Raw genomic sequence first — 55990 nt, forward strand, 5'->3', positions numbered from 1 at the left:
CGATGATCCGGTGGGTGACGACATCCAGCTTCCCGGATTCCTTCTGGAAGGTGATGACGTCCCCGGCCTGCAGCGCCGCCGGGTCCTCCGGCTTGACGACGATGAGGGTGCCGGGCGGGTAGTTGGGCTCCATCGAGCCGGTGAGCACGGTGTACGGCGTCGCCCCGGTCAGCCGCGGTATGACGATGGTGAGGGCGAGGATCGCGAGCACGGCGAGGAGGACGAGCCAGGAGACGATGCTCTTGACCCACCCCCACACGCCGAGATCCTGACCCTCGCCCGACACCGTGTCACTCATGGTCGAAAACTACCGGGACTGCGCCGAGAACGTGAACGTCGCGGTGGTGCTCTGCCCGGAACCAGCAGCAGCGCCGACCGTACCGCGCAGGCACAGCACCTCGGTGGCGCCGGGCTGCACCTCGCGTTGGGCGAAGCTGGCGCCGATCAGCGCGCCGGTGTAGAGCCCGGTGGCGCCGGTCGGGTTGCCGGTGGCCGGGCAGGATGCCTCGTCGGGGACGATGGAGGCGACCAGGTCCAGCGGCAGCGCCGGATTCGACTGCGATCCGTTGAGCAGCTGGTACTTCATCAGCACGTTGCCGGAGTTGTACACCTTCACCGGTGCCTGCGCGTAGCCGCCCGGCATCAAGTTCGCGCCGGCAAGCGCGGTGAACGGGTACGAGCTGAGCCCGGCGCCGCCGACGCCCAGGTCGAGGATGCCGGACTGGATCGAGCCGGCGTCGAAGGTCTCGGTCTGGGTCCACAGCGCACCGGTCTGCTGCGCGGACAGCAACGCCACACCGACCACGGCGGCGCCGCCGATCGCCAACCAGCGGGTCTTGTTCGACATGTCGACTACACCTGCTTCAGGGTGACGTTGAAGTTGGACAGGTTGATGGACTGCTGCTGTGCGGCGGGGTCGGTGCTGGACTTCGGGAAGGTGAACTTCACCGACACGGTGACGGACTTCCCGTCCAGCGCCGGGGTGACCAGGGCACCGTTGCCGTTGGCCGGCAGCGGGTTTCCATCGTGGACATAGGTGACGACCGGGGTCATCGCGTTCTTGAGCTCTGCGCCGCCGCTGATGTTGATGCCCTCGGCGGCCAGCGTCGCCTTGAGGCCGGTGCCGCGAGCGGTGATCGTGAAATCGGACGAGTAGGTGAGCACGTCACCGGGGATGGCGCTGAAGGTGGCGATGTCGATCGGACCGTTCTGGTCCGTCCACCGGGACGCGCCCTGCTGGGTGAGCTTGAGGCCGCCCGAGTTGGCGCCGCCGCCGATACCACCGCCCACGCCACCGCCGGTGCCGGTGTCGATGCCACCGCCGGTGCCTCCACCGGTTCCCGTTCCTCCACCGTTCCCGGTGCCGCCGCTGTTGCTCGACCCCGAACTGGACCCGAAGTCGGGTTGGCAGGCGGTCAGTAGGCCGGTGCCGCCGGCGAGCAGGACTATCGCGGCACCGGTGGTGAACACGCGCTTGACCTTCGAGTTCATGCGACCTTCGGCTTTCTTCGACACCCCCAGCGGGGTAACGGAATTCGTCATCACGGCGGTCCTACTTCGCAACCAGTGCGGCCACCTCGGCCGGCACCGTGTCGGAGGTCGGGTCGACGATCTTCTGCTTGCCTGTGGTGGCGTCGACGACGGAGACCTTGTCGCCGTCGACGATCCACAGCTCGTCGGATCCCTTCGCCCACTGGGTCTTCGTACCCTTGCCGACGGTGCCGGTGAACACCTCAGTGCCCGAGGAGTCGGTGATGGTAGCGGTGGTTCCGTCCACGGCCGCCGCGTAGGTGCCGGACGGTGACGCCTCGCCCACGGGGACGACAGCCGGAGCCTCAGTCTTCTCTTCCGTGGTCGTGACCGGCGGGACCGTGGTGGTTGTCGGCGGGACCCTGGTGGCGGACGGTGCAGTCGACGACGACGGCGCAGTCGTGGTGGCGGTCGGTGCGACGCTGGACGTGGTGGTCGGTAGCGTGCTTGAAGTCGCCGATCCGGGAGTCGACGAGGTCGCAACCACACTGGACGTCGGAATCGTCCCCTCGCCGGCTTCGGGTGCGGGAAGGGACCGCATGCGCGCGGTATCGGTACCGCCGGTGCCAGAGTTGCCCGATTCGGCCATCAGTCCATTGATTCCACTGCTGCAGTTGAGATCCCAGGTGACTGGCTGATAGACCTCGTGCCCCTGCCACCCCGTCGACTCCTGCCCGGAGGCCGGGTTGACTGTGTACACGCGGGCATAGTAGGTCCAGGCGGTGTGCCCACCGGTATCTCCGGTGGTCAGCTGTGGGAAGTACAACCAGCTTCCCACGGCTTCCGTACCCGAGACCTTGATCACGTCCTTGACGACGACCTGATCGCCCCGCTTGACCACGAGGCGATAGTTGAACCCGTATCCGAGGTGCTTGACTCGCGTCTGCACCGAGTTTCCGTTGTTGTCGCAGATGACCTCGACGGGTCGGGGCAGCAGATCCGCCGCAGCTGCAAAGGTCCCCGAATTGGCAGTGGCGCTGTCGGAGAACGCAGCGCTCGTTCCGGTCACGCCGGCGCCGAGCACCGTCAGGCCGACCGCACCGAGTGCAATCGCGGTGCGCGGTGACAGCAGCCGCCGGAGCTGGAAGTTCGGGGCGCGGAACTGCTGCGTCGGAGCGTCGTCAATGGCTGCCGCGACCGGCTGCTCGGTACGCTCGTGCGTGCCGGGCCCACCGCCGGTTCCCGAATCGTCGGAGTCGTTGTCGTCCTTACGCTTCGAGACCGGACCGAAGGCGAGCACCATGACGCTGCCGACGAGGGCGCCGCCGAGGAAGATCGCCATGGGCGAGGACAACCACGACACCGCGTAGCCGAGGCCGGGGACGCTGAAGAACACCCGGTCCACCTCGGTGACGGTGTACGGGGAGATGTCCGCGTCCTTGTTGGCGTCGCCCTTGAGGATCAGCACCGAGTTGATGCCGTCGGCGGAGACGATCTCGTGGATGCGGTGGGTGATGCGGGTGCCCTGCTGATCGAGCACGCTCACCACGTCGCCGACGGCGAGATCGCCTGCGGCGGTGGCCTTCGACAGGGCGAGGGCGCCGGTCGGGATCTCCGGGGACATGGAGCCGGAGCGGAAGACCAGCGGCTTGATGCCGAACAGGAACGAGGCGGCGGCCGCCAGCACGCAGATCAGGCCGGCGATCGCACCAACGTTCAGCGCGATCTCACGGCCCCTGGAGCGAGACGAGTCGGGTGAGCTCTGGTGTGTCGTCATGGCGGGCTCAGGCCGTCGTCGCGTTGAAGTTGAAGGAGGTGCTTACCGTCTTGTTCTGCTCAGATGTCAGCACCGACGGATCGAGCGTCACCTGGAAGCAGAGAGTCTCGCTGGCGCCATTGTTGAGCGCACGACCGGTCGGGATGACATTGGTCGAACCGCCGGACGTGAGTGCGAGGTTGTTCGCGATGACGGTGCCGCCGCTGCACGCGGTGCCATTCGAGGTGCCGGTGGAGACGAGCACCTTGAGGTACGGGGCGAGCGTCGAGGAGGTGGAGTTCGCGACCATCGTGTAGCTGAACGGGACCGTGCCCTTGTTCTGCACCGGCAGGGTCGCAGCCACCGAGTTGCCCGGCATCATGTTCGTCTTGGTCAACGATGCGAACGCGTAGGCCGTGGGGTTGCCCGGATCGTTGTTGAGCTGCAGGTCCACCGATCCGGTGGAGAAGACACCCGAGGTGGCGGTCGCCGAGTCACTCCACGCGGCGAGGGTGCCGATGGCGCCGAGGCCGAGGACGATGCCGAGGGAGGCGATGGCGCGAGGCTTGCCGCCGGACAGCAGGATTCGTGCTCGGGCACCGAACCCTGACGACGTGGTGGGAACCTCGTGACGCGACATTCGCTGGGGCCTTTCGTACGTGGTGGAGTGGAACTGTGACGCGGGCGCCGCGCCGAACCCCAAGCTGATCGGACTCGAGGGGTAACTGGGTGCCGGCCGGACCACCCGACTCGGGGGTTCGGGTGGGCCGGCCGGTGTCTGGGGGTGCCCGCTGCGAGGGCGACGGGCTGCGCTTGCTGCCTGCTAGTTCTGCGTCAGGGTGACGTTGAAGTTGTTCAGGTTGACGGTGCCGTCCTGGGCGGTGGTGCCGGTGACGGAGGTCGGCAGCTCGAAGAGGACCTTCACGTTGAGGTCCTGGCCGTTGTTCGCCTCGGTGATGGTGCCGACGGCGCCGCCGTTGAAGGTCGTCGTAACGGTCTTGGTCAGCGCGGCGTCGAGGCCGTTGGTGCCGGTGATGCTGGCGGCATCGGCGACAAGGGTTGCGGCGAGGTTGGTGCCCTGGGCCCCGACCTTGACGACCGCGTCGTAGGCGACCTTGTCGCCGGGGACGATCTTGTCGGTGGACGGGTTGTAGGCCTGGCCGTCCTTCGAGCCGCCGACCCACTTGAAGCCGGTGCTGCCCGAGACGGTGGTCAGGGTCAACTTACCGGAGTTGACGGCGCCGCCGCTGACGGTGGTGGAGGCGTTCCACGCCGCCATGGTGCCCGCGCCACCGGCGAGGAGGAGCGCGGCCGCGCCGGCGGCGATGGCACCCTTGGTCTGCTTGTTCATGTAGTGCTCAGCTCTCGTCGGACCCCACCGGTCGGATGGGGTCGTGGAATCGGTCTGCGGATCTGGTTACGTGCGCCCAGTTCGGGTGGGCCGGCTTTCGGTCGTCCGTGTTCGTCAGGGGGTCGCGACATCGGGCCTGGGTAGCCGACCAGTAGATGAGCAACCGGATGGCTATCGGTTCGCGATGCGACGTGTCTAGCACAGACCACAACGAGATTGGTGCTGTTTTGGTCAAACGTCCAGATCTGCTGTGGCATGGTTCGCCGAGCTAACAGAACCCATCGTCTACCAGCGCCGATGCGTTACAGGTAGCTTTCCCTGGTGGGGCCGCATCCGCAGCCGGCACCGGTCTGCCGCCGCCATCCGGTGGCCCGGTCGAATTACCGGAACCGACCTCGCTCGGAGGTCAGGGACGGCTGCTAGCGTCATCCCGCAACGACACAGCCCGCAACACCGCAGCCCAAGAAGCACAGATGCAGACCCCGAGAAGTACGAGGCACACCGTGAGCGATAGCGAGTCCGTCCCACCGGAGTCCCCTCCCCGCCGCATCGGAATCGTCGAGGATCACGAATCCGTGGTGATCGGTCTCGAGACGATGCTCGCCGACCAGCCCGACCTCGCGATCGCCGCCTCCGCCGCGACCGTGCCGGAACTGCTGGCGCAGGGCACAGCGCTCGACCTGGTCATCTTGGACCTACGACTCTCGGACGGGTCCTCACCCCAGTCCAACGTCGAGCAGCTGCGGTCTGCGGGCCTCGAGACGCTCGTCTTCACCGGCGCGGAAAACCCCTATCTGGTGCGACTGGCCGCGAAGGCCGGTGTGCTCGGGGTGGTCCGCAAGTCCGAGCCCACCGCCACCGTCGTCGCCGCGATCACCGCGGCGGCCAACGGCGAGCAGGTGGTGACCACCGAGTGGGCGGCCGCCATCGACGGCGACCCCGGCCTGCTCGACGTCGGACTCAGTCCCCGGCAGCGAGATGTGCTGGCACACTATGCCTCCGGCGAGAAGGCCGCCCGCGTCGCCAGCCTCACCGGACTGGCCGAACACACGGTCAACGACTACCTCGCGCGGATCCGGGCCAAGTATGCCGAGGCCGGCCGACCGGCCCGGACCAAGACCGACCTATACAAGCGGGCCGTCGAGGACGGCTGGCTACCCATGCCCCGCCACCCCGACCAACCGTGACCCCGCTCATCCGCGAACCTGTGACCTCCACCGCCCCACCAACCGGCGCCAGGCACGAGGCTGCCGACCGCATCCTGCGACTGTTCACACGCTTCACCGGCGGCGGCTACCTCGTCTACCTGGTCCTGCTACTACCGGCAATCGTCTCGCAGGCTCACCTGATGGACCGCTGGTGGACCCCGACTGCCGCGGTCGCGGTGTTCGGGTCGGGCCTGGCGCTCGTGGCCGCGTCCTTCCTCCCCGACACCAGGATCCTGCGGGCGGCAGGCGGGACCGCTGCCCTGGTTTATCTTCTGGCACTTGCCGCGTGGCCCCTCGCTTGGAACGGCCTGTCCCCGGCAGACGGCGCCGGAATCTGGCTGTCGACGTTCCCCGGCCTCGCCAGCCTCGCCGCCCTCGCGGCCTGGCGGCCTGCCTACGCGTTCGCGCATGTCGTGATCGCCTGCACCGGAGTCCATCTCGTCAACAGTGCGGCCCGATCCGGGCACATTACCATTCTGCTGATCCCGGACATCGCCTTCACTGTCATGTTCTGCACGTTGTTCGTCGGTGCCGCGGCGATGGCCCTCCGCACCGGCCGGGTGCTCGACGCCACCACCGACGCCACCCACGCCGCCGCTGCGGCCGCCGCCGCCCAACACGCCCGGACGGTCGAGCGCGAACGGTTCGACGCGCTGATCCACGACGGGGTGATGTCGACCCTGCTCTCCGCGTCCAGGCAGGGCGCAACGCCGAGCATCGCACGGCAGTCCGCCGCTACGATGCGCCAACTCGACGCCCTCCGCTCCGGCCCCGGACCGCACGAACGCTTCGACGAGGCGGAGGTGCTCTCGCACCTGCGCACCGCCGCGACGGAGGTGGACGAGGACGCCACCCTGCAGATGCTTCGACACCCCGAGTCGGCCGCCCTGTCCATGCCCGCAGACGCCGTCCGTGCGATGGGCGCGGCGCTGGCGGAGGCACTACGCAACAGCATCGCGCACGCGGGGCCGGACGCACACCGAGCCGTCGTCGTCACAATCGCACCGGACCGCGTCGGCATCCGCATCGCCGACAACGGAATCGGCTTCGACCCCGATTCGATTCCTGCACACCGCCTCGGCCTCGCCGTCAGCATTCGAGCCCGGATGGGGCAGGTTCCCGGCGGCTCGGCACTCATCGACTCCCGGCCTGCCGACGGCACCCGAATCCACCTGACCTGGCGTGCATCATGCCGGACATGACACGCGGCATCGGTGACCCCCGCGAGCTGCTGGGCATGCGGAGCCCCGCAGCGACACTCATCGTCTGGTTCTACGCGCTCACCTTTGCACTCCTCGCTGTCGTCTCCCACGACGGGGTGAGCGCGTTCTGGCCACTACCCGTCGCCGTCCTTGTGGTCACCTGCGGTGCTGTGGCCCTGATCCGGATTGACGGCGACCCGCTGCCCATACCGGCCACTCTCGTCCTAGCCGCCATCGGCCCCGTCAGCTGTGCGCTGGTGCTCTCAGTGCTGGCGGCACCCGGCTCGATCCCGCATCAGGCGCAAGCCTGGCCACTCGGAGCGTCCACCGTGATCTACACCTTCATGTGTGTGCGCGGGCGGACCTGGTACGCCTGGCTGGGATTCGCCGCGACGACCGGAATATTCGTAGCCTGGTCGATCCAGATCGGGCAGAGTGCTGGACACGGGGTCACCGTGTCGACGATCAACCTCCCGCCACTCCTGATGGCCACCTTCTTCGCCTACAAGCTCCGCCCGGACGCCCAGGCGACCTTCGAACTGCGCGAGCAGACCACCCGACGCGTCGCAGCCGAGGCCGCTGATTCCGCGATGCTCGAGGAGCGCGACGGACAGTTGCGCCGGCTCGACGAGCTGGCTCGGCCGCTGCTCGAACGGATCCGCACCGAGTCGGACCTCAACGCGGACGAGCGGCTGGCATGCCGGCTGCTCGAGGCGTACCTGCGTGACACCCTCCGCGCCCCAGCTCTCGCTGACGCTCCGGTGTCGGCTGCGGCCCGCGCCGCCCGCACCCGCGGAGTCGAGGTGATCCTGCTCGACGACCGTGGCATGGACACGGCGCCCGCGGAGGTCCGCGACCGTTTTCTGACCGCAGTTGCGGACGAGCTGGACGCCGCACGCGACGGCGCGGTGACCGTGCGGGTTCTGCCGCCGGGGCGCAAGGCCGCGGCGACCGTCCTCGCCAACAGCGGGAATGCCGTGCGACGCATCGAGTTCGGCCCCGACGGCCTGCCCATCCAGCCCGTCCAGGAGCCCAGTCGTTTGGATAGCTCACGATGCCCCTAATCCTGGGGGCAGAGAAATCCCGTCTGGGCAACCCTCTCGTCGCCGCCTAGCGTCAGGGAGGCGCGTGGCCCGACTCTCCACGGGCCATGCACTGACGACTTACTCCCCGGGGGGGCGCCCATGTCCACGACACTCAACCACCTTCTCCATCGCCCGCACGCGCCGCGACCGCGCATCACGGCCGCGACGGCCGCACTGCAGGCGCCCGTCGCGCGGCCCGCACTGATCCGGCCGACGTTGTCCGCGCGCGAGATCGAGGTTCTGCTGCGGTGGCTGCACTGCGACTCCAAGAGCGCGGTCGCCGCGGACATGTACCTCTCACTGGGCACTGTCAACACCCATCTCGCACGCATCCGCGCCAAGTACGCGCAGGTGGGTAGGGCGGCACCGACCAAGGCCGCCCTCGTGGCCCGCGCGGTGCAGGACGGGTTGATCTCCATCGACGAGCTGTGATCCAACTGTCGCCGGTCCGGCTCGAATGACCGCGCGCAACAGCAAGATCGGTGACGCGGAGGCCGGAGTCATCCGCACCTTTGCCCGCGTGCTCGGCGCCGGGGCCCTGTTCTTCGCCGTGGTGCTGATCCCCGTCCTCCTCGTCCAGTCGGATGTGCTGGCACCGTGGTACACCCCGGTTGCCGTCGTCATCGTCTTCGCGCCGCTGCTCGCCCTGTGGCCGGCGAGCTACGCCCCCGACCTGAGGTGGGTTCGCAGATTCAGCGCACTGAGCGCCGCGACCTACCTCGTCACCATGGCCGGTTGGCTGCCCGCGTTACAGGGGAACCTCCCGCCGACCCGCGACGTGTGGTTGTCCGCGATCTCCGGGCTCGTGGCCATGGCCGCGGCGGTGTGCTGGCCTCCGCCCCTCGGCGTGCTGTACCTCGTGGTCAGCAGCTGCGCGGCGGAGGTGATACGGCACATCACCCGAGCCGGACCAGCGAGCACCCTGCTGCCGGAGATCTTCAACGTCGTGATGACCAACAGCATGTTCGTCCTCGCCGCCATCGCCGCAGTTCAGTCCGGCTGCACCCTCGACCGCACCCGCGCCGCCGCCGCGCGACAGTCCGCGGCGACCGCCGCAGTCGCCGCGCGGGACGTCGAGCGGAAGCGGTTCGACGCACTGATCCACGACAGCGTCATGTCGACGCTGCTCGGCATCGCACGGCACGGCAACAGCGACCAGCTCGGCGCCCAGTCCGGCGTCGCGCTTCGCGAACTCGACCGCCTGCACGCCAGCGACGTGGCCACCGAAGACCTCGACGCGGACGCCGCGGTCGCCTTGATCCGCTCCGCGCTGACGGACGTCGACGAGGACGGCACCGTCGGCCTTCAGATCCGGATGGGCTCGCCCGTCACCATTCCGCGCGAGGCCTGCCGCGCGATCGCTTCCGCCGCAACTGAAGCCCTCCGCAACAGCATTCAGCACGCGGACAGCGCGAAGCAGGCCGCGGACCGGCTCGTTGCCATCGACGTCGACATCGACGGCGTGCACGTGCTGGTGGCCGACAACGGTCGAGGGTTCGACCCCGACCGGGTTCCGCAGTACGGACTGGGCATCAGCGTGTGCATTCACTCGCGCATGGCGTCGGTACCGGGCTGCACCGCCGAGATCCACTCCGCTGCCCACCGCGGCACTCGGGTCACCCTGCGCTGGACGGCACCGTCGTGACCGGCACCGAGTCCAGTGACTTCCGCGACGTGCGCGTCCTACTCGGCATGGACCGACCCGCCGCGAGGGTGCTCGTTGCGCTGTTCTGCCTGAGTTTCACCGTCGTGGCCCTTGCCAATCTGGAAGGGGTGCACTCCATCTGGCCGTCCTTGCTGGCAGCAGGGCTGGTCTCCGCCGGGGCGGCGGTGATCATCGCCGTGCCGGGCGACCCGCTGCCGACGGTCCACACGCTCGCTTTGACCGCGCTGGGGCCGATCGCCTGTGCGCTGGTCCTGTGGCAGCTGCCCGTGCCGGGCTGGACGCTGGACTCGGCCTGGCAGATACGCGCGGTGACGGTGGTGCTGGTCTACATGTCGGTGCGGGGCCGCGCGGCGTACGCGTTCGCGGGAGCGGCGCTGGTGATCCTCACCAGCGGCGTCTGGAGCGACGCGACCGGGCAGGGCTGGGGCACCGGGATTCGGTTGGCCTCGATCAACCTCGCCCCCGTCCTGATGTCGGCGTTCTTCGCGTTCAGCATCCGGAGGGTCGGGTTGGCGGTGTTCCGGCTGCGCGAACGCGAATCCGAGCGAGCCGCCGACGAGGCCATGACCGAGGCCGTGCTGCGCGAGCGCGACACCCAGCTCTCCCGGCTGGACCTCGTGGCCCGCCCGATCCTCGAGGCCTCCGCCGCCGGGCACGAGTTCTCCGCGAGGGAACGCGAGGATTGCGCGGTACTGGAATCCCATCTGCGCGACACCCTTCGGGCGCCGGTGTTCGCCTCGGACCCAGCGGTGTGCGCGGCGGTCGACGCGGCTCGGAGACGGGGCGCACGAGTAATCCTGCTCGACGACGGTGGCCTGGCCGGCGCATCTGCCGAGTCGGTGGCCCGGATCCGGGCGGGCCTCATCGAGGAGCTCAACTCGTGCGAGGACGGAACCCTCACCGCGCGGGCCCTGCCCGCCGGCCGGGACACCCTGGCGACCATCGTCTCCGAGCACGTCACTCACGTTCGACGCGTCGAGTACGACCGATCGGAGCGGGTCAGCGTGACGGTACGAACCGACGACGATGTGCCCGAACCCGCCGCCCTCCCCGGTCGGAGGTAGGAGCCAGGGAGTTCGCATCCGACTGAGTTCCGCTCGTCGCTCCTACGGCAGCAACCCCAACCGACGTGCCTCGAACACCGCCTGCTGCCGGCTGGCCACCTCGAGCTTGGCCATCAGGTTCCGCATGTACGTCTTCACGGTTTCCACGCTGAGCGAGAGCCGGTCGGCGATCTCCGCGTTGCGGCAGCCCAGTGCCACATGCGAGAGCACCTCGAACTCGCGGGGCGACAGCGCAACCCGCGCCGGGACGTCGGCCGGCGCGGTGAGCGAGCGCAGCGTGTGCTCGACCGATCGCAGCGTCTGGACCATCGCTGGGTCGCCGACCTTGTCGGCCAGGTCCCGCAGCACCAGGTAGCTCTCGGTGATCGCCTCGGAAACCGCGGCGCCGCGCGCCGGTCCACCATGCTCGACGCGGGCCCGCTCGATCAGCAGTACCCGCCGGTCCACCTCGTCGCGGACCTCGATCTCGCGGGCCAGTCGGTGCGCCGACGCAAGCAACGCGGACGCCATCACGTCGCCGATCGGCCGCCGGCGCGGCAGTCCGCCGTAGATCGCCGCCCGGGTCACCCCTCGCACCACCACCGGCACCGCCAGCAGCGACTCGATCCCCTCGCCCGCCACCTGCGCGTCGTAGTCGTGGGTGATGTGACTGGAGTTGAAGTAGTCCGGCGCCGACTCCGGCCGCTGCTCGGCGATGGCCCGGCCGCCGAGGCCGCAGCGGGTGTCGATGATCAGGCCCCGCAGCGTGCGGCTTCGGGTGCCCGCGAAGCCGCTGAGCAGCAACCGCTGGCTGACGACCGATCCGGCGAAGAGCACCGGGAACGGGGTGCTCGCCCGCAGCGCGCGCAGTTCCCCGCTGAGCGCGTCGTCGTCGCTCGGTCTCATCGTCTCGTTCATGGCATACCCACTTCGTAGGGTAGCGGGCACCGCGGGGCCGGCCCTACCGTCGGGGGAACCGCTTGTAAGCCCCGTCACAACGCATCCGCGCGACGCCTGGGCCAGCCGACCACTGCCAACTGGAGGTACCGAAGTGCCCGGCACACCGTCCCCCGCCGCCAACCATTCGGAGCTCAGCCCGCTGCGCTTCCTCGAGCGTTCCGCCGCGGTCTTCCCCGACCGCACCGCGATCGTCCACGGCGACCGCCGGTACACCTACCGGGAGTTCGGCGCCGAGGTGGAGCGCCTCGCCCGGGTACTGCGCACCCGGATCGAGCCCGGCGACCGGGTGGCGTACCTGTCGCCGAACACCCCCGAACTGCTGATGGCGCACTTCGCGGTGCCGCTCGCCGGCGGCGTGCTGATCGCGTTGAACTCGCGGCTCGCCGGCCCGGAACTCGAGTACATCCTCGACCACTCCGGCGCCCGCGTCCTGTTCGTGGACTCCGAGTTCCTCGGCTCCGTCGCCGCCGCCCGCGCACAGGTGCCGACGCTGCACGAGATCGTCGAGATCCCCGACTCCACCAACCCGGTCTACGCCCCGCCCGGCGTCGCGACCGCGGTCTACCCGGAGTTCCTCGACGGAGCCCCCGACGACGCGCCACTGCACTGGGGCGTCGAGGACGAACTGCAGGTCATCGCGATCAACTACACCTCCGGCACCACCGGCAAGCCCAAGGGCGTCATGTACTCGCACCGCGGCGCGTACCTGAACTCGCTCGGCGAGACCTTCCACAACGGCTTCACCGGCGACACCAAGTACCTGTGGACGCTGCCGATGTTCCACTGCAACGGCTGGTGCACCCCGTGGGCGGTCACCGCCGCCGGCGGCACCCACGTGTGCCTGCGTGCGGTGCGCGCCGACGCGGTCTGGGACGCCATCGACCACCTCGGCATCACCCACCTCTGCGGCGCCCCGACCGTCTGCTCCACCATCGCCGACGCCCCGCAGGCGCACCCGCTGGCGGCACCGCTGCGGATCACCACCGCGGGCGCACCGCCGTCGCCGACGGTGATCGGCCAGCTCGAGTCCCTCGGGGTGAGCGTCGTGCACGTCTACGGGCTCACCGAGGTGTACGGGCCGTACACGATCTGCGAGCCGCAGGACTCGTGGGCCGCGCTGGACCCGGCCGAGCGGGCCGTCCTGATGTCGCGGCAGGGCGTCGGGATGCTGCAGGCCGAGAACGCACGCGTCGTGGACCAGCAGATGCGGGACGTGCCCGCCGACGGCCAGACGATGGGCGAGATCGTGCTGCGCGGCAACAACGTGATGCTCGGCTACTACCGCGACGAGGCGGCCACGGCGGAGGCCTTCGCCGGCGGCTGGTTCCACACCGGCGACCTCGGCGTCATGCATCCGGACGGCTATCTCCAGCTCAAGGACCGCGCCAAGGACATCATCATCTCCGGCGGCGAGAACATCTCCACGGTCGAGGTGGAGCAGGCGATCATCTCCCACCCGGCCGTCGCGGACGTCGCCGTCGTCGGTGTCCCGGACCAGAAGTGGGGCGAGCGCCCCAAGGCGTTTGTGCTGCTCAGGCCGGGTTCCGCCGCCACCGCCGAGGAGCTGGTCGAGTACACCCGGGGGTTGCTGGCCGGCTACAAGGTGCCGCGCGAGATCGTCTTCGCGGAGGACCTGCCGCGTACCCCCACCGGGAAGATCCGCAAGAACGAGCTGCGGGCCCAGGAAGACGCGGCTACCACGGCGTAGCAGAATGTGCGCGGAAACCATGATGATCGATACGTGACTGGAGAAGTAGCTGTGGAGCTTGTCGGAGTGATCGGTGGCGGCACGATGGGTGCCGGTATCGCAGAGGTTTGTGCCAAGGCCGGTAGTTCGGTCCTCGTCCTCGAGACCAAGCAGGAGTACGCGGACGCCGCCACGGAGCGGATCGCAAAGTCGATCTCCCGCGGGGTCGCCAAGGGCAAGATCACCCAGGAGGAGGCGGACGCCGCGATCGCGCGCGTGCGCGTCACCCTGGACATCGAGGAGTTCGCGGACCGCGACCTGGTCATCGAGGCCGCCCCTGAGATCGAAGAGCTGAAGTACGAGATCTTCGGCAAGCTCGACAAGATCGTCAAGCCGGCGGGCATCCTGGCGACCAACACCTCCTCCATCCCCGTCATCAAGATCGCCAAGGCCACCAACCGGCCCGGCCAGGTCGTCGGCGTGCACTTCTTCAACCCGGTGCCGGTGATGCCGCTGGTGGAGATCGTGGTCAGCCTGACGACGTCGGAGGAGACCGTCCTCGCGGTCACCGACTACGCCAAGAACACGCTGCGCAAGAAGACGGTCCGGGCCGGCGACCGCTCGGGCTTCATCGTCAACGCGCTGCTCATCCCGTACCTGTGCCAGGCCGTCCGGATGCTCGAGTCCGGCTACGCCACCGCCGAGGACATCGACGAGGCCATGAAGGGCGGCTGCGGCTACCCGATGGGCCCGCTGACGCTGCTCGACACCGTCGGCCTGGACGTCGCGCTGGCGGCCTCCGAGTCTCTGTATGCGGAGTTCGCCGAGCCGCACTACGCCCCGCCGGCCCTGCTCCGCCGCAAGGTCGACGCCGGCCAGCTCGGCCGCAAGAGCGGTCGCGGCTTCTACGACTACAGCTAGTCCCCGATCCGCACCCCGGCTGTACCCGTCGCGCCCGCAATTGCGTCCGCGACGCGTGCAGCCGGGGTGCGGATTGCGTAGTTGTCCACAGGGCGCGGGCTGGGTCTGGTGCCGAGGGCAGTCCCCTGCGAGCGTCGACTCGTGGACTCCTTCCGAGACGGCGTCATCCGCCGCACCGAGGCCCTGGGCGACGGGCACACCGACCGTGACCTGCGGCGCGGCCGCGACGGCGGTCACCTCGTCACCATCCGGCCCGGCTCCTACCTGCGGGCGTCGGACTTCGGCGCGCTCGACTCCGTCGGCCAGCACCGCGCGCTGACGCTGGCGACAGCAGCGGCCTGCGACCCCGACCTGGTCGTCAGCCACACATCGGCTGCGGTCCTGCACGGGATCGACCTGTGGTCCGTGCCGCTGGACCGGGTACACCTGACCGCCGACCGCACCCGTGGCGGCAAGCTTGGCCGACGGCGGCACCTGCACGCGACGCCGTTCCGAGACGACGAGGTGACGGTCCGCAATGGTGCGCGCTGCACCACCGTCGCGAGGACGGTCGTCGACCTGGCCCGCACAGTCCCCTTCGAGCAGGCCGTGGTGGTCGGCGACTGCGCGCTGCACAACAAGCTCGTGACGCCGGGCGAGCTCGCGCAGAGCATCGCGTCGGCGCACCATCGGTCGGGTGTCGGCGCGGCGGCGCGGGCGGTGGCGTTCATGGACGGGCGCAGCGAGAGCGTCGGCGAATCCCGCAGTCGCGCACTCATGCATCGGCTTCGAGTACCGAAACCCGATCTGCAACAGTGGATTTCAAACTCAGATGGCACCGTAGGCCGGGTCGACTTCCTGTGGGGCTGCGGCCTGGTCGGCGAGTTCGACGGGCTCGGCAAGTACCGGGGCGAGTACCGGACGGGACCGGCATCCGAGGAGGACGCGGCCGACGCGGTGATCGCCGAGAAGTGCCGCGAGGACCTGCTCCGCGCCGAGGGCTTCATGGTCGTCCGGTGGGTGTGGCGCGAACTCGGCACCCCGAACGTCGTTGCAAACCGTATCCGGCGCGGCCTCGAACTCGCCCGACGCTGAATTCGCACCCACGTTGTACCCGTCGCACCCGCAATTGCGCCCGCGACGCGTGCAACCGGGGCGCGGATTGTCGGCGTAGCCTCACCCGCATGGGCCCGACCCGGCAGACGGTCCGCCTGCGCTCGGCCACCGGGCGCTGGGTGGTCCTCGCAACCGTCCTCGGTTCCTCGCTGGCGATGCTCGACGCCACCGTCGTCAACATCGCGCTCCCCCGCATCGGCGAAGACCTCGACGCCACCGTCGCCGGACTGCAGTGGGTGCTCAGCGGCTACACCCTCACCCTGGCCTCGCTGATCCTGCTCGCCGGCGCGCTCGGCGACCGCCTCGGCCGGCGCAAGGTCTTCGTCTGGGGCACAGTCTGGTTCGCGGCCGCGTCGCTGCTGTGCGGCGTCGCCCCGAACATCGAGATGCTGGTGGCCGCCCGGATCCTGCAGGGGGTGGGCGCGGCGCTGCTGACCCCTGGCAGCCTGGCGCTGCTCTCCGCCGCCATCGACCCCGACGACCGCGGCGCCGCGATCGGCCTGTGGTCCGGCCTCGGCGGGGTCGCCGCGGCGGGCGGCCCGCTGCTCGGCGGGTGGATCGTGCAGGTGTCCAGCTGGCGGGCGGTGTTCCTGCTGAACCTGCCACTGGCGGTCGCCGTGGTGTGGGTGGCGCTGCGGCACGTGCCGGAGAGCCGCGACCCGCAGCAGGAGGGCCGACTCGATGTCGTCGGCGCCGTCCTGGCCGCCGCCGGACTCGCCGGGATCACCTACGGTCTGATCGCCCAGCAGTGGATGCCCGTGCTGCTCGGCCTCGCGGTGTTCGTGGTGTTCGTGGTCGTCGAACGCCGCAGCACCGACCCGCTGATCCCGCCGGCACTGTTCCGGTCACGGGTCTTCGTCGCCGCGAACCTGGTGACGTTCGCGGTGTACGCCGCGCTCGGCGGGGTGTTCTTCCTGCTGGTGCTGCAGCTGCAGCTCGCCGCCGGGTACTCGCCGCTCGCGTCGGGCGTGGCGACCGTGCCCATCACCGTGCTGATGCTGCTGCTCTCCTCTCGCGCCGGCCGGTGGGCCCAGCACCACGGCCCGCGGCTGCCGATGACGGTCGGACCTCTGCTGGCCGCGGCCGGGCTGGCGCTGATGCTGCGGATCGGACCCGGTGCGTCGTACCTGACCGACGTGCTGCCCGGCGTGCTGGTCTTCGGTCTCGGGTTGTGCGCGCTGGTGGCCCCGCTGACGGGGGCGGTGCTGAACTCCGTGTCCACCGACCGTGCCGGGATCGCGTCCGGCGTGAACAACGCGGTGGCCCGCAGCAGTCAGCTGCTCGCGGTTGCCGCGCTGCCCGGACTGGCGGGCATCACCGGCACCGACTACACCGACCCGCAGGTGTTCTCCGACGGCTTCCACGTCGCGATGCTGATCTGCATGGGGCTGTTGGTGATCGGCGCGGCACTGGCCGCGGCACTGGTTCCGGCGGGCGCGACGCAACTGCCCGCCGAGTCCGCCGAACCTCTCGCGCACGAGGAGACCGTCGACTGCTGCCCGCACTGCGACATCTCCGCCCCGGCCGTGCAACCGGTGTCCTCTTCCCAAACCGAGCGCGGCCTGGAACCGTAGACGACGGGCCTCGCCCCACCGGCGAGACCGACTTTCTCCTGCGGAAGGAAATCGTCATGCCCGAACGCACCCGTTATGAAGAGGGCACGCCCTGCTGGGTAGACCTGTCCAGCACCGATCCCGGCGCCGCCAAGGCGTACTACACCGCGCTGTTCGGTTGGGAGTTCGATGACATGCCCACCCCGGACGGCGGCACCTACTCGATGGCCACCCTGCGCGGCGGGTCCGTCGCCGCCATCGGCGGCCAACCGCCCGGCACCCCCGCCGACGCCCCCTCGATCTGGAACACCTACCTCGCCACCGACGACGCCGACGCGGCGACGGCCAAGGTCGCCCCGGCCGGTGGCGAGCTGATCATGGGACCGGTCGACATCGGCCAGTCCGGGCGGATGGCGTTCCTCACCGACCCCACCGGCGCGGTCGCCGGCCTGTGGCAGGCCGGGGAACACATCGGCGCGACCCTGGTGAACGAGCCCGGCACCGTCATCTGGAACGAGCTGATCACCCCCGACCCGGACAAGGCGCTGGCGTTCTACCAGGCCGTGGTCGGGCTCTCCTCGAGCACCTCGGACCTGCCCGGCGGCCCCTACACCGTCTTGAAGGTCCGCGAGGCGCAGGTCGGTGGCTGCACGACGCCGCGGATGCCGCAGGTCCCCACCCACTGGCACGTCTACTTCGCCGTCGAGGACACCGATGCGACGGCCGCGAAGTCGACGGCCTCCGGCGGCGGCGTCATGGTCGAGCCCTTCGACGTGCCGGCCGTCGGCCGGATGACGGTGCTGCGTGACCCCACCGGGGCCGCATTCAGCGTCATGACCGGCGAATCCGCGTAGCGGCGGGCGGCCGGTGGCACTCGGGTGGCTCGAGCTCCAGCATCGGGCCCAGCAGGAATTCGGCAAACGCGTCCGGGGCGTCACCGACTGGTCGGCGCCCACCCCCGACACCGACTGGGACACCGCTGATCTGGTCCGGCACGTGATCGTGGAGCAGCAGTGGGTGCCGCCCCTGCTGGGCGGCCTCACCCTGGCCGAGGCCGCGGCGCACGTGCGGCCGCTCGGCGACGACCTCGCGAGCGAGTGGGCGCAGTACTCCGGGCGCGCCGTGCTCGCCTGGTCGGTGGCGTCGCCGTCCGCGCCCGTGCACCTGTCCTACGGCACCGTCACCGTCGACGAATACCTGCACGAGCAGGTCGCCGACCTCGCCATCCACAGCTGGGACCTGGCCCGCGCGGCCGGGATGGACGAGTCGCTCGACGCGAGGCTGGTCGCCGCGGTCTGGGAGGAACTCGACGAACGCCGCGAGATGCTGAGCGCCAGTGGCCTGTTCGCGTCACCCGTGCCCGTCGCCGACGACGCTCCCCTGCAGACCCGGTTGCTGGCACTGACCGGGCGCGACGACCGTTCCACACCCCCGCCACGCCCGACCGGAGGAAGATGAGCCGCATGGTCCAGGATCCGAACGCCCCCGCGCCATCGACCCCCGACGTGAAACCGCGCAGCCGCGACGTCACCGACGGACTGGAGAAGTCCGCCGCCCGCGGCATGCTGCGCGCGGTCGGCATGGGCGACGAGGACTGGGGCAAGTCCCAGATCGGCGTCGGCTCCTCCTGGAACGAGATCACCCCCTGCAACCTGTCCCTCGACCGACTCGCGACCGCGGTCAAGGACGGCGTGCACGCCGCGGGCGGGTACCCGCTCGAGTTCGGCACCATCTCGGTCTCCGACGGCATCTCGATGGGCCACGAGGGCATGCACTTCTCGCTGGTCTCCCGCGAGGTGATCGCGGACAGCGTCGAGACCGTCATGCAGGCCGAACGCCTGGACGGTTCGGTGCTGCTCGCCGGCTGCGACAAGTCCCTGCCCGGGATGCTGATGGCCGCCGCCCGCCTGGACCTGGCGAACGTCTTCCTCTACGCAGGCTCCGCGCTGCCCGGCCTGGCGAAGATGTCCGACGGCACCGAACGCGAGGTCACCATCATCGACGCCTTCGAGGCGGTCGGCGCGTGTTCACGCGGATTGATGAGCCGCGCGGACGTCGACGCCATCGAGCGGACGTTCTGCCCCGGCGAGGGGGCCTGCGGCGGGATGTACACAGCCAACACCATGGCCTGCGTCGCCGAGGCCCTGGGCATGTCGCTGCCCGGCAGCGCCGCGCCGCCCGCCTCCGACCGTCGACGCGACGGCTACGCGCGGCGCAGCGGCGAGGCCGTCGTCCGGCTGATCGAGCGGGGCATCACCGCCCGGGACATCATGACCAAGAAGGCATTCGAGAACGCCATCGCGGTCGTGATGGCATACGGCGGCTCCACCAACGCGGTGCTGCACCTGCTCGCCATCGCCCACGAGGCGGAGGTGGAGCTGACCCTCGACGACTTCTCCCGGATCGGCGCGAAGGTGCCGCACCTGGCGGACGTCAAGCCCTTCGGCAAGCACGTCATGCTCGACGTCGACCGCAAGGGCGGCGTTCCCGTGGTGATGAAGGCGCTGCTCGACGCGGGCATGCTGCACGGGGACTGCCTCACCGTGACGGGCAAGACCATGGCGGAGAACCTGGCCGAGATCAACCCGCCGGACCCCGACGGCGTGGTGCTCCGGGTGATGTCCTCGCCGATCCACCCCTCCGGCGGCATCACCATCCTGTCGGGCTCGCTGGCGCCCGGTGGCGCGGTGGTCAAGTCGGCGGGCTTCGAGTCCGACGTGTTCAGCGGCACGGCAAGGGTGTTCGACCGCGAACGTGCCGCACTCGACGCGCTGGAGGACGGCACGATCACCGCCGGCGATGCCGTGGTGATCCGCTACGAAGGCCCCAAGGGCGGGCCCGGGATGCGGGAGATGCTCGCCATCACCGCGGCCATCAAGGGCGCCGGCCTCGGCAAGGACGTGCTGCTGCTGACCGACGGACGCTTCTCCGGCGGCACCACCGGCCTGTGCGTCGGGCATGTGGCCCCGGAGGCAGTCGACGGTGGACCGATCGCCTTCGTCCGCGACGGCGACGCCGTCCGCCTCGACGTCAGCACCGGAACCCTGGACCTGCTGGTCGACGCCGACGAACTCGACCGGCGACGCCAGGGCTGGGAACCGCTGCCGCCCCGCTACACCCGTGGCGTACTGGCCAAGTACGCGAAGCTGGTCGGTTCGGCGTCGAACGGGGCGGTGTGTGGCTGAGCATCCCCCCGGACGGCGGCAGGCCCGCGAGTTCGCCATGATCCAGGCCGAGATCGAGCGCAACCTGCTGGGCGGCGAGATCAAGTACACCCGTCAGCAGGTCGCCGAGCTGTCCGGCATCCCACTCGAACGCGCACAACGACTTTGGATCGCAATGGGTTTCGCGGTCGACTCCGACCCGGACGCACCGATGTTCACCGACGCCGACGTCGCCGCGCTGGGCAGCATCACCTCACTTGTCGACCGCGGCATCATCGACCCCGACCTCGAGGTGTCGGTGGCCCGGGCGCTGGGTCAGTCCTTCTCCCGGCTGGCGGAGTGGCAACTGGGTCTGCTGAACAGCCACATCCTGGAGCGGGTGGAGCGCGAACGGACCGGCCACAAGGAGGTCAGCGTGCTCGCGGTCGCCGCGCAGGCTGCCCTCGTCGCGGAGCAGATGCTCCCCACCCTGCAGGAGTTGCAGTCGTACGTGTGGCGACGCCACCTGGCCTCGAACGCCGCCCGGTTCCTCGACAACCGCGGGGAGGAATCCGAGACCCGCACCCTGGTCATCGGTTTCGCCGACATGGTCGGCTACACGAGCCTGACCCGGCGGATCGACGTCACCGAGCTCACCCGACTGCTGGAGTACTTCGAGTCCACCGTCACCAACGTGATCAGCCAGGGTCGCGGCTGGGTGATCAAGAACGTCGGCGACGAGGTGATGTTCGCGGTCGAGAACCCCGCCGACGCCGCCCGGATCGCGCTGGCGCTGCAGGACGCGGCGCACAGCACCGAGGAGCTGCCGGACCTGCGGGTCGGGCTGGCGATGGGCACGGTGCTGGTCCGGTTCGGCGACGCCTACGGCTCGGTGGTCAACGTCGCCGCGCGGCTGACCAGTTCGGCGCGGCCCGGCACCGTGCTGGTCGACACCGACCTCGCGGACGCACTCGCCGACGACACCGAGGTGCAGTTGCGGTCGCTGCGGACCCTCCGGGTGCGTGGATACAACCGCCTCAAGGCCCACGCCCTGCGCCGGGCCTGAACCCGCCAGGCCCCGCGCCGCGCAATCAGATCCCCTCGGCTCCCAGCGATTCCAGGGTGTCACGGGCCTCCGCCAGCTGCCGGCTGAGCTCCTCGACCCGGCGGGCCGCGGCCTCGCGGGCCGCCGAGAGCACCGACGCGACCGCCTGCTCGGCGGCCGGGTCGCCGAGTTCGCGGACCGCCCGCTCCACCGCGTCCGCGGACACCGGAGCGGCCTTGCCTGGACGCCGTTCGCCGTGGGTGACCGTCACCGTCCACTCGTTGCCCGCCTCGGCGTGCAGCGTGACGCTGACGCTGGCCGGGTCCTTCGCGCGGCGGGCCCGCCGCGGCGCGGGTGCGGTGTTCTCGGATGCCCGGGTGTCGGGATCGGCCTTCGGTGCGGTCACGGTTGCCTTCGGTGGAGTGACGGAGACCGTCGCCGCAACCGGCGCCGGCTTGGGTGGGGCGGCGGGCGCCACCCGGGTGTCGACAACCTTGGCGGGCACCGACTTCGGGGCCGCGGCCACAGCGGGCTTCGCTACCGCGGACTTGGCGGCCGCAGGCTTGCCCGACGCGGGCTTGGCCGACGGAGACTTCGCGACCGCGGGCTTGGCCGACGCGGCCTTGGCCGCCCGGGCCGCCGTCTTTGCCGGGAGGCGGGTACGGCGCAGCTCGTCGGCCTCGAACGGCAACTCGTCGTTGACACCCTTCGGCCGGATCAGCACGGTGGCGCCGTCAATGGACAGCACTCGGGCCGAACAACCCTCTGCCAAACCGAGACTCGGGGTGGCGTCGTTGAGGTACACGGTCGCGCGTTTACCGGCAGCGACCGCTGCTGCCAGTTCTGTCAGGTCCTGCTCGGTCAGGCGGTCGACGCTGTTCTTGCGAGGTGGCATCGGCGGCTAGATCGGGCGGAAGCCCGCGCCGGCGCCGCCACGAGCGTTGATGTCGCCCATGATGACGTCGATGTTCGTGCCGAGCTCCGGGCCCAGACACGCGAATCCCACGTACGCATTCACCATGCCCACCAGGGTAGTGCCGAGCACCACCGGGCTTCCCGAGTCACCCTCTATAACGCACATCTGGGTCCAGGTCTCGTTGCTCTGCAGCAGGTCTCCCCACACCACGCCACAGGTGTTACCCGTCGTCAGACCCTCTTTGCACACGATGGCCGGGAAGCTCGCGGGCGCACCGATCCCGGTGATGGTGACGTTGCCGACACGATTCACCGGAGTCACCCGGGACGCGTCGAACTCGATCACCGAGTAGTCGAGCTCCCGACTCTTGGCGACCATGTGCCCGAGGACGCCGAGGTCCTGCCGGTCCGGCGCCTCGACAGCCATCCCCGGTTCACCGCAGTGTCCCGCGGTGATGCCGACCAGTCGGCCGGCGTTGTCGTGGCCGATGGTCGTCAGCGTGCACATCGCCTCTCCGCCGAGGAGGATCCCGGAGCCGCCGCCGAGGACGGCCCGCTCCGCGGCGGCCGCGGGCCCGACCGCCAGGAACCCGAACATCGCCATCGCCGTCACGATCAGCAGTGCAATTCTCTTGAGCATCGTGCGTCCCCTTATCGCCAGGTCCGACGCCGCCAGACTCTGCCCGTACCGGGACGGACCGGAATGGCATCTGCCACTTCCTTCGAACCCGCGGCGGCCTGACACATGCTGCGCTCGATCCTCAGCCGCACCGGGTCGTCGAGCTGCGCTGGTTCATAGTATCCGCGCGACCGACCGCCGTGCGAGGCCGAACAGCGAATTCACGCCCTCCGGGGGAACGCGAGGATCACTGCGCCGCGGACCTGGCCCGCAGGAAGTCGTCGACGATCCGCTCGCAGGCGTCCGGTCCCAGTGGGGGCAGGGTCGCGAGCCGGGTGAACACAATCGGCCCGACCAACTGCGCCAACGCCAACTCCCGATCCATGTCGCCGAGCAACTCGCGAGCCGGAGTGCCGGCGAAGATCCGGTCGAACGGCAGCCGGTACTGCTCGGCGATGTGCCGCCGCAGCGACCGCAGCTCCGGACGGTCGGAGTGGTCGGGGTGGTCACCGAGCCCCGGCCCCATCCCGAGCCAGCACATCGCGGTCAGCTGCATCGGCGCCTCCTCGATCAGCTTGGCCTGCGCGGTCAGCAGGGACACGAGCTGTTCGCGGAGGTCGCCGCCCTCCGGCTCCGCAGCCACGGGTGGCACCAGTCGCCCGAAGGCGGCCGCGAGAAGTTCGGTGCCGCTGTCGAAGTGGCGGTACAGCGTCGCACGGGCCACCTTCGCCGCGCGCGTGACCGCGTCGATGGTGACGGCCTCGGTCCCACCCTTGACCAACAGGGCGGTGGCCGCGTCGAGCAGCCGGGCCCGTGAGCGCACCTTGCGCGGGTCCTCACGGGACCCGGCATCGGCCGCGGTGGTGGGCTGCTCGCCCATGACGCCTCCGAGGGGGTTGTGGAACCGCCGGCCACAAACGATACTGGCGGTCTTGTTACTAACAATACCAACGGTCTTGTTTCGCTATCGAGAGGTCGACATGATCCGGCAATCCCCGCTCGACGAGACGAAATGGTCCGCCCGGGAAGTATGGACGCTCACCGTCGTGTGCGCCGCGGTGGCGATGGTCATGGCCGCGGCCGCGGCCCTCTACTCCGCCCTGCCCGGCCTCGCGCTGGACACCGGGGCCACCCAGAGCCAGCTGACCTGGATCGTGGACGGTTACACCCTCACGCTGGCCGCGCTGCTGCTACCCGCCGGTGCGCTCGGCGACCGGTACGGCCGCCGCGGCGTGCTGATCATCGGGCTGCTGATCGTCGCCGCGGCATCCGTCGTCCCGATCTTCCTCGACTCGCCCCAGTGGCTGATCGGATCGCGCGCGGTGGCCGGCGTCGGCGCCGCCCTGGTGATGCCCGCGACCCTGTCGCTGCTGACCGTGAGCTTCCCGCCGGCACAGCGGTCGAGGGCCGTCGCCATCTGGGCCGGGGTCGCCGCGTCCGGCGGGATCGCGGGACTACTGGTGTCGGGCCTGCTGCTCGAACTGTGGCAGTGGCAGTCGATCTTCGTCGGCTTCACCGTGGCGGCACTCGTCCTGTTCGCCCTCGCCTGGACCCTGCCGTCGTCCCGGGACCAGGACTCGCCCGCCTTCGACATCCTCGGGGCAGTGCTGTCCACGGCCGCGATCGGGCTGTTCGTGCTGGGCCTGCTCGAGGGACCGATCCGCGGCTGGACCGATCCCCTGGTGGCCGTCGCGCTGATCGTGGGCATCGGGGCCGGGGTCGCATTCGCGGCCGTCGAGCTGCGCCGCGAGCATCCACTGCTGGACGTACGGCTGTTCGGGGTCCGCGGGTTCGGTGCCGGCGCGGCCTCGCTGACCCTGCAGTTCGTCGGGACTTTCGGCCTGTTCTTCCTGCTCATCCAGTACATGCAGTTGGTGCTCGACTACAGCGCATTGCAGGCCGCGCTCGCGCTGGCCCCTATGTCCGTGCCGATGATCGCGGTCTCCGCGGTCACGCCCTGGCTGATACCGCGGGTCGGGATGCGGACACTCACCTTCGCCGGGCTCGCGCTGGCCGGGATCAGCCTGGTGCTGCTCGGCAGGCTGGAGGCCGACGGCGGATACGGACCCGCCGTGGTCGCGTTGCTGATCTTCAGCCTCGGGCTCGGCCTGTGCACCGCGCCGGCGACCACCGGCATCGTCGAGAACACCCCGGACGGCAAGCAGGGCGTCGCCTCCGCGGTGAACGACGCGACCCGGGAGATCGGCGCGGCGGTCGGGACCGCACTGGCAGGCAGCCTGCTCGCGGCGACCTACAGCCACAACATCGCACCCGCCGTCGCCGCGGCGCCGGAGATCGCGAAGGAGCCGGTCGGCAGTTCGCTGGCCGCGGCGCTCGAGGTGGCCAAGTTCGCCGGCGGCCCGCAGGGCGAGCAGCTCGCCGAATTCGCCCGGTCGGCGTTCATGGCCGGGATGTCGCACGCGTCGTACGTGCTGGCCGGGGTGATGCTCGTCGCGGCGGTGGCCGTCGGCATCTGGGCACCCGGGCGCAAGGGCGCCCCCACGCCGACCACGGCCGAGGAACTCGCCACGGCCGACGCCGGCTGACCTCCCGCCGGCCGGTCGCGGTCCACGACCGACCGGCAGTGGCGACGTCGGTGCGCCGAGCGGGCCGGGTCAGCCCCCGACGACCGTCAGCACCAACAGCGCCGCGTTGAGTGCGACGATGACGCCGGTGGCCGTCCACGCCGCGACCGTCGTGCCACGCCGGTTGCGGTGCTCGCCCATCAGGGCGGTCTCCGACGTCATCCGCACCAGCGGGATCAGTGCGAACGGAATGCAGAAGCTCAGCACCACCTGGCTGATCACCAGTGCCATCGTCGGGTCGATACCGAGGGAGAGCACCACGAGCGCCGGGATCAGTACCACGGTGCGCCGCAACAGCATCGGGATCCGGTAGTGCAGCAGCCCCTGCATGATCTCCGCGCCCGCCGCGCATCCAACCGACGTCGACGCCAGGCCGGACGCCAGCAGTCCTACCGCGAACACCACCGCCACGGCCGGGCCGAGCGCGCTGGAGATGGCGGCGTGGGCGCCCTCGATGGTGTCGGTACCCTCGAACCCGCGCAGCGCGGACGCGGCCAACAGCAGCATCGCGATGTTCACCGAGCCCGCCACCAGCAACGCGAAGCCCACGTCCAGCTTGGTGGCCTTGAGCAGCCTGGGCAGCAGAGCGGCCTTGATCCCACGGCCGTGCCGATCACGGGCCAGCGCGGAGTGCACGTAGATGGCGTGCGGCATCACGGTCGCGCCGAGCATGCTGGCGGCCAGCAGCACGGTCTCGGTGCCCTCGAACCGCGGCACCAGCCCGCGCAGTGCCTCCCCGCCGTCGACGTCCGTGAACGCGAGGCCGCTCACGAAACCGAGCGTGATGATCGCGAGCAGGCCGATCACCACGAACTCGAAGGTGCGCTGACCACGGGACTGGGTGGCCAGGATGGCCATCGACACCGCGCCGGTGATCAGCCCGCCGAGCGGCAGCGGCACCCCGAACAGCAGGTTCAACGCGATGGCGCCACCGATCACCTCCGCCACGTCGGTCGCGACGGCGGCCAACTCGGCCTGCACCCAGAACGCCTTGCGCTGCGTCGGGCGCAGTCGCTCGCCGAGCATCTCCGGCAGCGACCGACCGGTCACCAGGCCGAGCTTGGCGGAGAGGTACTGCACGAGCACCGCCATCGCGTTGGCCGCGACCAGCACCCACACCAGCAGGTATCCGTACTTGGCGCCGGCGGTGAGGTTGGCGGCGACGTTCCCGGGGTCCACGTACGCGATCGCCGCGACAAAGGCCGGACCCGCGAGCGCGATGAGCCGCCCGACACCCGAGCCCCGGCGCGCAGGCGCCCGTTCGACCGTCTCGACACGGACGCTTTCCACCGACCACCTCGTTCTACTCGATAATATTTGATCGACCATATCAAAAAGTTCGGTTACCCGAACTTACGGCGGTCCGACCGATTCCGAGTGGCTGTTGTCACGCCATCCCGATTCAGAGCCACCCGGTCTCCGATCGCGAGGACCGCCGCGAGACTGCTGGCCTCCTCCGCACGCAAGTCCTACGACCCGGTGATCGAGGTCGGCTGGGACGCCCCGGTGCCGACCGACAAGCACAGGCTCACCCCGGAGTGGAGCACGCTCTACGGCACCGCCCTGTGGGACGAGATGACAATGGAACAGCGAGTCGAGCTCACCAAGCACGAGGCGGCCAGCGTCTCCAGCGTCAGGCCGTGGTTCGAGATCCTGCTAATGCAGATGCTGCTGCGCGACGTCTACAGCCGCGACAAGCACACCCGCCACGTGCAGTTCGCGCTCACCGAGATCGCCGGCGCTCCGTGATGTTCGCCCGCGCCGGCGAGCGGCTCGGCATGCCGAGCTACGGACCGCACGCCGCCATCCACCGGCTCGGCAAGCTGTGGGGCAACTTCTTCAAGGGCGCCAACGCATACGCCGGCGTGATGGCCGCCGAGGAGTTGCTAGTTCACTCGGACGTCGAGGTCGAGGTCTTCGAGAAGCTGCCCACCCCATGGGGGCTGATCCGAGCGGGCGTGGCACCGGATCAGCCCGGCACCAAAGCCGTCTCGGACTCCTTCGACTGGACTGCGGTCAAGGACGGCTTCCAGTTCCACCTCAACGCCGAGGTGGGCCGGCACCTGAGCCACCCGGACCTGCTCGACCACCACCACGCGGTGATCTACGCGGTCGGCGCGCCGCACGACCGCCGCCTCTTACATCCCCGGCGAGGACCTGCCGGGCAGCCTGGCGGCGTGGACGTGGTAATCGACCCCGCCGACCTCGAACTGGACGCGGCCACCGCCCTGCAGTTCGACCGCGGCGAGCTCGAGCCGTCGACCGTGTTCAAGATGCAGCTGGCGCGCGCGGTCGCCTACCGCACAACGGATCCCGGGCACAGGCGGATCGTGTTCCGGTACCTGACGTCGCCGACCGGGGTGGTCGGCGACGCCCGTGTCGAGGCCGTCGCCGTCGTCCGCAACGAACTGGTGCTCGGCGACGGCGGCGTCCTGTCGGTCCGCCCCACCGCGATCACCGAACAGGTACCGGCGTCACTGCTGCTCCGGTCGATCGGCTATCGCGGCAGGGCCGTCCCCTGCGTGCCGTTCGACGAACGCCGCGGCATCATCCCCAACGACCACGGCCGCGCCCGGCACACCGGGAGGACGGTGGACGGCGTCTACGTCACCGGCTGGATCAAACGCGGACCGAGCGGCGCGATCGGGACCAACAAGTCCTGCGCCAAGGACACCGTCGCGCGCCTGCTCGAGGACTTCCAGGCCGGCCGGCTCGACCGCCCGGTCGGCAGCCGCACCGACCTGAACAGGCTCGTCGCCGCTCGTCAGCCGGCCCGGGTCAGGCGGCAGTTGCCACTGCTGCGCCGCTGACCGCCCGCTCCCCCACTCGCTCTCACTCCGACTCCCCCCAATGTCACATCGGGTATCCCGGTGTTCCCCAATGTGACGTTGGGGAACACCCAAAAGGCCGGGTACGGTTTCCTGGGTCGTGTCGGACGGCCGTACGAGCGGGAACGGCGGTAGGGAGTCAGGTGAGCGGGCGGGCGGTAGGGCTCTTCGCGGGCATCGGCGGCCTCGAACTGGGCCTGAGCGAACACGGCTGGGACACCGAGCTCTACTGCGAGATCGACACCGGCGCACAGGCCGTGCTCGCCGCGCGGTTCCCCGGCGCGGACCTGCACACCGACGTCACCGCACTGCGATCCCTACCCTCAGGCATCGATCTCGTCACCGCCGGCTTCCCCTGCCAGGACCTGTCCCAGGCCGGCCGGACGGTCGGCATCACCGGCTCCCGCTCCGGCCTCGTCGACGAGGTGTTCCGACTGGTCAAGCGGAAGAAGGGGCCCCGCTGGCTGCTGCTCGAGAACGTGCCCTTCATGCTGCAACTCGGCCGTGGTGCCGCGATGCGGCACGTCACCTCGGCGCTCGACGAGATGGGCTACCGGTGGGCGTACCGGGTGGTGGACGCGCGCGCATTCGGGCTGCCGCAGCGCCGGCAGCGGGTGCTGATGCTGGCCTCGCGCACCGAGGACCCCCGCGAGGTGCTCTTTGCCGACGACGCCGGCCCCGCCGACGAGGGTGACCCCGGCGATCACCCGTGCGGCTTCTACTGGACCGAGGGGACCCGCGGTCTCGGCTGGGCCGTCAACGCCGTCCCCACGCTCAAGGGCGGCTCGTCGCTCGGCATCGCCAGTCCCCCTGCGGTGCGGATGCTCACCGGCGAACTGGTCACCCCCGGCATCATCGGCGCCGAACGGTTGCAGGGCTTCGACCCCGACTGGACCCGACCGGCACTGGAGGTGCCCGGGTTGCGCGCCGGGCACCGTTGGAAGCTGGTCGGCAACGCCGTGAGCACCCGGATGTCGTCATGGGTCGGCGACCGGCTGGCGAACCCGTTGCCCTACAACGGCTCCACCGACCGGCCACTGAAGCCGGGCGACGCCTGGCCGATCGCGGCCTGGGGACAGGGCGGCTCCGCCTTCCGGGCCGACCTCAGCACCTGGCCGGTGCAGGACCGGTACGAGGATCTCGGCGGGTTCCTCGACGACTCCAAGCTGCTCTCCGCGCGGGCCACCGCCGGCTTCCTGCGACGGGTCGGGATGGGCAGCCTCCGCTTCGTGCCCGGCTTCCTCGACGACGTCACCGAACATCTCGACCGCATGGGTGGGTATCCGGCCCGCGCCGCGTGACAATGGCGTCATGGCTGTGCCCGACCACGAGCCGACTGCGGACCACGAGCCGGCCTCGACCCCGGTACCCGCGTCCGCGTCGGTCCGCGCCCGGATGCGTGAACAGCGCCGCCGCGACACCGCGCCGGAGCTGGCACTGCGCCGCGAACTGCACCGGCGCGGCCGCCGCTACCGGGTGGACCGGGCACCGCTGCCAGGCCTGCGACGACGCGCCGACCTGGTGTTCCCGACCGCCCGGGTGGCGGTGTTCGTCGACGGCTGCTTCTGGCACTGCTGCCCCGTGCACGGCACCCGGCCGAAGAACAACGCCAGCTGGTGGGCGGCCAAGCTGGACACCAACGTCGCCCGCGACCGCGACACCGACACCCGGCTCGCCGACGCCGGCTGGCGGGTGGTGCGGGTGTGGGAGCACGAGGACTCGGTGACCGCGGCCGACGCCGTGGACCGGGTGCTCGACGGCGCTCCGTGATCAGCTCGAGTTGCCCACCAGGCCGTCGTGAAGAACGCCGGACAGGAAGCTGCGCATCATCTGTTCGTACAGCTGCTTCGGCGTCCGTTGATTCGATGCGAGTGCGGCGTCGAGGACCGGGTGGGCAACTCGGTCGACGTCGGCGAAGACGGCGGAACGCGTGGCCTCAGGCCTCATCGCCTCGGTGAGGGTGGCGCCCAGCGCAAGCTTCTCGAGCCCGTCGAGTATCTGAACATGTAGCCGCGCAGGAACTCCCGCACCGGCGAGACACGCCGCCGCGGCCTCGAAGTAGTCGGTGACGAGGTTGCGCGGGAGGACCTGCAGCATCAGCGGCGCAGCATTGCGGTGCCGCATCACCACATCCCGGAAGTTCAAGCCGTACGCGACAACCCAGTCCTGCCAATTGTCGAAGTCCTCTTGGCGCGGGATCGCGGTCTCGAGCACGATCCCACGCGCCACCTCGGTCAGGATCTCCGTCCTGTCGGAGAAGTGGTGGTACAACGACGGCGCCTTGACGCCCAGATGCTTGGCCAGACGCGGGAGGCTGAACGCGTCCAGACCCTCGCCGTCGATGATCGCGATGGCCGCCGCCACTGCGGCGGTGCGACTGATCAACGGTTTCGACGGTCGAGCCATGTTGCGCGGTCACCTCCGCTCGGAATTGGACGATCGTACAAGTTCCGATCGCCGAACCGTCGGGCCGCCGGACAGGTACACCGAGCCGTCCTCGGGCCCGCGCGGTGACACCGACAGGTCGTGTGGGGGCCGATCGCGCCTATCGGCGGTGCGTCACGCGCAGGGGTTCGGTGAGCGCCTCCACCGGGCCCTCGCCTCGACCGCCCAGTCCCACCCGGGCCAGCACCGCGACCGCGACCGGCGCCAGCACCACCGTCACCGCCACCGTGATGGATGCGCCGAATACCAGCCCGGCCACCACGTCGTGCGGGTAGTGCACGCCGCTGACCACCCGCAGCGCGGCGGTGACGACCGCGGTCAGCACCGCGACCACCATCAGCCAGGTCCGCCGGCTCCCGGCCGCCAGGCCCGCGAGCACCACCGCCGTCGCCAGCGCCGCCGCCATGCCGGAGTGGTTGCTCGGGAAGGACCAGTCGCCGATCGGCGGGCACTCGGAGAGCGCATGCATGTCGGGCACCGCCTCACACGGCCGCGGTTCCGCGAACATCGCCTTGACCACCAGCGTGGATGCCGCCGACCCGACGAAACCGGCCGCGCCGGCCACCCCGACCGCGACGGCGCGGATGTCGGCCCGCGCCAGCCACACGGTCAACGCCAGCAGCCCGGCGAGCACCACCAGCAGCCCCTCGGTGACCAGCTCGGTGAGCGTCCCGGCCTGCGCCGACCAGCCCGACGTCGCCTCGTCGACCCAGCTGTACATCGACGTCGAGTCACGAATCAGGGGGTTGGTGGCCATCTTCCAGGGCCCGAGCACCGTCACCGCGAGGGCGGCGATCAGCAGGGCCAGGACGACGAGGGCCCAGTCGCGGGGACGGTCGGTGAGTCGGCGGTGCATCCGCCGAAATTTACTCAGCGAAACTGGCAGGACGCTGAGAGGCACCCATACCGCCCAACCCGGGCGCACGGTGCGTACCAAACGGCCACGGGATCACCCGCGCCGGTGTATCAATGCACTACGTAACGAAATTGTCGTCGGCAGGAGTACGCACATGACCAGCAGCGCACCCGATCTCCCCGCGGGTTTCGACATCACCGACCCCACCATCTACGCCCAGCGGCTGCCGCTGCGCGAGTTCGCCGAGCTGCGCCGCGCCGCGCCGATCTGGTGGAACCCGCAGCCCCGCGACGTCGGTGGGTTCGACGACGACGGCTTCTGGGTGGTCACCAAGCACGCCGACGTCAAGGAGATCTCCCGGCGCAGCGACGTCTTCTCGTCCTGGGAGAACACCGCGGTGCCGCGCTACGCCGACGACATCACCCGCGAGGCCGTCGAGATGCAGCGCATCACGCTGATGAACAAGGACGCCCCCGAGCACACCCAGCTGCGTCAGCTGGTCTCCCGGATGTTCACCCCGCGGGCCGTCGCGTCCCTGCGCGAGACCCTCGCGGAGCGGGCCGCGAGCATCGTCACCGCGGCCGCGCTGAACCCCACCGGCGACTTCGTCACCGAGGTGGCCAGCGAGCTGCCGCTGCAGGCCATCGCGGAACTGCTCGGAGTGCCGCAGGAGGACCGCGGCAAGATCTTCGACTGGACCAACCAGATGACCGCCTACGACGACCCGGAGGTCCCCGGTGACCCGGTTCAGGCCTCGCTCGACATCCTCGGGTACGCCTACCAGATGGCGGAACAGAAGCGCGCCTGCCCGGCAGACGACATCGTCACCCGCCTGCTCCACGCCGACGTCGACGGACACGCGCTGGCCCCGGAGGAATTCGGCTACTTCGTGATTCAGCTCGCGGTGGCGGGGAGCGAGACCACCCGCAACGCCATCACCCACGGCATGCTGGCGTTCCTCGACAACCCGGACCAGTGGGAGCTGTACAAGCGGGAGCGGCCCTCGACCGCCGCCGACGAGATCGTGCGCTGGTCCACACCGGTGATCGCGTTCCAGCGCACCGCGCTGGCGGACACCGAGCTGTCGGGCACCACCATCAAGAAGGGGCAGCGGGTGGTCATGTACTACAGCTCTGCCAACTTCGACGAGGACGTCTTCGATCAGCCGACCAAGTTCGACATCACCCGGAACCCCAACCCGCACCTGAGTTTCGGCGGCACCGGGGCGCACTACTGCCTGGGCGCCAACCTGGCCCGGGTGGAGATCGACCTGATCTTCAACGCCATCGCCGACCACCTGCCGGACATCTCCCGCCTGGGCGACCCGCAGCGGCTGCGTTCCGGCTGGCTCAACGGAGTCAAGGAACTGCAGGTGAACTACGGCGCCTGCCCGGTCGCACACTGACGAGGCGGCTGCGCCACTTGTGCGCGGTTGACGGGTCCGTGGACCCGTCAACCGCGCACGAGCACGAAGTGCCTAACCCCAGCGCGACTGGCCGCCGTCGAGCGGGATGGTCGCGCCGGTCAGGTACCGGGAGTCCTCGGAGACCAGGAAGACGACGGCCCGGCCGATGTCGGTCTCGGGGTCGCCGACCCGGCCCATCGGGATGCTCGCGACGAACTCCGCGGCCTCCTCCGGGTTGTTCTCCATCCACCATTTCAGGCCCGGCGAGAGCGCGTGCGGTGCAACAGAGTTGACGCGGATGTTGTCCGGTCCCCACTCGCATGCCGCGGCGCGGGTGAGCGAGCGCATGCCCTCCTTGATGGAGCCGTAGACGCCGTAGTTACTGGCGTCCCAGCGGACCGCCGCGGAGGTCACCAGGTTGATGATCGAGCCGCCGCCGCGGGCCTTCATGTGCGGATGGCAGGCCCGCATGGTGCGCAGGGTGGCCAGTGGCCCGGTCGCGAACGACTTCTCGAACTCGGCGTCGTCCGCGTCGAGCAGCATCCCCGGCTTGCAGTCGTTGGCGTTGTTGACCAGCACGTCGACGCCACCGAGTTCGGCGACCGTGCGGGCCACCGCCGCCTCGATGTCCTGCGCGTTGCTCACGTCGCAGCGCACCGGGATCGCGGTACCGCCGATCGCCTCGATCTTCGCGACCGTCTTGTCCAGCTTGGCCTCGGTCCGACCGGCCACCGCGATCGCGACACCCTCCTTCGCCAGGGCCAGCGCGATGCCGCGCCCGATGCCCTGCCCGGCGCCCGTGATCAGCGCGACCTTGCCGTCGAGAATTCCCACAGTTGCTCTCCGTTTCAGCGGTGCGTTCTCCAGGTGCATGCCCGACAGGCACGCGAGTGTGCCTGTGGCTCAGGCGAGCTCGGGATGAGTCGCCAGGTACCGGGCAGGGTACTCGCCGCCGCCGTGCACTGCCAGGTCCGCACCGTTGACGTAAGACGACAGCGGCCCGGCCAGGAAGAGGCAGGCGCCGGCGATGTCGTTCGGCACCGCCATCCGCCCGATCGGCAGGGTCCGCGTCACCGCGGCACCGCCGTCCTCGCCGTACACCGACGCCGCGGACTCGGTCCGGATCAGTCCGGTGGTGATGTGGTTGACCCGCACCTTCGGCGCCCACTCCAGTGCCAGCGAGCGGGTCAGCACCAGCAGGCCCGCCTTGGCAGCGGAGTACGCGGCGGTACCGGGCTGCGGATCGTGGGCGGAGACCGAACCGATGTTGACGATCGACCCGCCGTCGGTCTGCTCCCGCATGATCCGGTTCGCTGCCTGCGCAACGTAGAACGGCGCCAACAGGTTCAGCGCCACGATCTTCTCCACGAACCGCGGCGACACCTCCGCGGCGTCCGCGTCCGGCGATCCACCGGCGTTGTTTATCAGCACGTCGAGGCGACCCATCGCCGCGGCGGCCTGCTCGACCATCTCGCGGACGGCCTCGGGGTCCCGCACGTCGACGGCCAGGAACGCGGCCCGGCGACCGTCGGCCTCCGGCAGCGTCTCGGGCTCGGACCGCGCGCACACCGTCACCTGGGCGCCGGCGGCGAGGAAGGTCTCGGCGACGACGCGCCCGATTCCCTTGGTGCCGCCGGTGATCAGTACCGCGCGGCCGGTGAAGTCGGCCGGGTTCTCGAGCAACGTGCTCACCGTGCGAACTTCGCGCGGGCGCCGCCGATGGCCACGGTGTCCGCGCCCACCTCGAAGTCCACCGTGACATCTGACGACTCGGCGTCGCCGCGCCAACCGCGGACCGGCAGCGTCTGGCCCGGGAACGCCGGGGCCGCAAAGCGTCCGGAGAGCTCCACCAGGTCCGCCGGGTGCACGCCGAGCTCACGCGCCAGCGGCAACGTGCTCGCCGCCAGGGTGCACAGCCCGTGCATGATCGGGCGCGGCTGGTTGATCCGGGCCGCGGCCTCGGGATCGATGTGGATGTGGTGCATGTCCCCGAGCAGGCGGTACAGCGCGGTCTGGTTCTCCCAGGTCGCCAGCTCCGCGGCCACGTTCGGCTCGCCGACCGGGCCCGCGGGCTTGGACGGCCCCCGCTCCCCGCCGAAGCCGCCGGAGCCCGGCGCGAACAGCGACCACGTCGCGACGAAGTACTCGCACTCGACGAGCACCTCGAACACGGCCGCCGCGCCCTTGTCCCACACCTCGCCGACAGAGGCCGTCAGCGTCACCTCGCCGGACCGCGGCAACGGCTTGAGGACCCGCAGCTCCTGCGAGCCGTGCAGCGCGGTCTTGGTGTCGAATGCCCCGCGACTGCCGAGCTCGTCGGGCGCCCACTGCGCCAGCGTCAGCGCGAAGGTCGGCAGCACCCGCAGCCGGTCCTCGAAGACGAGGTCCAGTTCGGTGGCGTGAGCACCGACGGCGAGCGCGTAGATGATCGCGTCGCGCTCGGTGTAGCTCACAGTGCGGGTACCCAGGTCCGTGCCGCGCCAGCTGCCGGCGTTCTCGACCACGGTTTCGGTGGTGCTCATCTACTCCACTCCCAGAATCAGTGCACTGGTCGGGACCGCGGTGCCCGCGGTGACCAGAACGTTCTCCACGCCATCCGGCTGGTTGGTCGAGGTGCCGCGCAGCAGCCTCACACCTTCCGCAATTCCGTTGACGCCGTGCAAGTATGCCTCGCCCACCTGACCGCCATGAGTGTTCGACGGCAGGCGCCCGCCGATCTCCAGGTTGCCCTCGCGGATGAAGTCCTTCGCCTCGCCGGGCTTGCAGAAACCGAGTTCCTCGAGCTGCGGGAGTACCAGCGGGGTGAAGTGGTCGTAGAGGACCGCCGCGTCGATGTGCTCCGGCGTGAGGCCGGACTGCGCGTACAGCTGCCGACCGACCAGCCCCATCTCCGGGATGCCGCTGATGTCGGGACGGTAGTAGCTGGTCATCATGTGCTGGTCCTTCGCGGACCCCTGCGCTGCGGCCCTGATGACGACGGGCTTGTTGGCCAGCGTCTTGGCCCGCTCGGCCGAGACGACGACCAGGGCCTGGCCGCCGTCGGTCTCCTGGCAGCAGTCGAGCAGGTGCAGCGGCTCGGCGATCCAACGCGAGTTCTGGTGGTCCTCGAGCGTGATCGGACGCTCGTAGAACCACGCCTTCGGGTTGTTGGCGGCATGCTTGCGCGCCACCACCGCGACCCGTCCGAAGTCCTCACTCGTCGCACCGTACTGATGCATGTAGCGCCGGGCGAACATGGCGACCCACTGAGCGGGAGTCGACAGTCCCTGCGGGGTCATCCAGGCATACGCCGCGCGGTCCGCGGTGCTGTCCATCGGCCGGTCGTGCTGGCCGAGGCCGTAACGCACGCCGGAGCGTTCGTTGAAGGCGCGGTAGCAGACCACCACGTCCGCGACGCCGGTCGCGACGGCCATCGCGGCCTGCTGCACGGTCGCGCAGGCCGCACCGCCGCCGTAGTGGATGCGGGAGAAGAACTTCAGCTCCCCGAGACCGCAGTTGCGGGCGACGATCGCCTCGCCGTTGGTCTCGGAGGTGTACGTCGACAGGCCGTCGACCTCGGACGGGTCGATGCCGGCGTCGGCGAGCGCGGCGACGATCGCCTCGCAGGCCAGCTGCAGCTCGCTGCGGCCGGAGTTCTTGGAGAATTCGGTGGCTCCGATGCCGACGATCGCGGCGGCGCCGGAGAGCGGGCTGACTGCCATCAGGCGACCCCTCCTGTGCTGGTGCGGTCGGGGAACGCGACGGTGACGGTGCCGGTCGCGTGGTGGCCGAGGCTGTTGACGCCGCGGACGTTGACCACCACCTGCCGGTCCGACTTCGAGGCGACCTCGCCGGTCATCGTCATGACGTCACCGGGGTAGTTGGGCGCGCCGAGCCGGATCGCGACGCGGCGCAACGTCGCGTGCGGGCCCGCCCAGTCGGTGACGAACCGACCCACCAGGCCGTTGCTGGTGAGGATGTTCATGAAGACGTCCTTCGAGCCGCGGTCGCGGGCCAGCTCCGGGTCGTGGTGCACGTCCTGGAAGTCGCGGGTGGCGATCGCGGTGGAGACGATGAGGGTGCGGGTCAGCGAGATCGCGAGCTCGGGCAGCACGTCGCCGACCTCGATCGCGTCGTAGCTGCGTCCGGTGGCCACGGCGGTCATGCGACCACCTCCACTCCGGCGGCGAGCTGCGCGCCGAGGCGGGCCAGGTCGGAGCTGGCGCCTCCCAGGGTGGCGGCGATCTGCTTGCCCCACAACAGGTGACGGTGCACCGGGTAATCGGTGTCGACGCCCATGCCGCCGTGCACGTGGGTGGTGCGGTGCACGACGCGCTGCCCGCCGTCACTGGCCCACCACTTGGCGACCAGCACCGAGGTGCCCGGGTCCAGGCCCTCGGACATCCGCCATGCGGCCTGCCACAGGGTCACCCGCATCGCCTCGAGGTCGATGTAGCAGTCGGCGAGCTGGTGGTTGACGGCCTGGAAGGTGGCGAGCGGGCGCCCGAACTGCTTGCGCTCGTTGAGGTAGGTCACCGCCTGGCTCACCGCGCCCGCGCCGACACCGAGCTGGATCGCGGCCAGCGCGAGCTCCACCCGGTCGATCAGCCAGGAGACGGTGGTGCCGTCGGCCGCGCCGAGCAGCTCGGCCGGCGCCGCGTCGAAGTCGACGTTGGCGCAGATCTCGTGCGTCGTGGACTGGGTCTGCTCGAGCGTGACCCCGGCCGCGGCGAGGTCCACCAGGAACAGCGCGGGCCCGGTCTCGGTGGTCGCGGAGACCACCGCGCGGTGTGCGACGTGGGTGACCGGCACGACGGCCTTGGCCCCGGTCAGGCTCCACTGGCCGGACGCGTCGACCACGGCCGCCGTGGCGGGCGCGGCGTCGACGTAGGGGCCGAACTCCTCGAGCCCGACGGTGAGGAAGTGGCTGCCGTCCGCGGCGCCGGGCACCAGTGCGGCGGCCTGCTCCTCGGTGCCGAACTCGCTGATCGCCAGCGCGGCGAGCACGGTCGGCCAGATCGGCACGGGCGCGACGTGGCGGCCCTGCTGCTCGAGCAGCACGTACAGCTCGGACAGACCGAGCCCGCCCCCGCCGAGGTTCTCCGGCAGCGCGATGCCGAGCAGACCGGTGCCGGCGAGCTCTCGCCACAGGTCGCGGTCCACCCGCTCGGCGGTGCCCTCGACCGCCTTGATGCGGTCGATGTCGGCCTTGCTGGTGAAGACCTCGTCGGCGAGGCCGCGGATCGCCTCTTGCTCTTCGGTGAAGTTGAAGTCCATCAGGAGTCCTCCCGTGCGGCCGGCCGGAACGCGGGAAGCGTCAGTTCCGGGTCGGCGTCGATCCAGTCCAGTTCCACCGGCATGCCGATCTCGACCTGATCGGGCGCGATGCCCGTCATGTTCGCGATCAGCCGCGTGCCCTCCTCGAGCTCGATGGTCGCCACGATCAGCGGGTAGTCGAAGGCATCGATCTTCGGGTGGTGGTTCACGACGAAGCTGTAGACGATGCCGCGGCCCGAGGCGTCGACGGTGTCCCAGTCCAGCGAGCGGCACTCGCCGCACATCGGGCCGGTGGGGTGGCGCAGCACGTCGCAGTTCGTGCACCGCTGGATGACCAGGCGGTGCTCCTTGGTGGCCTCGAACCAGAAGGCGTTGTCCTGGTTCAGCGCCGGGCGCGGGCGCAAAGCCTTTGGCGCAATGGAATCAAGCGCCCGCGGCTGCTCCGGCGCGGCCACCGGCTCGTCCGACTTGGGCCGGAAGCGCAGCGTCCGCCACCGCTGGGTGCCGACGACCTCGTTGTCGCCGTTGCGGTACGTCTTGAGGGTGGTGACGAAGTGTCCGGTGCCCAGGCCGGTCTTCTTCTCCTCCGAGACCGACTCCACGACCTCGGTGACGCTGACCCGGTCGCCGGGACGCAGTTCGGCGAAGAACTCCTGGTCGGAGTCGGTGGCCACGACCGAGCTGAAGCCCGCCTCGTCCAGGGTGCGGATCAGGTCCGTCCACACCGTCGACGGGTCGTTGCCGGCCATCTTGTCCGCGAAGGTGCGCATCGTCCACACCTGCAGCATCTGCGCGGGCGCCACGGCGCCGTCGCGACCGGTCGCCCGGGCGGCCTCGTCGTCGAGGTGGATCGGGCTGGTGTCGCCCATCGTCTCGACCCAGTGCCGGATCATCGGGGTGTTGACCTCGTCCGGTCCCCAGGTGGCGGGGACCAGCATGCGACCCTCGAAAGCCTTGAGCTTGGTGAGGAACTCGCTCACTTGACCCTCTTTTCCCGCACCAGGCCGAGGCCGATGGTGCCGACCATGTCGCGGAGCACCTCGTTGACGCCGCCGCCGAAGGTGTTGACGACGCCCTGCCGGGAGATCTGCTCGATCTGACCGGCGAGCAGCGCGCCCGGGGACTCGGGACGGATCCGGCCGGCGGCGCCGAGGATGCCGAGCAGGGTCCGGTACACGTCGACGTGCGTCTCGGTGCCGTAGGTCTTGGTGGCACCCGCGTCGGCGCCGGACAGCGTGTCCTGCGCGACCGCGGAGGTCATCTTCCAGTTCAGCAGCCGCATCGCCTCGAGCTTGGCGTGGGTGCGCGCGAAATCCTGCTGCACCCAGGGAATCTCGATGACACCGTTGTCCTTGGCCCACTGCAGCACCTGGTGCCACAGGCCGTAGGTGCGGCCGCCGATCGCGGCCAGGCCGATCCGCTCGTGGTTGAGCTGCGCGGTGATCAGCTGCCAGCCGCCGTTGATCTCGCCCACCACGTCCTGCGCACCCACCCGGATGCCGCTGTAGTACGTGGAGGTGACCATCAGGCCGCCGACGGTGTTGATCGGCGACCACGAGAAGCCCTCGTCGTCGGTCGGCACGATCAGGATGGAGATGCCCTTGTGCTTGGGCGCGTCGACGTCGGTGCGGCACGCCAGCCAGACGTAGTCCGCGGTGTTGGCGCCACTGGTGAAGATCTTGTTGCCGTCGACCACCCACTCCTCGCCGTCGAGGACGGCGCGGGTCTTGAGCGAGGCCAGGTCGGTGCCGGCCTCCGGCTCGGTGTAACCGATGGCGAAGACGATGTCGCCGGCGAGGATGCCGGGCAGGAAGCGGTCCTTCTGCTCCTGCGTGCCGTACTTCATCAGCGTGGGGCCGACCGTGTTCACCGTGACGAACGGGAAGGGCAGCCCGGCCCGCTGGACCTCGTCGAAGAAGACGAACTGCTCCTCGATCGAGCGGCCCTGTCCGCCGTACTCCACGGGCCAGCCGATTCCCAGCCAACCGTCCTGGCCCAGCAGCTTGACGATCTCGCGGAAGTACTCGCCGCCCACGCCCTGCTCGCCGGCAGCCCGGCGCTTCTCCTCGGGCAGCAGGGCCGCGAAATACGCGCGCAGCTCCTGCCGAAGCTCGGCCTGCGCCGCCGACTCCCTCAACTCCATCGATGTCTCCCATGTCTCGCGTCACTAGCCGCAGCTCGGACGCTACGTCGGAGCGTCGATCGCCTCCCGGGAAATCTCACTGAGCGGTAGCTGGGCGGCAGCTGCGCGGGGTGGCGGCCGCATACTCGGTGGATGACCGCCGCCAGTACCCTCACCGCGCTCGCCGACCGTCTCGCATTGGCGGACCTGGTCGGCCGGTACGCCGCAGCCGTGGACGCCCGCGACGCCGCGGCACTGACCGCGTTGTTCACCCCGGACGCGGTGCTGGTGCAGCCGCCGGCACTGGTTCGACGCGGCCAGAGCGCCGAGGTGTCCGGTGCGGAGGCCGTCGTCGCGACCGTGCTGGGCGCGACGGCGCACCTGCACTCGACGCATCACGCGGTCGGGCAGCAGGTGCTCGACGTCGGAGATGCCACTGCGACGGGCCAGACGTACTGCCTGGCGCACCACGTCTACGCGGGCAAGGACGGGTTCCGGGACAACAGCCTGGCCCTGCGCTACCAGGACGAGTACCGCAGGGTCGACGGCCGCTGGCTGCTCGCGCGGCGCCGACTTGTGGTCGACTTCGCCGAGGACCGAGCCGTCACCGTGCCGGGCGCCTGACCGGTCAGGGCACGCCGAGCAGCCGGAGCCCCGCCGCGACGACAGCGGCCGCGACGACCGCCACCACGAAAGGCGCCTTGCGCCAGGCCAGTACGCCCCCGACCAGTACCCCGACGGGCCGGGCGATGCCCGCCGCACCCTGGTCCTCGGTCAGCGCGGAGGTGGCCGCCACCGCGACCAGCAGCACCACCGCGGCGGTGCCCATCAGTTTCTCGGTCCGCACCGGAACGCCCGCGCGGGTCCGCAGCGCCGGGCCCGCGAACCGGAGGGCGAAGGTCCCGGCTGCCAGCAGCGCCACCGTGATCATCACCGCCACAGAAGCATTCACCGGACCGCCGCCTTCTTCCCGACCACCGCGACCACCCCGACCAGCGCCGCCAGCACCGGGATCCCGGCCGGCAGAAAGGGCGTGGCGGCCACCGCCACGGCGGCACCGACGAGGGCGGCCTTGGCCGTGCCGGCGTCCCGCAGGGCAGGGAGCACCAGCGCCAGCAGCACGGTCGGGAACATCGCATCGAGCCCGAACATGTCGGTGTCCCCGATGACGGTGCCCGCCGCAGCACCGACGAGGGCGCCGAGCGGCCAGCAGATCAGGATCCCGAGTCCGGCGAGCCAGAAGGCGGCGCGCCTGCGCGCGGGTTCGGGTTGGCCCAGCGCGAAGACGACGCTCTCGTCGTTGAGCAGGTGGCTGCCGAGCACCCGTCGCCAGCCCCGCCCGGTGACCTCGCCGACCGCCAGACCGAACGGCAGGTGCCGCGCGTTGACCAGCAGGCCTGCGACCATCGCCGCGACCGGGCTGCCTCCTGCCGCGACGATCCCGAGGTAGAGGAACTCCGAGGCCCCGGCAAGGACCAGCACGGCCATCAGCACCGGCAGCCACGGCTCGAACCCGAGGCCGACCGCGATCGCGCCGTACGAGATGCCGACGACACCGTCGGCCAGGCACACCAGCGCGATGTCCGCCCGCAGGCCGCGGTCAAGTGTTCGCCATGTCGAACGCATGGACTTTATGATGAACACTCCGCGGTTCGTTCGTCAAGCCGAACGCATCGACCGATAGAGTGAACGCATGACATCGGGAGGCAAGGCTCCGCTGGCGGTCATCGCGACCTCACTACGGCAGGAACGCGAGCGTGCCGGGCTCTCGCTCACCGAGGTGGCGCGCCGGGCCGGGGTGGCCAAGTCAACCCTGTCCCAGCTCGAGTCCGGCAGCGGGAACCCCAGCGTGGAGACCCTGTGGGCGCTCTGCGTGGCACTCGACATCCAGTTCTCCCGACTGATCGACCCGCCCCGGCCGCGCGTCCAGGTGATCCGGGCCGACGAGGGCCCCGCGGTGCACTCCGAACGGTCCGACTACCAGGCCACCCTGGTGGCCTCGTGCCCGCCGAACGCGCGCCGCGACATCTACCGCCTCACGATCGAGCCGGGTCCGGCGCGCGAGTCCGATCCGCACCCACCCGGGGTCGTCGAGCACGTCGTGCTCAGCGCCGGCCGCGCACTGGTCGGCCTCGCCGGCGAGCCGGTGGAACTCGGCCCGGGCGACTACATCTCGTACCCGGGCGATGTCGCACACGTCTTCCAGGCACTCGAACCGGGTACCCGCGCGGTGCTGGTCTCCGAGCACTCCTGACGGGTCCGCCCGGCTACCTCCGGGCGTCAGCCCGGCGCGAGTCCCGCGCCCGCCCGGCCTGCTCCGCGGTGACGTTCGGGGCGACCCGAAGCTCCGCCAGCGGAACCTCGCGGCCGGACTCGCTGCGCACCTGCACCCGGACCTGCTCGCCGGTGGTGTCGTCGAGCAGCCCCAGCGGCCCGCCGCGCCCGCCCTGCAGGTACTTGTCGCCCCACTGCATCAGCGCCAGGACGGCGGGCAGCAGGTCCCGCCCCTTCTCCGTCAGCGCGTACTCGTAGCGCGTCCGCTGCCCCGGCTCCTTGTACGGCCTGCGCTCGAACAGGCCCTCCGCCGTCAGCTCCCGCAGCCGGGACGCCGCCACCGCCTCGGTGATCCCTACGCGACGCGCGAAGTCGTCGAATCTCGTTGTCCCATAGTAGGCCTCGCGCAGGATCAGCATCGCCGAGCGGGTGCCGACGACCTCCATTGCCCTGCCGATCGAGCAGTGCGTGCCGGCCTGCCACGCCCCTCGATCCGCGAGAAATCCGTCCAACCGCGCCGCGTCCATGCCGTCCAGCATACCCCTGGCTTGCCAAAGCCATAGCCAGTGTCTACGTTGCTGACTATGGAAACCAATAGTCAGGTGATCGAGTCGCGGACCCCCACGCCCACTCGGATCGGCCCACTCCTCGCGGTCCTGTCGGGGGCGGCCTTCGTCGCCAGCCTCGACCTGTTCGTCGTGAACGTCGCGTTCGACGACATCGCCGAGAGCTACCCCGGACACTCACTCGGCCAACTGAGTTGGGTTCTCAACGGCTACGCGATCGTGTTCGCCGCGCTGCTCGTCCCGATGGGGCGGTGGGCCGACCGGGTGGGCCGGCGACGCGGCTTCCTCCTCGGCCTCGCGCTGTTCACCGCCGCCAGCGCGGCCTGCGCGCTGAGCCCGACGCTCTGGCTGCTCGTCGTCGCCCGACTGCTCCAGGCGGTGGGTGCCGCGGCCCTGACGCCGTCGAGCCTGGGCCTGCTGGTCAGCACGGTTCCCGAGGCGAAACGCGCAGGGGCGGTACGGATCTGGGCGGCATCCGGCGCCGCGGCGGCAGCGCTCGGTCCGGTGGTCGGCGGACTCCTGGTCGAGGCGTCGTGGCGCTGGGTGTTCCTGATCAACATCCCGATCGGCATCGCCTTCCTGGTGGCCGCGACTCGGATCGTGCCGGCCACCCACCCGGACCCCGACGACCGCCCGCTCGACCTGTTCGGCGCGGCCCTGCTGACCGGCGGCATCGGCGCGCTGTCCCTCGGCCTGGTCCAGGGTCCCGACTGGGGTTGGACCGATCCGCGAATCCTCGGCGCCTTCGTGGGCGCCCTCGTGGCGGTCGCGGGGTTCTGGCTGCGCAACACCCGGCGCCCGGCGCCGCTGATCGAGCCGGCACTGCTCCGGGTACGCACGTTCGCGTGGTCGAATGCGACCGCGCTGGCCTTCAGTGCCGCCTTCGCGGCCGGACTGCTGGCGAACATCCTTTGGCTGCAACGGGTCTGGGACTACTCGGCCCTGCCTACCGGGCTGGCCATCGCGCCCGGCCCCCTGCTCGTCCCGGTGTTCGCGATGGTGGGCCAGCGGCTCTCGAAGCGGTACGCACCCGGCACCATAGCCGCCGCCGGGTGCGCGCTGTGGGCCGCGGGCACCGCGCTGATCCTCGTCTCCGTCGGCCCCGACCCGAGCTACGCGACGCAGATCCTGCCGGGCTGGCTGATCGCCGGAGTTGGTGTGGGACTTGCCCTGCCGACCATCCTGTCCGCGGCCACCGCGACCCTGCCGCCGGACCGCGCCGCCACCGGAAGCGCCGTCGTCAACATGAGCAGGCAGATCGGCTCGGTTCTCGGGGTGAGTCTGCTCGTCGCCGTCCTCACCGTCGACCCTGCCGCGGGCTACGACGCCACCCACAGCGCGTTCCGGACGGCGTGGTGGCTGATCGTCGCGGTGGCCGTCGTCGCGGCGCTCGCCTCGACCGGCATGAACTCCCCCACCCACGATCCGGAGGCAAGGCGATGACGTCGACAACCGCACCCACGTACAGCGTCGAGTTCGATTCCAGCTGGCGCAGTTTCGACGGCATCCACGGCGGGCTCGTCGTCGCGACGATGCTCCGGGCGGCCGCCGAGGCCACGGGGGCCGTGCCGGCCGCGGTCAGTGCGCATTTCACCCGGCCCGTCCCGCCCGGCCCGGCGGAACTGACGACCGGTCGCGAGCACGGCGGAGGCACCGTGAGTTCACTGGTATCCCTGTCCGGCGCGGCGCTCGCGCTGGTGCGGCTGACCCGGGACCCGGGCGCGGTGACCCTGCCCGCCGCGGTGGTCGAGCCGAGCCCCACCGCCCCCGAGGCCACCGAGCGCCTGCGGATCCCGGTCGACTTCGTCCCGTTCTCCCAGCATCTCGACATCCGGCCGATCAACGACGCGCGGCCGTTCGCCGGCGGCGACGTCCCCGAGTTCGACGTCTGGATCCGCCTCGATCCATCGATCGGGTTCACCGGGGCCGAGCTCGCCGCGGTGCTGCTCGACGCCCTTCCGCCCGCGCTCTACGCCACCCGCACCACGCCGGTCCCCATCCCCACCGCCGAGTTCAGCGCGCACTTCGTGCCGACCGTCCGCTCCGGTTCGCCGTGGCACCGGCTCCGGCACCGCACCGTGTGGGCGACCGACACGCTGTGCGTCGACGAGACCGAGCTGTTCACCGACGACGGCCGGCTCGCCGCCCAGGCCCGGCAGCTGCGCCGGATACTCGGGTGACCTGCCGCGGAGGCGGACAATGGGGCCATGACCGAACGGAAGCCCCCGGACGTCCCCTTCGAGTCGTGGGTGGAGCGGCAGATCCGTGTCGCGCAGGAACGCGGCGAGTTCGACAACCTGCCGGGCGCCGGACAGCCGATCCCCCACCTCGGTGACGACGACGAACTGTGGTGGGTGAAGAACAAGCTGAAGCGCGAGGGTCTGTCGACGGAGGCGCTGCTGCCGCCGTCACTTCAGCTACGACGTGAAGCCGCGCGGCTGCCCGACACGGTCGCGGACCTGCCGACGGAGTCGGCGGTGCGCGAGGTGGTCGCCGACCTCAACCGCCGCATCGCCGCCCACCTGCTCGCACCGAGCGGGCCCCTGGTGCCGGTCCACACCGTCGACGCCGACGAGGCGGTCGCGGCCTGGCGCGCGAGCCGGGGCGGCGGCGGTCCCCGGGGCAAGTGACGGGGCAGGCGGTTTCGGCAGGATGACCCCCGCTTTCCGGGGCTGATCCTGCCGAAACGCGGGTCAGGACAGGCCGAGCCGGGCCGAGCACTCCGCCATCTCGTCGAGGACCGCCTCGAAGGTCGTCGCGCGGCGCGAGGCCGACAGCAGGATCCGGTCCGAGCCGAGCGAGTTCGCCCAGTCGATCTTCGACTCGTCCATCCTCGGCAGCACGTGGCCGAGTACGAGCGCCACCTCGGCCGGGTCGCGGCCGGCGTCCGACGCGGCGGACCGCATCAACGCGACCGCCGCGTCCAGGTCGTCCCCGCCGAGCCCGAGCGGCTGGAAACCGTTGCCGAGGCGTCCCGCCCGCCGCGCCGCCGCCTTGCTGTGCCCGCCGATGTAGAGCGGCACCCCGGACTCACGCACCGGCTTCGGGTACGAGTACGCCCGCGCGAACCGGTAGTACTCGCCGTCGAAGCCGACGCCGTCTGCCCCTCCGGACCACAGCGCCCGCATCACCGCGACCGCCTCGTCGGCCATCTTGCCGCGGCGCTCGAAGTCGCCGCCGCAGGCCTCGACCTCCTCGCGCATCCACCCCATGCCGAGGCAGATCCGCAGCCGGCCGCCGGAGAGCCGGTCCAGCGTCGCCAGCCGCTTGGCCAGCACCACCGGGTTGTGGTTCGGCAGCACCAGGACCCCGGTCGCGAGCCCCAGCGTGCTGGTCGCGCCCGCCACGAAGGACAGCAGCTCCAGCGGGTCCGGCAACGGGCAGTCGTCAGGCAGGTGCGACTTGCCCGTCGGCGAGTACGGGTACTCGCTGCCCGTGTCGCCGATGACCACGGCGTGCTCGACCGCGGAGATCTCGTCGAAGCCCAGCGACTCTGCCGCGCGGGCGAATTCGAGCATCCGGTCCGGGTCCCCGGCCACGCCCAACTCCACCGGAACCACTACGCCGAGCTTCAACGGGACATCCTCTCGTCGGGCGAGGCGGCTCCGCGCCCATGCGCACTCCTGGTAGCTCCAGCTACCAGAACGGCGCACAGGCGCGGAGCGCCTACAGGAAGCGCTGGCGGCCGAAGCTGACGAACTCGGCCTCCAGTGCGGTCTTGTCATCCTCGGTCATCGCCCGGTACTCGACGCCGCCGCGTCCCTCCCAGCGGTACACCGGTTCCCCGGTGCGCCACTTCTCGGCCTGCAACTCGCGCTTGAGCACCTTGTTCGAGCCGGTCACCGGTAGGTTCGTCGACACCCGCAGGAACCGCGGCGTCGCCTTGCTGCCCAGGTCCGCCTGCCCGTCCAGGTAGGACGCGAACTCGGCCGCGTCGAACTTCTCCAGGTCCGCCACCTCGATCGCGGCCATCACCTGGTCGCCGGAGCGCGGGTCCGGAATCGCGTACACGCCGGTCGCGATGACCGCCGGATGCCTGCGCAGCACCCGCTCGATCATCAACGCGGAGGTGTTCTCGCCGTCGACGCGGATCCAGTCGCCCTTGCGGCCGGCGAAGTACAGGAAGCCCGCCTCGTCGACGTAGCCGAGATCGCCGGTCCAGTACCAGCCGTGCCTGATCCGCTCGGCGTCCGCGACGTCGTTCTTGTAGTAGCCCTCGAACGCACGGGCGCCCTCCTTGTTGATCATCTCGCCGATCGCCGCGTCCGGGTTCAGTACCCGGCCGTGCTCGTCGAGGATCGCGCGGGCGCACTCCTCCCGGGTCTCCGGGTTCACCACCGCGATGCCCTCGTGCGCGGGCCGGCCGAGCGCGCCCTCCGGGGCCGCCGGGTCGAGCTTGACGGACCCGGCCCCCTCGCTCGAGCCGTAGCCCTCGAACAGTTCGGCGCCGAAGCGGCGGACGAACTCGACCTTGTCCTCGGGCGAGGCCTCGGTGCCGAACGCCCGGACCAGGGTGTTGTCGATGTCGCTCGGCGTCTCCGGCGTCGCCATCAGGTAGCCGAGCGCCTTGCCGACGTAGGTGAAGAAGGTGGCGCCGTAGAACTTGACGTCCGGCAGGAACCCGGAGGCCGAGAACTTCCGGGTCAGGCACACGGTGGCGCCGTTCGCCAGCGCCGGCGCCCACAGCGCCATCAGCGCGTTGCCGTGGAAGAGCGGCATGCAGCAGTAGTCCACGTCCTCCCGGACGTGCCCGTACTTGACGGAGTTCGAGTAGGCGAGCCGGGCCAGCCGGCCCTGGCTGCACTTGACGCCCTTCGACATGCCGGTGGTGCCGGAAGTGAACAGCAGCAACATCAGCGTGGACTCGTCGACGTCCGGCTCGATCACCGGCCGGTCCACCGTGTGCGCGGCCAGCCGGTAGGAGTACGCCGGGTCGTCGACCAGCAGGAACCGGTCCGGCTCCAGCCCGAGGTCCAGCTCACGCAGCTTCGCCATGCCGGCCGAGTCGGTGACGATCAGCTGGCAGTCGACGTACCGGATCTCGGCCTCGAGTTCGGTCGCGCCGCGGGTCGGGTTGATGCCGACGATCGTCGCGCCGGACAGTGCCGCGCCGCCGAGCCAGAACAGGAAGTCCGGCACGTTCTCGAGCAGGACACCGATGTGGAAGGGTCCCTCGCGGCGCAGCGACTTGGCCAGGGCGCCGCGGGCGGCCGACTCGCAGACCACCTCGTCCCAGGTCCAGTCCTGCTCACGGGTGCGCACGCCCAGGCGCTGGTCGCCTAGGCGGTCCAGCAGCATTTCGGCGATGGTGGCGCGTTCCAACTTGACTCCTGTACTGGTGACCTCGGTTGCGCCCGTCATCACGCGGGCACCGGGTGGTTGGCGGGCTTCGGGTCGAGCACGCAGTGGGTGCCACCGTAGATGGCGCACATGCACATGTCGTGCGTAGTCATGCCGACTCGGCCCGCCGCCGGCCTACGATGGAAATCGATGAGCTCGTCGGTCATCAACCCCTTCGGGGTCAGGCCCGCGAACGTCGCGGCCTTGACGGCGCGGTTGCGCCGGGTCAGCAGACCCGACGTCGCGGGGGCCAACGGGCCCGGCGCCTTGAGCCTGGGCGGGTCGATATCGGTCATGACAACTCCTCGTACTGCAATTTGTCCCGACGCTATCGACGCCGTGCGCGGGCCAGCGGCCGAGTCTCGGTCAGTGGAAAAGCCTTCCGCACGGGTGGGTACCCGTGACATGTTCTGTGCAGTTCGCGCGCTCGAGAAAGGCACTTCCACCTATGACCACTGCCGCTGACCAGCAGGCCTTCCTGGCCTCCGTCATGACCCGACTGACCGGACCGGCCGCCCCGTTCGAGCTCGTCGAGGAAGACGTGCTCGGCGCCCGGATGCCCGTCATGCGTCACCGCGGCCGGGCGGTCCACGAGCTGCTCAGCGCCTCCGCGGTGTACGGCGACCGCGACTACCTGGTCACCGCGGACCGCCGAATGTCCTTCACCGAGCACGCCGACACGGTCGCGGCGTTCGCCGCGGTGCTGTGCGAGGACTACGGCGTCGGCGCCGGCGATCGGGTCGCGATTCTCGCCGCCAACACCATCGAGTGGGTCGTCGCCTTCTGGGCCACCCAGGCGCTCGGCGCCGTCACCGTCGGCCTCAACGCCTGGTGGGTGCCCCGCGAGATCGAGTACGGCCTGCAGCTCAGCACGCCCAAGGTGGTCGTCGCCGACGCCAAGCGCGCCGCCCTGCTGGCCCAGGCGGACACCGACGCCCCGGTGGTCACCATGGAAGAGGACATGCCGCGGCTGATCGCGTCCCGCGCGGGCAGCGAGCTGAGGGTCACCGAGGTCGACGAGGACGACCCGTCCGTCATCCTGTTCACCAGCGGAACCAGCGGAAAGCCCAAGGGCGCCTTGCACTCCCAGCGCAACCTGCTGGCGGTGTCCGACTACCACCGTTACAGCGACGCACTCGCACTCGCCTTCGCCGGCCGGGACTACGACCCGGCCGTGCCGAGCGATCTGCGCTACCTGCTGACCTCCCCCCTCTTCCACATCGCCAGCCTCCACAACCTCGTGGTGCCGCGGCTGGCGACGGGCAGCGCCGTGGTGCTCTACCAGGGCTCCTTCGACGTGGACCGGGTCCTCGGCCTCGTCGAGCGGGAGCGGGTCACCAACTGGGGCGCGGTGCCGACGATGGCGTCGCGGCTGATCGAGCACGGCAATGTCCGCAAGTACGACACCTCGTCGCTGACCGCGTTCTCCCTGGCCTCAGCCCCGTCCTCGGTGGCGTTCAAGGAGCGACTGCGCGAGGAGGTGCCGTTCGCGCACGACGCCCTGGTCGACAGCTACGGCCTGACCGAGTGTGGCACCGCCATCGCCGTCGCACTCCCGGCCGACATCGACTCGTTCCCGGGCACCCTCGGCCGGCCTGTCTTCGGTGTCGCGTTAGAGATCCGGGACCCGCTGGGAGCGAAGGTCGCCGACGGCGTCGAGGGCGAGGTGTGCGTGCGGAGCCCGTACGTCATGCTCGGCTACTGGCAGAACCCGGAGGCGACGGCCTCGTCCATCGACAAGGGCCGCTGGCTGCACACCGGCGACTTCGGCAAGGTGGTGGACGGCCGGCTGAGCCTCACCGGACGGCGCTCCGACCTGATCCTGCGCGGCGGCGAGAACATCTACCCCACCGAGATCGAGCAGTGCCTCGACGAGCATCCCGACGTGGTCGAGTGCGCGGTCGTCGGCGAGGCGCACCCCGACCTCGGCCAGGAGGTCGCCGCGATCGTGGTGGTCGCCAACGGCGGCACCGTGAACGAGGACGAGCTGCGGCAGTTCGCGGCCGAGCGGCTGTCCTACTTCAAGGTGCCGTCCCGGTGGCGCCTGACCACCGAGCCGTTGCCGCGCAACGCGACCGGCAAGATGGCCCGCGGCAAGATCGCGCTGTAGCGGCCACGGTGGACATCCGGCACACGATCGAGCGGCTGGCCGCGACCGAGGCGATCCGCGACCTGATCTTCCAGTACTCGCACCTGGTCGACCTCGGCGCGCTGGCCGAGGTGTCGGAGCTGTTCGCCGACGCCGTCTACGGCCAGTGCGACGGCGCGGGCGTCCCGGTCGGCACACCCATCGACCGGGACGCTCGCGCCGTGCGCGCGGCCAACGAGGCGTTCATCAAGATGCACGGCGACCCAGCCTCGCCGCGTACCAAACACGTCACCACCAACGTGCGGATCACCGTGGCGGACAGCAACACCGAGGCCTCCTCGCTGGCCTATGTCACGGTGCTGCAGGCGGCCGGGAACCTCTCGCTGCAGCCGATCCTCACCGGCCGCTACTTCGACAGGTTCGCGCTCGTCGACGGGCGGTGGCGATTCACCCAGCGGTTGTGCTGCATCGACCACACCGGTGACCTCACCGAGCACGCCAGACGACCGCTGCACCGGGACTGAGGGACCGGGCATGCAGGTAGGGCTCAACGTCCTGGAGGCCGAGAAGCTCTTCGGCGGCGCGATCCGGCCGGTGATCGAGCTGGCCGCGCTGGCCGACCGCACCGGAGTCGACCTGATCTCCACCGGGGATCATCTCGGCTTCAACGCGACTGCGCACGCCGAACGCGTTTCCGCACACGGATTTCCGTTCGCCCTCGACCAGCCCTGGTACGAGCCGGTCTCCCTGCTCTCGGCCGTCGCCGCCGTCACCGAGCGCACCCGGCTGGGGGTTTCCGTACTGATCGCCACGGTGCGACCTCCGGCGCTGCTGGCCAAGCAGCTCGCCACCCTGGACGCGCTGTCCGGCGGCCGGGTGTCGATCGGCCTGGGCGTCGGCTGGCAGGAGGCGGAGTACAACGCCGTGGGCATGCCCTTCGACGCCCGCTTCGGCCGGATGGAGGACACGGTGCGCGCCTGCCGCGAACTGTGGACACGTGCACCCGCCACCTTCACCGGTCGCGAGTTCGCGTTCGAGGACTTCCACTCGCTGCCGTTCCCGGTCCAGGAGCGGGTGCCGGTGCTGTTCGGGTTCGGCCCCAGCAAGCGGAACTTCGGCCGGATCGCCCGGGTGGCCGACGGGTGGACCGTCAACCCCACCGACATGGCCTCGTTCCCGCAGGACGTTGCGCTGCTGCGCGAGTGCTTCGCCGAGCACGGACGCGACCCACTCTCGCCGCGGATCCAGGTCTCGGTGACCCCCGAACGCACGGTGGGCGGCGAGGTGGACCTGGACGCGACCGGCGAGCAGGCACTGCGCTGGCATGACGCCGGCGCCACCGTGGTCGTGTTCCGGCCCGCGGCGTTCCAGACCGCGGCAGAGGATCTTCCCGAACTCCTCGACTGGATGGTAGGCCTGAAGTCGAACGCCTCCGCGTAGGCGTTCGGCGGAACGAGAGGCAGAATCCATGACCCTGGCAGACAACGGTTTCGACGCGCGAGCGCTCGGCGAGCTGCTGGACAAGCAGGCCATCTACGAGGTGGTGATGCGGTACTGCCGTGGCATCGACCGCCTCGACTACGACCTGGTGCGCGGCGCGTACCACCCGGACGGCATCGACCACCACACCGGATTCGACGGCAGTGTCGAGGAGTTCATCGAGTGGGTGCGCCCCAAGCTGTCCGTCATCGGTGGCACCATGCACCACATCGGCAACCACCTGGTGGAGCTCCACGGCGACTGGGCGATCAGCGAGTCCTACTCCACCGCAACGCATTGGGGCGGCCCCGAGGGTGTCGGCATGATCAACTTCACCAGTGGTTGCCGCTACGTGGACCTGATGGAACGCCGCGACGGCCGGTGGGCCATCACCGAGCGCTGGGCAGTCCGCGAGTGGACCCGCTCCGACGCCGGCCGGCTCGCCGAACCAGAGAGCGCCGGCCCCCGAGGTCGACGGGACGGCACCGATCCGCTCGATGCGCTGCGCGCCCGTGAGGCAGGTAGGACCGGTGCCGTCCCGCAGTAGCCGTCAGTGTCGGCAGAATGGGTCGACGGGCGTTGGTGAATCACCCACAGTTGTCCAGCGCCGACCTCGCCAAGCACCCTCCACGACTGCCGCGGCGACCGACTGTCAGCTGCCGAGGGACTGCCCGACGCTGCCGTTACCGAAATCCAACGTCACACTGCCGAAGCTGACAACTCCCGTCCGGCCCGCGTCCAGCGTCACCGACTGCCCGCCGACAGGGGTGAAGGTCGTCGCTCCGCCGCCGTCGAGGCAGACGGCCCTGACGGTGTACTTCCCGTTCGGCAACCTCTCCGAGACGTAGGCCCCCTGGCCTCCGGTCAGATACGCCACGTTGCCCGCGACCTGGTTGCCCCTGGCATCCACCACCTCGGCCCAGCAGCCGACCAGCGTCGGCGAGCCGACCCCGGTGAACGCGACGGTGATCGTGTTGTCGTGGGTCGTCACGGCGGCGGTACCGGTGACGGCGGCGGAGCCGAGGGCAGGGTTCGCGACCAATGCGAGCGCGGCGAAGCCGCCAACGGCACCCATGCGGGCAACGTTCGTACGGGAGGTTCTCACAGCATGTCCATTTCTCGAGGATTGTCTGATTCGAGCCGACTGTCGGGCTCTGAGTCATGCACGTACGTACAGACCGCAGACATCATGCATCGTTCACGTCGCTCGAACCGGGCTTCTCGAAATCTTGCCGCCACTGCCTCGACGTCACCGTCGCCGCCGACCTGGCAGGCCACAGCCCGTTCTGGATCAACTTCTCGGACAACAACACCGAGGCACGCGCGCCAAGGGGCGATCAGCTTGACGACGTGAAGGTAGCCAAACCGGACCCGATGACGAAGGCTAGATCCATCGGCGGATCCAGGGAACGGAGGGACGACACACCATCCGCATCAACACAGTTCCTTGTTGAGAACCGGCGAAGTGTACGGCGCAACCCGGCGACGCGCGGAGTACTCCTCCGACCCGTCGAACTGTCGGGTGGTGCCGCAGCCGATCCTCAGCGGCCGATACTCGAGCCGGCAGACCGCGCGGCCGCCGCGACGGCACCGACCTCCCGGTCGAGGTGCGGGCGCGACTGGCCGCGCGGTAGTGGCGCTCGGCGCCGGGCGATCAGCTGGCGAACAGGGACTCCACGCTGGTCATGGCTCGGTCGGTCTCGGTGCTGCCGCCCGAGCTGCCGTCCGAGCTGCTGTTCTGCAGGTAATTCTTCACTGGGGTCTCAATGGGACCGTTCGGGCTGAACATCGTCACTCCGTCCGCGTCGATGCAGTACGCGGTGATGACGTAGCTCTCTGTCCCGAGGACTGGCGAGCGGTAGGTACCTGCGGCCGGACTTCCGGTCATTTTCACCGCGCCGGCATCGACGAATGCCCCGGACCTCGTAGCCAGGTGAACGCCACACGAGAGCAGCGTGGGAGAGCCGATGTTGGTGAACTCCACGATGATGGGAGTACCGGGACCCTCCCAGGACCCGGCGACGGAACCGGTGACCGCTGCCGAACCAACCGCAGGGTTGACGGCCAGGGCCAGGGCGGCGAATCCGGCAACGGCGCCCACGCGGGCAATGCTCTTACGTGATGACTTCACAGGGTGTCCATTTCTCTCCGGGTTGCATGCTTCGGCGGTGCACGAGCAGGTATGGCAGCTGACATCATGCACGCCCGAGGTGCCCGACGAACCCTTCTCGAGAACTGGAACAATTCATCTAATCATTTTGTCTAACAGTACAAGTCGATGCGCATCAATCATCCGCGTGGCCCGTGTCCGGTCTGCCTGCGCCATGGCGGCGCCCGCCTGCGGCACCCTCGTGCCGCAGGCCGTCCTCCCACCGGCGCCCTCGGGCCGCGCCATGGCCGTAGTATCGGCACTGTGTCGCACTCCGGCGGTACCCCCGAACTGGCCTCGGCGGTGGCAACTCTGCGCACGCGCATCGCGGGCGAGGTGGACGACGCCACCCGGCGCCGCGCGGAGTACTCCTCCGACGCCTCGAACTACCGGGTGGTCCCGGCCGCGGTGGTGTTCCCGCGCTCCGCGGAGGACGTCGCCGCCACCCTCGACCTCGGCCGCGAGCACGGCCTCCCGATCACCGCGCGAGGAGCGGGAACCTCGGTGGCGGGCAACGCCATCGGCCCCGGACTGGTGCTCGACTTCAGCCGCCACCTGGGCCGGATCCTCGAACTCGACCCCGGGTCCCGGACCGCGGTGGTTCAGCCCGGCGTGGTGCTCGGCGCACTGCAGCGGGCGGCCGCGCCGCACCGACTCCGGTTCGGTCCGGACCCGTCCACCCAGGACCGGTGCACCCTCGGCGGCATGATCGGCAACAACGCCTGCGGGCCCCGCGCGGTGGCGTGGGGTCGCACGTCCGACAACGTGCGCAGCCTGCGGATCCTGGACGGCACCGGCAAGCCGCGCACCCTGGGCGACGACCTCGGCGCCGTGCCCGGGCTGGCCAGGCTGGTCACGGCCAACCTGGCCGTGCTCCGGACCGAACTGGGCCGCTTCGACCGGCAGGTCTCCGGCTTCTCGCTCGAACACCTGCTGCCCGAACGCGGCCACCGACTGGCCCGGGCGTTCGTCGGCACCGAGGGCACCTGTGGGCTGATCCTCGACGCCACCGTGGACCTGGTCCCGGTACCGGCCGCGACGGCGCTGGCCGTCCTCGGCTACCCCGACATGCCCTCCGCTGCGGACGACGTGCCCGCTCTGCTCACCGCGCAGCCCCTGGCCGTCGAGGGCATCGACGCCCGCCTGGTCGACGTGGTGCGCCGGCACCACGGCACCGTGCCCGACCTGCCGCGCGGCGCCGGCTGGCTGTTCGTCGAGATGGCCGGCGACACGGCCGCGGAGGCCCTGGACCGGGCGGCCGCCGTCTGCCGGGCGGCCGGCGCGGTGGACACCCGGGTGCTGGCGACGGGCGCGGAGTCGGCGGCACTGTGGCGGATCCGAGCGGACGGCGTCGGGCTGTCCGGACGCACCCGGGACGGGCACCCCGCGTGGCCCGGCTGGGAAGATGCCGCGGTCCCGCAGGACCGGCTCGGCCGTTACCTGCGCGAGTTCGAGGACCTGACCCGCGAGCACGGCGTGGACGGGTTGCTGTACGGCCACTTCGGCGACGGCTGCGTGCACGTGCGGCTGGACCTGCCCATCGCGGACGCGCCGACGCGGTTTCGTGCTTTCCTCGTGGACGCCGCCACTCTCGTTGCCTCACACGGCGGTTCGATGTCCGGCGAGCACGGCGACGGTCGCGCACGCTCGGAACTGCTGCCGTTGATGTACTCCCCCGCTGCGTTGTCGGCGTTCGCCGGGTTCAAGGACCTGTTCGACCCCGACGGCCTGCTCAACCCCGGCGTGGTGGTCCGACCCGACGCCGTGGATGCACACCTGCGTCTGGCCGGCGTGCGGAGCGTGCCGACGGCCGGTGGCCTCGCCCTCCGCGAGGACGGTGGCGACCTGACGACCGCCGTGCACCGTTGCGTGGGCAT

Annotated in this window: 57 protein-coding genes and 1 pseudogene (2 of these 58 cut by a window edge); 29 read left to right on the top strand and 29 right to left on the bottom strand. The window is 70.4% G+C overall.

The window, feature by feature from the left end:
- The 6 genes from RT2_RS05010 to RT2_RS05035 all read right to left on the bottom strand — a co-directional run.
- Positions 1–298: the 5' portion of a signal peptidase I gene (locus RT2_RS05010; protein WP_083577070.1), read on the bottom strand. It extends 542 nt beyond the left edge of the window; the window shows 298 of its 840 coding nt (coding positions 1–298); the start codon lies at positions 296–298; the stop codon falls past the left edge of the window.
- Positions 299–307: 9 nt separating this feature from the next.
- Complete coding sequence (locus RT2_RS05015; protein WP_072843418.1) at positions 308–847, bottom strand: hypothetical protein; 540 nt, start codon at positions 845–847, stop codon at positions 308–310.
- A 5-nt stretch (positions 848–852) separates the two neighbouring features.
- On the bottom strand, positions 853–1542 hold the full coding sequence (locus RT2_RS05020; protein WP_083577071.1) for an alternate-type signal peptide domain-containing protein: 690 nt from the start codon (positions 1540–1542) through the stop codon (positions 853–855).
- 10 nt (positions 1543–1552) lie between these two features.
- Positions 1553–3247, bottom strand: coding sequence for a S24/S26 family peptidase (locus RT2_RS26110; protein ID WP_072843420.1), 1695 nt, complete (start codon positions 3245–3247; stop codon positions 1553–1555).
- 7 nt (positions 3248–3254) lie between these two features.
- Positions 3255–3866, bottom strand: coding sequence for a SipW-dependent-type signal peptide-containing protein (locus RT2_RS05030; protein ID WP_072843421.1), 612 nt, complete (start codon positions 3864–3866; stop codon positions 3255–3257).
- Between the two features lie 183 nt (positions 3867–4049).
- Entirely contained in the window at positions 4050–4577 is a 528-nt protein-coding gene (locus tag RT2_RS05035; protein ID WP_072843422.1) for an alternate-type signal peptide domain-containing protein, read from the bottom strand.
- Between the two features lie 596 nt (positions 4578–5173).
- Here RT2_RS05035 and RT2_RS05040 point away from each other — a divergent pair.
- From RT2_RS05040 to RT2_RS05065, 6 genes are all read left to right on the top strand, one after another.
- Positions 5174–5764, top strand: a complete 591-nt coding sequence (locus tag RT2_RS05040) for a helix-turn-helix transcriptional regulator (RefSeq protein WP_371851141.1) — start codon at positions 5174–5176, stop codon at positions 5762–5764.
- Positions 5761–6987 (top strand): sensor histidine kinase, encoded by a 1227-nt coding sequence (locus RT2_RS05045; RefSeq protein ID WP_072843424.1) that lies wholly within the window; start codon positions 5761–5763, stop codon positions 6985–6987. The genes RT2_RS05040 and RT2_RS05045 overlap by 4 nt, the downstream gene beginning before the upstream one ends.
- Positions 6984–8051 carry a DUF8320 family protein gene (locus RT2_RS05050; protein ID WP_072843532.1) on the top strand — a complete coding sequence of 356 codons (1068 nt, stop codon included), beginning with the start codon at positions 6984–6986 and terminating at the stop codon, positions 8049–8051. The genes RT2_RS05045 and RT2_RS05050 overlap by 4 nt, the downstream gene beginning before the upstream one ends.
- Before the next feature lie 120 nt (positions 8052–8171).
- Complete coding sequence (locus RT2_RS05055; protein WP_083577072.1) at positions 8172–8504, top strand: LuxR C-terminal-related transcriptional regulator; 333 nt, start codon at positions 8172–8174, stop codon at positions 8502–8504.
- A 25-nt stretch (positions 8505–8529) separates the two neighbouring features.
- Positions 8530–9717 carry a sensor histidine kinase gene (locus tag RT2_RS05060; RefSeq protein WP_072843425.1) on the top strand — a complete coding sequence of 396 codons (1188 nt, stop codon included), beginning with the start codon at positions 8530–8532 and terminating at the stop codon, positions 9715–9717.
- Positions 9714–10802, top strand: a complete 1089-nt coding sequence (locus RT2_RS05065) for a DUF8320 family protein (protein WP_083577073.1) — start codon at positions 9714–9716, stop codon at positions 10800–10802. The genes RT2_RS05060 and RT2_RS05065 overlap by 4 nt, the downstream gene beginning before the upstream one ends.
- 42 nt (positions 10803–10844) lie before the next feature.
- Here RT2_RS05065 and RT2_RS05070 read toward each other — a convergent pair whose 3' ends face one another.
- Complete coding sequence (locus RT2_RS05070) at positions 10845–11699, bottom strand: helix-turn-helix transcriptional regulator (protein WP_072843426.1); 855 nt, start codon at positions 11697–11699, stop codon at positions 10845–10847.
- Positions 11700–11832: 133 nt separating this feature from the next.
- Here RT2_RS05070 and RT2_RS05075 point away from each other — a divergent pair, with 133 nt between their 5' ends.
- From RT2_RS05075 to RT2_RS05110, 8 genes are all read left to right on the top strand, one after another.
- Entirely contained in the window at positions 11833–13449 is a 1617-nt protein-coding gene (locus RT2_RS05075; RefSeq protein WP_245709200.1) for a long-chain-fatty-acid--CoA ligase, read from the top strand.
- Between the two features lie 51 nt (positions 13450–13500).
- Positions 13501–14349, top strand: coding sequence for a 3-hydroxybutyryl-CoA dehydrogenase (locus RT2_RS05080; protein WP_072843427.1), 849 nt, complete (start codon positions 13501–13503; stop codon positions 14347–14349).
- A gap of 141 nt (positions 14350–14490) precedes the next feature.
- A complete protein-coding gene (locus RT2_RS05085; RefSeq protein WP_072843428.1) occupies positions 14491–15423 on the top strand; it encodes a hypothetical protein in 933 nt (310 codons plus the stop codon).
- Positions 15424–15512: 89 nt separating this feature from the next.
- Positions 15513–17018, top strand: coding sequence for an MFS transporter (locus RT2_RS05090; protein WP_072843429.1), 1506 nt, complete (start codon positions 15513–15515; stop codon positions 17016–17018).
- A gap of 56 nt (positions 17019–17074) precedes the next feature.
- Positions 17075–17851 carry a VOC family protein gene (locus RT2_RS05095; RefSeq protein ID WP_072843430.1) on the top strand — a complete coding sequence of 259 codons (777 nt, stop codon included), beginning with the start codon at positions 17075–17077 and terminating at the stop codon, positions 17849–17851.
- 13 nt (positions 17852–17864) lie between these two features.
- Positions 17865–18455, top strand: coding sequence for a TIGR03086 family metal-binding protein (locus tag RT2_RS05100; protein WP_072843431.1), 591 nt, complete (start codon positions 17865–17867; stop codon positions 18453–18455).
- 5 nt (positions 18456–18460) lie between these two features.
- Positions 18461–20182 (top strand): dihydroxy-acid dehydratase, encoded by a 1722-nt coding sequence (gene ilvD / locus RT2_RS05105; protein ID WP_072843432.1) that lies wholly within the window; start codon positions 18461–18463, stop codon positions 20180–20182.
- A gap of 37 nt (positions 20183–20219) precedes the next feature.
- On the top strand, positions 20220–21206 hold the full coding sequence (locus tag RT2_RS05110; protein WP_072843536.1) for an adenylate/guanylate cyclase domain-containing protein: 987 nt from the start codon (positions 20220–20222) through the stop codon (positions 21204–21206).
- 25 nt (positions 21207–21231) lie between these two features.
- Here the strand turns inward: RT2_RS05110 and RT2_RS05115 are convergent, their stop codons facing one another.
- The 3 genes from RT2_RS05115 to RT2_RS05125 form a co-directional block, all read right to left on the bottom strand.
- On the bottom strand, positions 21232–22080 hold the full coding sequence (locus RT2_RS05115) for a translation initiation factor (protein WP_072843433.1): 849 nt from the start codon (positions 22078–22080) through the stop codon (positions 21232–21234).
- Between the two features lie 6 nt (positions 22081–22086).
- Entirely contained in the window at positions 22087–22740 is a 654-nt protein-coding gene (locus tag RT2_RS05120; RefSeq protein ID WP_072843434.1) for a chymotrypsin family serine protease, read from the bottom strand.
- Between the two features lie 226 nt (positions 22741–22966).
- Positions 22967–23599 (bottom strand): TetR/AcrR family transcriptional regulator, encoded by a 633-nt coding sequence (locus RT2_RS05125; RefSeq protein ID WP_072843435.1) that lies wholly within the window; start codon positions 23597–23599, stop codon positions 22967–22969.
- 100 nt (positions 23600–23699) lie between these two features.
- Between RT2_RS05125 and RT2_RS05130 the strand changes: the two genes are divergently transcribed.
- A complete protein-coding gene (locus RT2_RS05130; protein WP_072843436.1) occupies positions 23700–25265 on the top strand; it encodes an MFS transporter in 1566 nt (521 codons plus the stop codon).
- A gap of 69 nt (positions 25266–25334) precedes the next feature.
- Here the strand turns inward: RT2_RS05130 and RT2_RS05135 are convergent, their stop codons facing one another.
- Positions 25335–26594 (bottom strand): Nramp family divalent metal transporter, encoded by a 1260-nt coding sequence (locus RT2_RS05135; protein ID WP_072843437.1) that lies wholly within the window; start codon positions 26592–26594, stop codon positions 25335–25337.
- Positions 26595–26704: 110 nt separating this feature from the next.
- Between RT2_RS05135 and RT2_RS05140 the strand changes: the two are divergent.
- The 3 genes and pseudogenes from RT2_RS05140 to vsr form a co-directional block, all read left to right on the top strand.
- Positions 26705–27193, top strand: a pseudogene (locus tag RT2_RS05140) (diiron oxygenase); the annotation flags it as partial.
- A gap of 1082 nt (positions 27194–28275) precedes the next feature.
- A complete protein-coding gene (locus RT2_RS05145; protein ID WP_072843438.1) occupies positions 28276–29433 on the top strand; it encodes a DNA cytosine methyltransferase in 1158 nt (385 codons plus the stop codon).
- Between the two features lie 10 nt (positions 29434–29443).
- Complete coding sequence (gene vsr / locus RT2_RS05150; RefSeq protein ID WP_072843537.1) at positions 29444–29902, top strand: DNA mismatch endonuclease Vsr; 459 nt, start codon at positions 29444–29446, stop codon at positions 29900–29902.
- Here vsr and RT2_RS05155 read toward each other — a convergent pair whose 3' ends face one another.
- Positions 29903–30538, bottom strand: a complete 636-nt coding sequence (locus tag RT2_RS05155) for a TetR/AcrR family transcriptional regulator (RefSeq protein ID WP_072843439.1) — start codon at positions 30536–30538, stop codon at positions 29903–29905.
- Between the two features lie 139 nt (positions 30539–30677).
- On the bottom strand, positions 30678–31433 hold the full coding sequence (locus RT2_RS05160) for a phosphatase PAP2 family protein (RefSeq protein WP_072843440.1): 756 nt from the start codon (positions 31431–31433) through the stop codon (positions 30678–30680).
- Positions 31434–31587: 154 nt separating this feature from the next.
- Between RT2_RS05160 and RT2_RS05165 the strand changes: the two genes are divergently transcribed.
- Positions 31588–32838 carry a cytochrome P450 gene (locus RT2_RS05165; protein ID WP_072843441.1) on the top strand — a complete coding sequence of 417 codons (1251 nt, stop codon included), beginning with the start codon at positions 31588–31590 and terminating at the stop codon, positions 32836–32838.
- A gap of 72 nt (positions 32839–32910) precedes the next feature.
- Here the strand turns inward: RT2_RS05165 and RT2_RS05170 are convergent, their stop codons facing one another.
- From RT2_RS05170 to RT2_RS05205, 8 genes are all read right to left on the bottom strand, one after another.
- On the bottom strand, positions 32911–33672 hold the full coding sequence (locus RT2_RS05170) for an SDR family NAD(P)-dependent oxidoreductase (RefSeq protein WP_072843442.1): 762 nt from the start codon (positions 33670–33672) through the stop codon (positions 32911–32913).
- A gap of 69 nt (positions 33673–33741) precedes the next feature.
- Positions 33742–34521, bottom strand: a complete 780-nt coding sequence (locus RT2_RS05175; RefSeq protein ID WP_072843538.1) for an SDR family oxidoreductase — start codon at positions 34519–34521, stop codon at positions 33742–33744.
- 5 nt (positions 34522–34526) lie between these two features.
- Entirely contained in the window at positions 34527–35360 is an 834-nt protein-coding gene (locus tag RT2_RS05180; protein WP_072843443.1) for a MaoC/PaaZ C-terminal domain-containing protein, read from the bottom strand.
- Positions 35361–36539 carry a lipid-transfer protein gene (locus RT2_RS05185; RefSeq protein WP_072843444.1) on the bottom strand — a complete coding sequence of 393 codons (1179 nt, stop codon included), beginning with the start codon at positions 36537–36539 and terminating at the stop codon, positions 35361–35363.
- On the bottom strand, positions 36539–36982 hold the full coding sequence (locus RT2_RS05190; protein ID WP_072843445.1) for a MaoC family dehydratase: 444 nt from the start codon (positions 36980–36982) through the stop codon (positions 36539–36541). Before RT2_RS05190 ends, RT2_RS05185 begins: the two co-directional genes overlap by 1 nt.
- Positions 36979–38094 carry an acyl-CoA dehydrogenase family protein gene (locus RT2_RS05195; protein ID WP_072843446.1) on the bottom strand — a complete coding sequence of 372 codons (1116 nt, stop codon included), beginning with the start codon at positions 38092–38094 and terminating at the stop codon, positions 36979–36981. Before RT2_RS05195 ends, RT2_RS05190 begins: the two co-directional genes overlap by 4 nt.
- A complete protein-coding gene (locus RT2_RS05200; protein WP_072843447.1) occupies positions 38094–39074 on the bottom strand; it encodes a bifunctional MaoC family dehydratase N-terminal/OB-fold nucleic acid binding domain-containing protein in 981 nt (326 codons plus the stop codon). Before RT2_RS05200 ends, RT2_RS05195 begins: the two co-directional genes overlap by 1 nt.
- The gene (locus RT2_RS05205) at positions 39071–40237 is read right to left on the bottom strand and encodes an acyl-CoA dehydrogenase family protein (protein ID WP_072843448.1); all 1167 of its coding nucleotides are present in this window, start codon (positions 40235–40237) and stop codon (positions 39071–39073) included. The genes RT2_RS05200 and RT2_RS05205 overlap by 4 nt, the downstream gene beginning before the upstream one ends.
- A 132-nt stretch (positions 40238–40369) precedes the next feature.
- Here RT2_RS05205 and RT2_RS05210 point away from each other — a divergent pair, with 132 nt between their 5' ends.
- Entirely contained in the window at positions 40370–40840 is a 471-nt protein-coding gene (locus RT2_RS05210) for a nuclear transport factor 2 family protein (protein ID WP_072843449.1), read from the top strand.
- Positions 40841–40844: 4 nt separating this feature from the next.
- Here the strand turns inward: RT2_RS05210 and RT2_RS05215 are convergent, their stop codons facing one another.
- Together RT2_RS05215 and RT2_RS05220 are read right to left on the bottom strand one after the other, a co-directional pair.
- Positions 40845–41168, bottom strand: a complete 324-nt coding sequence (locus RT2_RS05215) for an AzlD domain-containing protein (RefSeq protein WP_174556664.1) — start codon at positions 41166–41168, stop codon at positions 40845–40847.
- Positions 41165–41842: an AzlC family ABC transporter permease gene (locus RT2_RS05220; protein WP_072843450.1), complete on the bottom strand. Its 678-nt coding sequence runs from the start codon at positions 41840–41842 to the stop codon at positions 41165–41167. The genes RT2_RS05215 and RT2_RS05220 overlap by 4 nt, the downstream gene beginning before the upstream one ends.
- Positions 41843–41909: 67 nt before the next feature.
- Between RT2_RS05220 and RT2_RS05225 the strand changes: the two genes are divergently transcribed.
- Positions 41910–42470, top strand: a complete 561-nt coding sequence (locus tag RT2_RS05225) for a helix-turn-helix domain-containing protein (RefSeq protein ID WP_072843451.1) — start codon at positions 41910–41912, stop codon at positions 42468–42470.
- Between the two features lie 13 nt (positions 42471–42483).
- Here the strand turns inward: RT2_RS05225 and RT2_RS05230 are convergent, their stop codons facing one another.
- Positions 42484–43017: a winged helix-turn-helix transcriptional regulator gene (locus tag RT2_RS05230; RefSeq protein ID WP_072843540.1), complete on the bottom strand. Its 534-nt coding sequence runs from the start codon at positions 43015–43017 to the stop codon at positions 42484–42486.
- A 57-nt stretch (positions 43018–43074) separates the two neighbouring features.
- Here RT2_RS05230 and RT2_RS05235 point away from each other — a divergent pair, with 57 nt between their 5' ends.
- Genes RT2_RS05235 through RT2_RS05245 form a run of 3 tightly spaced genes read left to right on the top strand, consistent with a single transcriptional unit; the run spans position 43075 to position 45686 of the window.
- Positions 43075–44499, top strand: coding sequence for an MFS transporter (locus RT2_RS05235; protein ID WP_072843452.1), 1425 nt, complete (start codon positions 43075–43077; stop codon positions 44497–44499).
- Positions 44496–45236: an acyl-CoA thioesterase gene (locus RT2_RS05240; protein ID WP_072843453.1), complete on the top strand. Its 741-nt coding sequence runs from the start codon at positions 44496–44498 to the stop codon at positions 45234–45236. The genes RT2_RS05235 and RT2_RS05240 overlap by 4 nt, the downstream gene beginning before the upstream one ends.
- A gap of 27 nt (positions 45237–45263) precedes the next feature.
- On the top strand, positions 45264–45686 hold the full coding sequence (locus RT2_RS05245) for a DnaJ family domain-containing protein (RefSeq protein ID WP_072843454.1): 423 nt from the start codon (positions 45264–45266) through the stop codon (positions 45684–45686).
- A 63-nt stretch (positions 45687–45749) separates the two neighbouring features.
- On the opposite strand, the gene RT2_RS05250 is transcribed toward RT2_RS05245, so the two are convergent.
- From RT2_RS05250 to RT2_RS05260, 3 genes are all read right to left on the bottom strand, one after another.
- A complete protein-coding gene (locus RT2_RS05250; protein WP_072843455.1) occupies positions 45750–46631 on the bottom strand; it encodes an LLM class F420-dependent oxidoreductase in 882 nt (293 codons plus the stop codon).
- Positions 46632–46722: 91 nt separating this feature from the next.
- Positions 46723–48417, bottom strand: a complete 1695-nt coding sequence (gene casI / locus RT2_RS05255; protein WP_072843456.1) for a steroid-22-oyl-CoA synthetase — start codon at positions 48415–48417, stop codon at positions 46723–46725.
- A complete protein-coding gene (locus RT2_RS05260; RefSeq protein ID WP_371851138.1) occupies positions 48417–48692 on the bottom strand; it encodes a hypothetical protein in 276 nt (91 codons plus the stop codon). Before RT2_RS05260 ends, casI begins: the two co-directional genes overlap by 1 nt.
- 152 nt (positions 48693–48844) lie before the next feature.
- Here RT2_RS05260 and casG point away from each other — a divergent pair, with 152 nt between their 5' ends.
- The 4 genes from casG to RT2_RS05280 are packed head-to-tail and all read left to right on the top strand — an operon-like array spanning position 48845 to position 52511.
- Entirely contained in the window at positions 48845–50506 is a 1662-nt protein-coding gene (gene casG, locus RT2_RS05265; protein ID WP_072843457.1) for a steroid-24-oyl-CoA synthetase, read from the top strand.
- Positions 50507–50514: 8 nt separating this feature from the next.
- Positions 50515–51009: a nuclear transport factor 2 family protein gene (locus RT2_RS05270; RefSeq protein ID WP_083577076.1), complete on the top strand. Its 495-nt coding sequence runs from the start codon at positions 50515–50517 to the stop codon at positions 51007–51009.
- A gap of 10 nt (positions 51010–51019) precedes the next feature.
- Complete coding sequence (locus RT2_RS05275) at positions 51020–51925, top strand: TIGR03619 family F420-dependent LLM class oxidoreductase (RefSeq protein ID WP_072843458.1); 906 nt, start codon at positions 51020–51022, stop codon at positions 51923–51925.
- 28 nt (positions 51926–51953) lie between these two features.
- Positions 51954–52511: a nuclear transport factor 2 family protein gene (locus RT2_RS05280; protein WP_072843459.1), complete on the top strand. Its 558-nt coding sequence runs from the start codon at positions 51954–51956 to the stop codon at positions 52509–52511.
- A 105-nt stretch (positions 52512–52616) separates the two neighbouring features.
- Here RT2_RS05280 and RT2_RS05285 read toward each other — a convergent pair whose 3' ends face one another.
- Positions 52617–53039 (bottom strand): hypothetical protein, encoded by a 423-nt coding sequence (locus RT2_RS05285; RefSeq protein WP_072843460.1) that lies wholly within the window; start codon positions 53037–53039, stop codon positions 52617–52619.
- A gap of 579 nt (positions 53040–53618) precedes the next feature.
- Positions 53619–53948 carry a hypothetical protein gene (locus tag RT2_RS05290; RefSeq protein WP_139280375.1) on the bottom strand — a complete coding sequence of 110 codons (330 nt, stop codon included), beginning with the start codon at positions 53946–53948 and terminating at the stop codon, positions 53619–53621.
- Between the two features lie 468 nt (positions 53949–54416).
- On the opposite strand from RT2_RS05290, the gene RT2_RS05295 reads away from it, so the two are divergent.
- Positions 54417–55990: the 5' portion of an FAD-binding and (Fe-S)-binding domain-containing protein gene (locus RT2_RS05295; protein WP_245709246.1), read on the top strand. The gene runs 1240 nt beyond the window's last position; 1574 of the gene's 2814 nt are visible here — the first part of the coding sequence; it begins with the start codon at positions 54417–54419; its stop codon lies beyond the right edge, outside the window.

It is taken from the genome of Rhodococcus tukisamuensis NBRC 100609 (genome assembly GCF_001894985.1).
Lineage (GTDB): Bacteria > Actinomycetota > Actinomycetes > Mycobacteriales > Mycobacteriaceae > Rhodococcus_G > Rhodococcus_G tukisamuensis.

What these genes read in the sequence shown, in the direction of transcription:
- RT2_RS05165 (WP_072843441.1), top strand. Translation starts at nt 31,588, where the DNA reads ATGACCAGCAGCGCACCCGATCTCCCCGCGGGTTTCGACATCACCGAC.
- RT2_RS05285 (WP_072843460.1), bottom strand. Translation starts at nt 53,039, where the DNA reads ATGGGTGCCGTTGGCGGCTTCGCCGCGCTCGCATTGGTCGCGAACCCT.
- RT2_RS05155 (WP_072843439.1), bottom strand. Translation starts at nt 30,538, where the DNA reads ATGGCTCGACCGTCGAAACCGTTGATCAGTCGCACCGCCGCAGTGGCG.
- vsr (WP_072843537.1), top strand. Translation starts at nt 29,444, where the DNA reads ATGGCTGTGCCCGACCACGAGCCGACTGCGGACCACGAGCCGGCCTCG.
- RT2_RS26110 (WP_072843420.1), bottom strand. Translation starts at nt 3,247, where the DNA reads ATGACGACACACCAGAGCTCACCCGACTCGTCTCGCTCCAGGGGCCGT.
- RT2_RS05060 (WP_072843425.1), top strand. Translation starts at nt 8,530, where the DNA reads ATGACCGCGCGCAACAGCAAGATCGGTGACGCGGAGGCCGGAGTCATC.
- RT2_RS05035 (WP_072843422.1), bottom strand. Translation starts at nt 4,577, where the DNA reads ATGAACAAGCAGACCAAGGGTGCCATCGCCGCCGGCGCGGCCGCGCTC.
- RT2_RS05230 (WP_072843540.1), bottom strand. Translation starts at nt 43,017, where the DNA reads ATGGACGCGGCGCGGTTGGACGGATTTCTCGCGGATCGAGGGGCGTGG.
- RT2_RS05090 (WP_072843429.1), top strand. Translation starts at nt 15,513, where the DNA reads ATGGGCCCGACCCGGCAGACGGTCCGCCTGCGCTCGGCCACCGGGCGC.
- RT2_RS05120 (WP_072843434.1), bottom strand. Translation starts at nt 22,740, where the DNA reads ATGCTCAAGAGAATTGCACTGCTGATCGTGACGGCGATGGCGATGTTC.
- RT2_RS05190 (WP_072843445.1), bottom strand. Translation starts at nt 36,982, where the DNA reads ATGACCGCCGTGGCCACCGGACGCAGCTACGACGCGATCGAGGTCGGC.
- casI (WP_072843456.1), bottom strand. Translation starts at nt 48,417, where the DNA reads ATGACGGGCGCAACCGAGGTCACCAGTACAGGAGTCAAGTTGGAACGC.
- RT2_RS05180 (WP_072843443.1), bottom strand. Translation starts at nt 35,360, where the DNA reads ATGAGCACCACCGAAACCGTGGTCGAGAACGCCGGCAGCTGGCGCGGC.
- RT2_RS05185 (WP_072843444.1), bottom strand. Translation starts at nt 36,539, where the DNA reads ATGGCAGTCAGCCCGCTCTCCGGCGCCGCCGCGATCGTCGGCATCGGA.
- RT2_RS05115 (WP_072843433.1), bottom strand. Translation starts at nt 22,080, where the DNA reads ATGCCACCTCGCAAGAACAGCGTCGACCGCCTGACCGAGCAGGACCTG.
- RT2_RS05280 (WP_072843459.1), top strand. Translation starts at nt 51,954, where the DNA reads ATGACCCTGGCAGACAACGGTTTCGACGCGCGAGCGCTCGGCGAGCTG.
- RT2_RS05205 (WP_072843448.1), bottom strand. Translation starts at nt 40,237, where the DNA reads ATGGAGTTGAGGGAGTCGGCGGCGCAGGCCGAGCTTCGGCAGGAGCTG.
- RT2_RS05040 (WP_371851141.1), top strand. Translation starts at nt 5,174, where the DNA reads ATGCTCGCCGACCAGCCCGACCTCGCGATCGCCGCCTCCGCCGCGACC.
- RT2_RS05245 (WP_072843454.1), top strand. Translation starts at nt 45,264, where the DNA reads ATGACCGAACGGAAGCCCCCGGACGTCCCCTTCGAGTCGTGGGTGGAG.
- RT2_RS05240 (WP_072843453.1), top strand. Translation starts at nt 44,496, where the DNA reads ATGACGTCGACAACCGCACCCACGTACAGCGTCGAGTTCGATTCCAGC.
- RT2_RS05160 (WP_072843440.1), bottom strand. Translation starts at nt 31,433, where the DNA reads ATGCACCGCCGACTCACCGACCGTCCCCGCGACTGGGCCCTCGTCGTC.
- RT2_RS05260 (WP_371851138.1), bottom strand. Translation starts at nt 48,692, where the DNA reads ATGACCGATATCGACCCGCCCAGGCTCAAGGCGCCGGGCCCGTTGGCC.
- RT2_RS05020 (WP_083577071.1), bottom strand. Translation starts at nt 1,542, where the DNA reads ATGACGAATTCCGTTACCCCGCTGGGGGTGTCGAAGAAAGCCGAAGGT.
- RT2_RS05130 (WP_072843436.1), top strand. Translation starts at nt 23,700, where the DNA reads ATGATCCGGCAATCCCCGCTCGACGAGACGAAATGGTCCGCCCGGGAA.
- casG (WP_072843457.1), top strand. Translation starts at nt 48,845, where the DNA reads ATGACCACTGCCGCTGACCAGCAGGCCTTCCTGGCCTCCGTCATGACC.
- RT2_RS05220 (WP_072843450.1), bottom strand. Translation starts at nt 41,842, where the DNA reads ATGCGTTCGACATGGCGAACACTTGACCGCGGCCTGCGGGCGGACATC.
- RT2_RS05210 (WP_072843449.1), top strand. Translation starts at nt 40,370, where the DNA reads ATGACCGCCGCCAGTACCCTCACCGCGCTCGCCGACCGTCTCGCATTG.
- RT2_RS05050 (WP_072843532.1), top strand. Translation starts at nt 6,984, where the DNA reads ATGACACGCGGCATCGGTGACCCCCGCGAGCTGCTGGGCATGCGGAGC.
- RT2_RS05125 (WP_072843435.1), bottom strand. Translation starts at nt 23,599, where the DNA reads ATGGGCGAGCAGCCCACCACCGCGGCCGATGCCGGGTCCCGTGAGGAC.
- RT2_RS05030 (WP_072843421.1), bottom strand. Translation starts at nt 3,866, where the DNA reads ATGTCGCGTCACGAGGTTCCCACCACGTCGTCAGGGTTCGGTGCCCGA.
- ilvD (WP_072843432.1), top strand. Translation starts at nt 18,461, where the DNA reads ATGGTCCAGGATCCGAACGCCCCCGCGCCATCGACCCCCGACGTGAAA.
- RT2_RS05275 (WP_072843458.1), top strand. Translation starts at nt 51,020, where the DNA reads ATGCAGGTAGGGCTCAACGTCCTGGAGGCCGAGAAGCTCTTCGGCGGC.
- RT2_RS05110 (WP_072843536.1), top strand. Translation starts at nt 20,220, where the DNA reads ATGATCCAGGCCGAGATCGAGCGCAACCTGCTGGGCGGCGAGATCAAG.
- RT2_RS05225 (WP_072843451.1), top strand. Translation starts at nt 41,910, where the DNA reads ATGACATCGGGAGGCAAGGCTCCGCTGGCGGTCATCGCGACCTCACTA.
- RT2_RS05070 (WP_072843426.1), bottom strand. Translation starts at nt 11,699, where the DNA reads ATGAACGAGACGATGAGACCGAGCGACGACGACGCGCTCAGCGGGGAA.
- RT2_RS05235 (WP_072843452.1), top strand. Translation starts at nt 43,075, where the DNA reads ATGGAAACCAATAGTCAGGTGATCGAGTCGCGGACCCCCACGCCCACT.
- RT2_RS05095 (WP_072843430.1), top strand. Translation starts at nt 17,075, where the DNA reads ATGCCCGAACGCACCCGTTATGAAGAGGGCACGCCCTGCTGGGTAGAC.
- RT2_RS05055 (WP_083577072.1), top strand. Translation starts at nt 8,172, where the DNA reads ATGTCCACGACACTCAACCACCTTCTCCATCGCCCGCACGCGCCGCGA.
- RT2_RS05195 (WP_072843446.1), bottom strand. Translation starts at nt 38,094, where the DNA reads ATGGACTTCAACTTCACCGAAGAGCAAGAGGCGATCCGCGGCCTCGCC.
- RT2_RS05015 (WP_072843418.1), bottom strand. Translation starts at nt 847, where the DNA reads ATGTCGAACAAGACCCGCTGGTTGGCGATCGGCGGCGCCGCCGTGGTC.